At 68.0% G+C, this 45,248-nt stretch carries 32 protein-coding genes and 1 pseudogene; 16 read left to right on the top strand and 17 right to left on the bottom strand.

Features of this window, described 5'->3' with window-relative positions; genetic code table 11:
* Positions 1–207 precede the first annotated feature (207 nt).
* On the top strand, positions 208–666 hold the full coding sequence (locus ACWDN5_RS26315) for a hypothetical protein (protein WP_449678149.1): 459 nt from the start codon (positions 208–210) through the stop codon (positions 664–666).
* Positions 667–745: 79 nt separating this feature from the next.
* On the opposite strand, the gene ACWDN5_RS26320 is transcribed toward ACWDN5_RS26315, so the two are convergent.
* Entirely contained in the window at positions 746–1,360 is a 615-nt protein-coding gene (locus tag ACWDN5_RS26320; RefSeq protein WP_449678150.1) for a hypothetical protein, read from the bottom strand.
* Positions 1,361–2,272: 912 nt separating this feature from the next.
* On the opposite strand from ACWDN5_RS26320, the gene ACWDN5_RS26325 reads away from it, so the two are divergent.
* Positions 2,273–3,514, top strand: coding sequence for a hypothetical protein (locus tag ACWDN5_RS26325; protein WP_449678151.1), 1,242 nt, complete (start codon positions 2,273–2,275; stop codon positions 3,512–3,514).
* A gap of 587 nt (positions 3,515–4,101) precedes the next feature.
* Positions 4,102–9,213 carry a MobF family relaxase gene (gene mobF / locus ACWDN5_RS26330; protein WP_449678178.1) on the top strand — a complete coding sequence of 1,704 codons (5,112 nt, stop codon included), beginning with the start codon at positions 4,102–4,104 and terminating at the stop codon, positions 9,211–9,213.
* Between the two features lie 84 nt (positions 9,214–9,297).
* Here mobF and ACWDN5_RS26335 read toward each other — a convergent pair whose 3' ends face one another.
* From ACWDN5_RS26335 to ACWDN5_RS26380, 10 genes are all read right to left on the bottom strand, one after another.
* Complete coding sequence (locus ACWDN5_RS26335; protein WP_449678152.1) at positions 9,298–12,837, bottom strand: nSTAND1 domain-containing NTPase; 3,540 nt, start codon at positions 12,835–12,837, stop codon at positions 9,298–9,300.
* A gap of 327 nt (positions 12,838–13,164) precedes the next feature.
* On the bottom strand, positions 13,165–13,839 hold the full coding sequence (locus tag ACWDN5_RS26340; RefSeq protein WP_449678153.1) for a hypothetical protein: 675 nt from the start codon (positions 13,837–13,839) through the stop codon (positions 13,165–13,167).
* Entirely contained in the window at positions 13,836–15,692 is a 1,857-nt protein-coding gene (locus tag ACWDN5_RS26345; protein ID WP_449678154.1) for a type IV secretory system conjugative DNA transfer family protein, read from the bottom strand. Before ACWDN5_RS26345 ends, ACWDN5_RS26340 begins: the two co-directional genes overlap by 4 nt.
* Positions 15,693–15,734: 42 nt before the next feature.
* Positions 15,735–16,847, bottom strand: a complete 1,113-nt coding sequence (locus ACWDN5_RS26350; RefSeq protein ID WP_449678155.1) for a C40 family peptidase — start codon at positions 16,845–16,847, stop codon at positions 15,735–15,737.
* Between the two features lie 11 nt (positions 16,848–16,858).
* Positions 16,859–18,397 carry an ATP-binding protein gene (locus tag ACWDN5_RS26355; RefSeq protein WP_449678156.1) on the bottom strand — a complete coding sequence of 513 codons (1,539 nt, stop codon included), beginning with the start codon at positions 18,395–18,397 and terminating at the stop codon, positions 16,859–16,861.
* Positions 18,394–19,899, bottom strand: a complete 1,506-nt coding sequence (locus ACWDN5_RS26360; protein ID WP_449678157.1) for an SCO6880 family protein — start codon at positions 19,897–19,899, stop codon at positions 18,394–18,396. The genes ACWDN5_RS26355 and ACWDN5_RS26360 overlap by 4 nt, the downstream gene beginning before the upstream one ends.
* The gene (locus ACWDN5_RS26365; protein ID WP_449678158.1) at positions 19,896–21,380 is read right to left on the bottom strand and encodes a hypothetical protein; all 1,485 of its coding nucleotides are present in this window, start codon (positions 21,378–21,380) and stop codon (positions 19,896–19,898) included. The genes ACWDN5_RS26360 and ACWDN5_RS26365 overlap by 4 nt, the downstream gene beginning before the upstream one ends.
* Complete coding sequence (locus tag ACWDN5_RS26370; RefSeq protein WP_449678159.1) at positions 21,314–22,129, bottom strand: hypothetical protein; 816 nt, start codon at positions 22,127–22,129, stop codon at positions 21,314–21,316. Before ACWDN5_RS26370 ends, ACWDN5_RS26365 begins: the two co-directional genes overlap by 67 nt.
* A 3-nt stretch (positions 22,130–22,132) precedes the next feature.
* The gene (locus ACWDN5_RS26375; protein WP_364254856.1) at positions 22,133–22,423 is read right to left on the bottom strand and encodes a hypothetical protein; all 291 of its coding nucleotides are present in this window, start codon (positions 22,421–22,423) and stop codon (positions 22,133–22,135) included.
* A 92-nt stretch (positions 22,424–22,515) separates the two neighbouring features.
* A complete protein-coding gene (locus ACWDN5_RS26380; RefSeq protein ID WP_449678160.1) occupies positions 22,516–23,439 on the bottom strand; it encodes a hypothetical protein in 924 nt (307 codons plus the stop codon).
* A 239-nt stretch (positions 23,440–23,678) separates the two neighbouring features.
* Here ACWDN5_RS26380 and ACWDN5_RS26385 point away from each other — a divergent pair, with 239 nt between their 5' ends.
* Complete coding sequence (locus ACWDN5_RS26385; RefSeq protein ID WP_449678161.1) at positions 23,679–24,335, top strand: hypothetical protein; 657 nt, start codon at positions 23,679–23,681, stop codon at positions 24,333–24,335.
* A 10-nt stretch (positions 24,336–24,345) separates the two neighbouring features.
* Here the strand turns inward: ACWDN5_RS26385 and ACWDN5_RS26390 are convergent, their stop codons facing one another.
* Both ACWDN5_RS26390 and ACWDN5_RS26395 read right to left on the bottom strand, forming a co-directional pair.
* On the bottom strand, positions 24,346–25,569 hold the full coding sequence (locus tag ACWDN5_RS26390; RefSeq protein WP_449678162.1) for a hypothetical protein: 1,224 nt from the start codon (positions 25,567–25,569) through the stop codon (positions 24,346–24,348).
* Positions 25,562–26,038 (bottom strand): ImmA/IrrE family metallo-endopeptidase, encoded by a 477-nt coding sequence (locus tag ACWDN5_RS26395; protein WP_449678163.1) that lies wholly within the window; start codon positions 26,036–26,038, stop codon positions 25,562–25,564. Before ACWDN5_RS26395 ends, ACWDN5_RS26390 begins: the two co-directional genes overlap by 8 nt.
* Before the next feature lie 250 nt (positions 26,039–26,288).
* On the opposite strand from ACWDN5_RS26395, the gene ACWDN5_RS26400 reads away from it, so the two are divergent.
* Complete coding sequence (locus tag ACWDN5_RS26400; protein WP_449678164.1) at positions 26,289–27,524, top strand: cytochrome P450; 1,236 nt, start codon at positions 26,289–26,291, stop codon at positions 27,522–27,524.
* Here ACWDN5_RS26400 and ACWDN5_RS26405 read toward each other — a convergent pair.
* Positions 27,478–29,826 carry an ATP-binding protein gene (locus tag ACWDN5_RS26405; protein WP_449678165.1) on the bottom strand — a complete coding sequence of 783 codons (2,349 nt, stop codon included), beginning with the start codon at positions 29,824–29,826 and terminating at the stop codon, positions 27,478–27,480. The genes ACWDN5_RS26400 and ACWDN5_RS26405 overlap by 47 nt on opposite strands.
* An 828-nt stretch (positions 29,827–30,654) precedes the next feature.
* Between ACWDN5_RS26405 and ACWDN5_RS26410 the strand changes: the two genes are divergently transcribed.
* The 8 genes from ACWDN5_RS26410 (at position 30,655) to ACWDN5_RS26445 (ending at position 39,420) form a co-directional block, all read left to right on the top strand.
* On the top strand, positions 30,655–32,574 hold the full coding sequence (locus ACWDN5_RS26410) for a S53 family peptidase (RefSeq protein ID WP_449678166.1): 1,920 nt from the start codon (positions 30,655–30,657) through the stop codon (positions 32,572–32,574).
* Positions 32,575–32,658: 84 nt separating this feature from the next.
* Positions 32,659–33,528 carry a L,D-transpeptidase family protein gene (locus ACWDN5_RS26415; RefSeq protein ID WP_449678167.1) on the top strand — a complete coding sequence of 290 codons (870 nt, stop codon included), beginning with the start codon at positions 32,659–32,661 and terminating at the stop codon, positions 33,526–33,528.
* A 34-nt stretch (positions 33,529–33,562) separates the two neighbouring features.
* Positions 33,563–34,309 carry a hypothetical protein gene (locus tag ACWDN5_RS26420; protein ID WP_449678168.1) on the top strand — a complete coding sequence of 249 codons (747 nt, stop codon included), beginning with the start codon at positions 33,563–33,565 and terminating at the stop codon, positions 34,307–34,309.
* A 145-nt stretch (positions 34,310–34,454) separates the two neighbouring features.
* Positions 34,455–35,561 (top strand): hypothetical protein, encoded by a 1,107-nt coding sequence (locus ACWDN5_RS26425; RefSeq protein WP_449678169.1) that lies wholly within the window; start codon positions 34,455–34,457, stop codon positions 35,559–35,561.
* A gap of 22 nt (positions 35,562–35,583) precedes the next feature.
* The gene (locus tag ACWDN5_RS26430) at positions 35,584–36,057 is read left to right on the top strand and encodes a cupin domain-containing protein (protein WP_449678170.1); all 474 of its coding nucleotides are present in this window, start codon (positions 35,584–35,586) and stop codon (positions 36,055–36,057) included.
* A gap of 108 nt (positions 36,058–36,165) precedes the next feature.
* The gene (locus ACWDN5_RS26435) at positions 36,166–36,354 is read left to right on the top strand and encodes a hypothetical protein (RefSeq protein ID WP_449678171.1); all 189 of its coding nucleotides are present in this window, start codon (positions 36,166–36,168) and stop codon (positions 36,352–36,354) included.
* A gap of 2 nt (positions 36,355–36,356) precedes the next feature.
* The gene (locus tag ACWDN5_RS26440) at positions 36,357–37,454 is read left to right on the top strand and encodes a 3-oxoacyl-[acyl-carrier-protein] synthase III C-terminal domain-containing protein (RefSeq protein WP_449678179.1); all 1,098 of its coding nucleotides are present in this window, start codon (positions 36,357–36,359) and stop codon (positions 37,452–37,454) included.
* 40 nt (positions 37,455–37,494) lie between these two features.
* The gene (locus ACWDN5_RS26445) at positions 37,495–39,420 is read left to right on the top strand and encodes a hypothetical protein (RefSeq protein WP_449678172.1); all 1,926 of its coding nucleotides are present in this window, start codon (positions 37,495–37,497) and stop codon (positions 39,418–39,420) included.
* 367 nt (positions 39,421–39,787) lie between these two features.
* Here the strand turns inward: ACWDN5_RS26445 and ACWDN5_RS26450 are convergent, their stop codons facing one another.
* Positions 39,788–40,621, bottom strand: coding sequence for a lyase family protein (locus ACWDN5_RS26450; protein ID WP_449678173.1), 834 nt, complete (start codon positions 40,619–40,621; stop codon positions 39,788–39,790).
* A gap of 321 nt (positions 40,622–40,942) precedes the next feature.
* Here ACWDN5_RS26450 and ACWDN5_RS26455 point away from each other — a divergent pair, with 321 nt between their 5' ends.
* On the top strand, positions 40,943–41,323 hold the full coding sequence (locus ACWDN5_RS26455) for an O-methyltransferase (RefSeq protein WP_449678174.1): 381 nt from the start codon (positions 40,943–40,945) through the stop codon (positions 41,321–41,323).
* On the opposite strand, the pseudogene ACWDN5_RS26460 reads toward ACWDN5_RS26455, so the two are convergent.
* A pseudogene (locus ACWDN5_RS26460) lies at positions 41,290–41,892 on the bottom strand (NAD-dependent epimerase/dehydratase family protein); the annotation flags it as partial. The gene ACWDN5_RS26455 and the pseudogene ACWDN5_RS26460 sit on opposite strands and share 34 nt — an antisense overlap.
* Positions 41,893–42,084: 192 nt before the next feature.
* Here ACWDN5_RS26460 and ACWDN5_RS26465 point away from each other — a divergent pair.
* Entirely contained in the window at positions 42,085–43,557 is a 1,473-nt protein-coding gene (locus tag ACWDN5_RS26465; RefSeq protein ID WP_449678175.1) for a helix-turn-helix domain-containing protein, read from the top strand.
* Between the two features lie 126 nt (positions 43,558–43,683).
* Here the strand turns inward: ACWDN5_RS26465 and ACWDN5_RS26470 are convergent, their stop codons facing one another.
* Positions 43,684–43,890, bottom strand: a complete 207-nt coding sequence (locus tag ACWDN5_RS26470; protein WP_449678176.1) for a hypothetical protein — start codon at positions 43,888–43,890, stop codon at positions 43,684–43,686.
* A 598-nt stretch (positions 43,891–44,488) separates the two neighbouring features.
* Between ACWDN5_RS26470 and ACWDN5_RS26475 the strand changes: the two genes are divergently transcribed.
* Positions 44,489–45,248 (top strand): hypothetical protein (locus ACWDN5_RS26475; RefSeq protein ID WP_449678177.1); only part of this gene is annotated, 760 nt, incomplete at its 3' end.

A 45,248-nucleotide genomic window follows, 5' to 3' on the forward strand; every position in this document is an offset into this window, starting at 1 on the left:
CCCAACGGGCGGGGCCCAGCAACCGGGCGGCCCCCGGCCCTTTCCCTGCCGCATCCTCCGCCGGAGGCCACGATGCCCGCCACCCACCGCCGTTCTGTCACCGAGCCCGGTGCGACGTCACGGAGCCGTCTCACGCGCGAGCAACGACTGCGTGCCCCGCCCTGGAAATCACCCTTCAGGGTAAGAGAATCTCTCTACGCTCGAGGGATGAGCATTCGTTACGGCGTCACCATCCCCGGGCTCGTCCTTGCCGGAGGCACCGGCTTCTACCTCGGCATCCAGCCCTTCGGCTACATCGGACTGCTCGCCACACCCTTCACCGACCCAGCCGGCCTGCTCGCCCTGCCCGGTGCGGTGTTATTCGGTGCGCTTCTCGGGTGCGTCGCCGCCTACCTCAGCCGCAACCGCATCAAGCCGAAACTCGACCACCGCTACCGCCGCGGCGCCATCCTCGGCGCGATCACCCTGCCCGGCTACCTGTTCATCGGGCACTTCCCCGGCGCCGAGCAGGGCGGCACCGCCAGCCAGTGGGCGTTCGGGATCGCGTTCTGCTGCGGCATCGCCGCAATGATCGCCCACTACCAGCGGCGAAAGCGCCTTACCCTCGCCCGCCGCGCCCACCGCCCAGCCGGACAGCAGGCCGACCAGCAGACCGCGACGCGCTGACCGCCAACACGACGAGAAGAGGGGTGGTGGCACCTACCGGTGTCACCACCCCTCTTCTCATGTCTGCGCGGCTGCGCCGCTATTCCGCCCCGACTCTCGCCTCGCCCACCGGCTCCGATACCGACACCGGCTCGTGCAGCTCGCCGTCCAACGGCCGATCATCCGATCCAGCCTCCGAGTCCGCCTCTCCTGCACCCGAGCCAGCGGGCTCGCCGTCCTGGCCACCCGCCTCCGCCGCCACTACGGCATCACGCGACAGCGCGGTAACCGCCTTCGCCGAGATCCCGAGCAAGGCCGCCGTCTCGGCCGCGCCGACATCCGCCGCGCGGATCTCAGCGACCGACGCCGCCATCACCGATCGCCACTCGCCGATCTCCATCGCCGCATCCGCACGGACCTGCTCGGCCGACCGCTCGAACTCCGCGACCCTCGCCGCGCGCTGCCGATCCAGCTCCGCCAGCCTGCGCTCCAGCTGCGCCGCCAATGCGCCGATCCGGTCCTCGCGCCGGCGCTCAACTGCCTCGATCGCCGTCACCGCCTCCGCGAACGGCCCGAGTGCAGCATCCACCCGCCGCTCGTTCTCCCGCTCGCGCTCCAGCTGCTCCGCACGGCGGCGCCGCGCCGCCTCCAGCCGCTCCAGTGTCGCCGACGACCGACGCTTCCGCCTCGATCCTGTTGTTTGATGTTCAACCATGACGGACCTCCCGCGCGGGGAGGGCAGCGGTAACACTCGTCAGCCTACCCGCCGGCCACACGGTGACCCCGCGCATCAGCGGCGCAGGGCTCGCACCGCCCAGGTGAACCTCGAACACGCCGACCTGTTCGCACGCCCCTGCGGGCACTGAGGTGGAAGTGGCGCGGTACCGCCGCAGCAGCCCCGAAGGGCCACGCCACCAAAGTGGCGAGCGGCAAAACTCGCGGCGGCCCGCTAACGCTCCGTCTCAGGGACACGTAGGCCCACGGAACGCTACGACGAGCATACCCGCAGGTCATCACACCCGCGGCCGGCCCACAGGCGCGCCGTTTCCGCTGGTCAGCCGACTGACTCCAGAGCGCCGACAACGGAGGCGCGTAAGAAGGATCCGTTGCGTCCGCGGGTGGTGGGTGGCCCCGAAATTGTATCGGTCGTCCCCCCAAATACAAGGGCACCCCAAACTATTTTTGACCGAAAAGCGTGGTCAAAAATAGTTCGAGGCCCCACCCTTGCATTCGGGGCCCCTACTTCCTAGGTCAGGCATTGAGGGCAGGCCGGAGGCCTGCCCCGGTTACTTCGGGGCCACCCACCACCCACTCAGCGTACGGTCACTTCCACTGCGCCGACCAGCGACACCACGCGGCACCGCAACGCCCGCCAGCACGCGCGTGCCGACCGAACGGCAATCAGAGAAGAAATCAGATAGAGCACATTCGCCGACTTCTTAGATTGCCCAAAATAGTCAGTTGATAACCCCATTTCGACTGGAATAGATGACAGCCGGGCGGTAATATTGACCACGTAAGGCGATCGGGACGGCAAACCCGAGAACCGCACTCAATCAACACGTAGGGATCAACTCTCATGGTTACAACCATTCACCGTAAGCACCTTCCGAGCATCACCCGCGCCGTGCAGGCGTTGCAGGCACAGCCGCCGCGCGTCCGGACCGCGCTCACCGAGCTACGGGCCGTCTTCAACGACAGCGGAGAACACCCGCCCGCGATCCTCGCCGCATGCGCGACCCTGCTCAACACCGACGCCGCGATCAGCGGTGACGTCCTGGCCGCCGTACGCACCGCCCACGCCGAATGGGACAGCTACGGCGAGACCGAACGCGAGCTATTCAACCGGTGCGTCCACACCAGCCAGACCCGCCGCACCGTCGCCGTGACCGAAACCAACGACGTCACAGCGATGCTGCGCCAGCAGCCCCCACGCATCACCGACGCACTCAACGGCCTGCGATGGCTCAACGCCCAGACCCAGCACACGCACAAGGACGTGTACACCGTCTGCGGGACCCTGCTGAAGAACCCCAGCGCCACGCACCCCGCCATCGTCGACGCCATCCAGACCGCCCACACACTCTGGCCCGGCCTCGCCGATGACCTGCGCACGCTCGTAATGACCTGCGTGTACGCCAGCAAGGCCCGCGCCGACCACGCGCGCGCCCGCACCGCCGCCCGACAGCAGGCCACCGAAGCCGAGTCCCACGACATCCACCGCTGCAGCAACTGTGACGGCAACCTCGCCGGACTCCCCGAAATGCGCTACTGCTCCGATGCCTGCCGCCGGGAAGCCGAGTCAGCGCAGCACCCCATGCCGGGCGAGCACACCACCACCGGGAAACCGGCCGAGCCTGTCGCTGCCCCCAAGGGCGCCGCGCCGGTGGCCGCACCCCCCGCCGAGATGAAGCCCAAGCCCAAGAGCTTGACAAAGGCCGAGCGCGAGCCGATCGAGAAAAAGGCGGACAGCCGTTACGTCGTCGGCGAAGTGGAAGCCCACTATGACGAGCAGTGGCGGCAGATCGTGCGAGCGATCCCGACCGCCGGTTTCGTCCGCAAGGACGAGCGCGCGGTGGACCTCTACGAGCAGGAGCGGCAGCGTCACGCCGACCTGGACGACAGCAGCGACGCTGCTAGCGACCTGACCGGCTACGCCCTGTCCGACGAGGACTACGACCGGCTTGCACTGGTCCCGGTCGCACCGGGCGGGTTGTGCGTGGCGTGCAACCTCGAACGCACGCCCAGCGAGCAGCGCGGTTCCCGCGGAGACGACCGGTGCGAGATGTGCCGCGACCGGAACACGCCCCCGCTGTGCGTATTCGCCCTCACAGCGTTCGCGCCGTCGCGCAACCTCGCCGCCGCCTGACCACCCACCCGGGGGCACCCAGACCGGATGCCCCCGCCCCCAACCAGGAGCCGCCACCGTGCGCACCTTCGCCGCATCGACCGCAAAGAGCGGCCGCCGACCTGATCCCTACCGACGCGCCCGCCACCGCCACGGCAATCCCACGCGAGCTACTCGCCCGCCACGTCCGGACGCTGCCCACCCCGAATGACGGCACGGTCAACGTCGTACCCGCCGCCGCCATCCGGTCAGAACTGAGCCACCTCACGCAGTACGGCCAGCCGTAACGACCGTCCGCCCACCAAAGCGGCCGCCGATCTCCGGATCGGCGGCCGCTTTGCTGTGTCGGCACAGCTTGGACCGCGCAGGCGCCCCGACGCTCGACCCGAAAATCGGTCACCACCACCCCGCCCCACCAACACCAACCCCGCCTACCGCACCCACCCAACCACCCCAGCCCCCACCTTCCCGCCGCCCACTCACCCGGCCCACCACACCACCGCCACCACCTCACCCAACCTGCCCCTACCCCACACACAGCACGTCTTGCAGACGTTCTGAACCGGGTGGGCGGCTCCGCCTTTTCGGCGTAGTCTGGTGTGGACATGATGGGCTTGCGGAAGCTGAGCCCTGGTGGTCATGAGTACCTCACGAACACGGTGGCGTGCGCCGATCGCAGCCGTGAGCTCGCACCCGGCGAGCTGTTAAGTGACTACTACCTCTCCCGTGGTTACCCGGCAGGCCAATGGTTCGGCGCCGGAGCAGAGCACTTAGGACTCTCCGGCGCAGTCACCCCTGCCCAGATGAACGCCCTCTTCGGCGAAGGCCGGCATCCGCATGCCGACGCCATCGAAGCCGAAATGATCGCCAACGGCGCCACCGCCGAAGAAGCATTGAAAGCGACCCGGCTCGGTCGGCGGTTCCCGCAGTACTCCGCGCTGGACCACCTGCGTTCCCAGGTGTCGCAGGCGTACAAGGACCACAACCGCCTGCACGGGCGTCCGATCGGTGCGCCTATCTCTGCGCAGAAGCGCGCGGAGCTGCGTCGCGGCGTGCAGCTGCAGGCCTACCGCAAGGCCCACGACGGGAAAGGTCCTGCCAGTGACACGGAACTGAACAAGTGGCTGGCGGAGCAGAAACGCAATCTCAAGTCCGCGGTCTCCGGGTTCGAGGCGGTGTTCGCGCCGGACAAGAGCGTCTCCATCGCGTGGGCGATGGCCTCACCGGCCGGACGGAAGCGCATTGTCGGCATGGCCCGCCAAGCTGCCCTGGACACCGTGTCCTATATGGAGCGCAACGTCGCGTACACCCGCCGCGGGAACATGAGCGAGGCTCAGGTCGACGTCAACGGGATCACCGCAGCGTTGTTCGAGCATTGGGATTCCCGCGCCTCGGATCCACATCTGCACTTCCACGTCCTGATCTCGTCGAAAGTGCAGCGCAGCGACGATGGCGACTGGACCGCTCTCGACGGTCGCACCATCTTGGCTGCAACGGTGACCGCGTCGGAGTACTTCGACAACCGCCTGCGTGACCTGTTCCGCGAGGAGGGCGCATCGTGGGTGCAGCGGGGCGCCGAAGGCGTGGACATGAAACGCCCGGTGTGGCAGCTCGAGGGCGTCCAGGTCGAGCTGGTGAAGCTGTTCTCCCAGCGTCATCGCCAGTTCGAAGCCGCCCGGGCGAAGCGCATCGTCGAGTTCACAGCCAAGCACGGGAAGGAGCCGACGCCGAAGGACATCTTCGCCATCGACCGGGCCGCCCAGTACGACAACCGGCCCGGCAAACAGCCACCCAAGACGCTGCCGGAACATCTCAAGGCGTGGCGCGAGCACGCGCTCAGCATCGTGCCCGCCACAGTCCTGGACATGCTCGCCGACCGCGTGTACCTCACCGGACGCACGGAGCCGGATGCGTTCGACATCGCGAAACTCGCCCAGTTAACACGGGACGCGGTGTCGGACAACTACGCGCATTTCTCGTGGTGGAACCTCGCTGCCGAAGCCCACCGTCAGACCGCGCACCTGAAGGTGCCGGTCGACAAGCGCGAGCAGCTCGTCGACGACGTCGTCGACACCATCCTGGCCCAGCCCGACACCCTCGCCCTCGTCGGCCCGACCGCGGTCAACGAGCCGGCCTCATTGCGCCGGCGGGACGGGGAATCGGTGTTCGTGGAGCGCCGTTCCACCCGCTACACCACCACTGCCACCCTCGCCGCGGAAGGTGATTTGGTCGCGTGGGCGCGCCGCGGCGGCGGGCACCGGCTGCGCGTCGACACCGTCGAAAAGGCCCTCGCCGGGCAGGGGCTCAACGCCGGACAGGCGGAGATGGTGCGCCAGTTCGCCCGCTCCGGACGCCGCCTGCAGCTCGCCTTGGCCCCGGCCGGAGCCGGGAAGACCTCGGCGATGAAGGTCCTGGCGACCGCGTGGCGGCGCACCGGGCACCGCGTCTACGCCTTCGGCCCGTCCGCCCGCGCGGCCCAGGAGCTCGGCGCGTCGATCGGGGCGAAGCCGCACACGCTGCATCAGCTGACCACCGCGCTGCGGTTCGGGTTCGCGCATCGTGCGTTTCCGATGGAGGCCGGGGACCTGGTGATCGTCGACGAGGCGGCGATGGCCGGCACCCACACCCTGCACAAGGTGGTCAAGTACGCGCTGACCAACGGCGCCGACGTACGGTTGATCGGGGACGACGCGCAGCTGGCCGCGGTCGAAGCAGGCGGCGCGATCCGGCTGATCGCCCACGACGTTGGCGCGGTCCGGTTCCGGGACATCGTGCGATTCCGGGGCGAGGACCGGGAGGAGCAGGCCGCGGCGTCGTTGCAGATCCGGGCGGCGAACCCGAAGGGGCTCGAGTACTACCTCGAGTCCGGCCGGGTGGCCGACGGGTCGTTGGAAACGATGCGTGACGCCGCGCGCTCGCATTGGCAGGCCGATCTCGACGCCGGCGTGCAGTCGTTGCTGATCGTGCCGACCAACGAGGACACCGTCGCGCTGAACATCGACGCACGCGAACGGCGCCTCAACCGGGGCCTGGTCGATCGCGGGCGGGAGGTGGAGTTGCACGACGCCACCACCGCGAGTGTCGGGGACTGGGTCGTCACCCGCCACAACCAGCGCCTGCTGTCGCTGTTCGGGGGGAAGGACTTCGTCAAGAACGGCGACGTCTGGACCATCACCGACATACACCGCTCCGGCAAGATCACCGTCCAGCACCGCGTCCACAAAGCCTCCATCACGCTGCCGGCCGGGTACGTCCAAGCCCACGTCGAGCTTGCCTACGCCGCCACCATCAACCGAGTACAGGGCATGACCAGCACCGGCAACGCCCACCTGCTGGTACCACCGACGATGACCCGCGAGCAGTTCTACCCCGGCATCACCCGCGCCATGCGCGGCAACTACCTCTACGTCGTCACCCACCACCACGTCATCGACCAGCACCACGAAACCCCCGGACCGGTGTCGCCGGAGTCGGTACTCACCGGAGTGCTCAATCACTCCGGCGCTGAGTTGTCGGCAACCGAGACGATGCGTGAGGCCCAGGACGCGGCGGTGTCGATGGGCACACTCGTTCTCCACTACAACTACACCGCCACCTACCGCGACGAGGACCGCTACCGCGCCATCCTCGCCCGCCACGCCCCCTCCACCGTCGACCTGGACAGCGAACCGGCACTCATCCAGACGCTGCGCAACGCCCACGACCTCGGCTGGGAACCCGACCCCCTCGTCGCCGCCGTGATGCGCTGGCGCCAGTCCCTGGACGAGGCCGACACCCCCGGCGCAGCGCTGCAGGCCCGGATCACCACCCACCTCGAGCGGCGTCGGCCGCCCTCTGCCACCGGGCCACCGCAGCCGGCCGACGTGACGCGCTGGCGGGGCATCGTCGATGCGATCGCCCCGCACGTCGCCGTCGAAGACCCCGACTGGGAGAAGATCTGGGGCCGCGCAGCCGGTGCGCTGGCGCTCGGGTTCGACGTCGACGCCGCGCTGACCATCGTCGCCCATCAGCTCGCCGCGCGTCCAGAGGTGCCGGACCCGATGCCGGATGACCGCTACGCCGACGCCGCTCTCGCCGCCGAGCTGGAGCGCCGACGTGACCGCGGGGAGGCCCACGTGCGCGCTGTTCCCTGGCTGGCCCGCCCCGACTTCGCCCACGTGCGTCACCATCCCGGGCACACGCAGTACCTGCACGAGATGAACCTCGCGATCGCCGACCGCGTCGAGCACCTGCGCGCCGCAGTGATCCGCGACCAGCCGGAATGGGTCTCGGGGCTCGGGCCGCGGCAGGGCAATCCGATCGCGGCCGAGGAGTGGGACGACCTGGTCGGCCTGGTCGCCGCCTACCGCGAGACCTTCCGCATCGACAGTCAGGCACCGCTGGGCGCCAAGCCCGACAGCCATGGCGCGAGGGCGCACGCCTGGCGCACCCTGAGCGAGCGCTGGGACACCTTCGGCCGAGCGCCGGTGACCGACCGATCCGAGCCCGCGGCACCTCGGACAGCACCCAAGGTCGCTGAGCGTGACAACCTGTTCGCCGAGTTCGAACATGCCGATGAGCGTGTTGTCCTCGAGCCCCTGAACGTGCTGGTGCGCCGTTACGAGTTGCTGGCCCGCGACGGTGACGAAGACCGCTACCTCGACGTCCTCGCCCGCTACGTCCCCGGCGCTTTCAACGCCGGAGCCGAACCCGCCGCGCTGAACGCGCTCGCCAACGCCCAGGATCGAGGCTGGCAGGCCGAACGGCTGGTCCGCAAGCTCGCCGACGACAGCGGCTTCGCCTGGGCCAGCGACCCCGCCGCCGTCCTCGCCAAACGCGTCTCCGCGCACGTCAGCAAACACCGGCCACCAGCGCGGATCGGTGCACCGACCGACGAGCAGATCGACCGCTGGCGCAGCATCGTCGCCGAACACCTGCCCGACGCCGTCGTGACCGGCGAGCAGTGGGGCATCGTCTGGCGCCACGCTGCCGGCGGGACTGCTCTCGGCCTCGACGCCGACACCGCCCTCATCGACGCCCTCAGCCAGCTCCCCGCCGACATCACCGGCGCCGGGGAAGGTGACTATCGCCGCGCTGGTGAGGCACTCGTCGCCGCCCTGACCGACCGCCACAACGCAGGAGAAGGGCTGCACGCCGCGCTCCCGTGGCAGGCCCAACCGAACTTCGGAGCCCCCGGCGACCATCACGGTGCGCTGGCCCGGCTGGACGGTCTCAACGGTGAGATCGCCGCCCGCGCCGACCAGCTGCTCGACCAGGTGCAGCGGGAGCAACCTCGCTGGGCCGCACAACTCGGGCAGCGGCCCGACGACGCTGGACCGGCCGCGACCTGGGATCAGACTGTCCGGCTGGCCGCGGCGTACCGTGAAACCTACGGCATCACCACCGCCGATGCTGCCTCCCCGCTTGGCAACCAACCCGCCGGCAACGACCTTCGGGCCGACGCCTGGCGCCACATCACCCGGCAATGGAGGCACCTGATGACCACACCCGACCGCGAAGACGCCGCATCGGACGTGATGCTGACCCACGAATCACTGCGCGACGCCGCCGACGCCTACGCCGCCCGATTCAACGCCGAACTCGCCGCCGAGAAAGAACAGGAAGAGGACGCCGAGGCGGAAACGGCCGCAGCCGCTCGACGCACCGAACTGGAAGACGAACTGGTCGACGGCGAGGACCACAGTTACGGCGAAGGCGCCCACCGCGGACTCAGTTACTGAGCCTGCCCACCGACGATGTCCGGCGAGGACCGCCACAGATCGGCCACGCGGCCGACCTCCCACACCCCAACGCCCTTACCCTATCTAGGCTATTCTGCTAGATAGCAGGAGTTCACGTCGTTCGTCCTCTGTAAGAGTATGGCGGACCCGACTTCTGGCTTCGGCGACTAACCGGTCCATCGTGACCGTGGCATCCCAGATGCGAGTAACACCGTCCAACGATGCAGTGGCAATACGCTGCCCGTCCGGGGACCATGCGACGCACGTCACCGGCGCAGCATGTACGCCAGCGACGATGATTTCGAGCCCAGACGCAGCATCCCAGATCCGCGCAGTCCGGTCGACGGACGCTGTGGCTAAACGCGTGCCATCAGGAGACCATGCCAGCCCCCAGACGAAGTCTTCGTGCCCTTCGAGCGCGAATACGGGAACGCCGGTTCGTACGTTCAATACTCTCGCAAACTTCTCGTCCTGGGAGCTCACTGCCAACCGCTCGCCGTCGGGCGACCAGGCTACAGACGATATATCCTCATAGCCTTCAACGACAACATTCAGGGCGCCAGTACGAACGTCCCACACACGTAAGACTCCTACGTCGTCGCCAGCGGCAAGCTGCTGTCCATCCGGAGACAACTCGACGGTACGGATCTTTTCCTCATCGCCGCGCAGTGCCAGCAGCTCAGCACCGGTGTGGGCACTCCATATCCGCGCAGTCTGATCGAACCCGCCGCTCGCTAGATACTGGCCATCAGTCGACCAAGTTACTGCAGCTACCCAATCTTGGTGACCGTGCAGTTCCAGCTTTTCGCCACCGGTGCGGGAATCCCAAACCCGCACCATCCGGTCTAACGAACCAGTCGCCAGACGATGCCCATCCGGCGACCAGGCCACACCCCAGACCGCGTCCTGGTGACCATCTATTTTGAGCAACTCGGCACCAGTATGGACATCCCACACCCGCGCAGTCCGATCACCTGATGCTGTCGCAACGCGTTGGCCATCCGGAGACCAAGCCACATCGAAAACCTCGCGTTGATGCCCGCGCATCACCATTCTACTTAGAGTATGAACATCCCATATGCGCGCAGTCTCATCTAATGACCCAGTGACAAGACGGTGTCCGTCCGGCGACCAGGCCGCGCCGACGACTCCGTTCTGGTGACCGTGCAGCGTGAGCAGCTCATTCCCGCTTCGGGCATCCCATACCCGAGCCGTACGATCGCGGGAACCGGTGGCCAAACGCGTTCCGTCCAGCGACCACGCCACACCCCACACTCGATCACTGTGGCCCTCCAGGGTGAGCAGCTCTGTACCAGCGTCGGCGTCCCACACCCGCGCAGTTCGATCATCGGAAACGGTGACTAGACGGTGTCCGTCCGGCGACCACGCCACATCCCACAGTCCGTCTTGATGGCCGCGCAAAGTGAGCAACTCGGCCCCCGTGCGAGCGTCCCACACACGGGCGGTGCGATCCCGGGAACCGGTGGCCAAGCGTGTTCCGTCGGGCGACCACGCGACACCGCCAAGATCGCGTTGATGTCCTTCCAGAGTGAGGAGCTCGGCGCCAGTATCAGCGTCCCACACCCGCGCGACCTGGTCATACGAAGAGGTCGCCACACGACGCCCATCCGGCGACCACGCCACGCCCCACACCCCCTCTTGATGGCCGCGCAAAGTGAGCAACCCAATTCCCGCATGCGCGTCCCACACCCGGGCCGTGCGATCCCGGGAACCGGTGAGCAGTCGCGTTCCATCCGGCGACCACGCCACACCCCACACCCGATCACCGTGCCCTTCGAGCGTAAGGAGCTTCGTGCCGGTATCGGCTTCCCACACTTGTACTGTCTGATCGTACGAAGCGGTCGCCACCCGACGCCCGTCCGGTGACCACGCTACGTGCTCGAGATCCCGAGGGTGGCCGGCGTAGATGAGAACAGTTCGGTGGTGCAACAAGGCAGTAGCCAAGGCGCGACCCGCCAGCGGCGTACAGGCATATTCATCGATCGCCATAAGGGCCAAGGCCAGAGCGTACTCAGGATCGTCCTCTACCACCGCTAGGGCTCGGCGAGCAATCGAGTTGGCAAGTTGGCGCGTTGTGGCTTGATCTGCGTCCTGGGACCGCTCGAGAAACTCACGAATAAGGGCTGGCCTATCGGCCACGGCTAACCTCGCGGCATGCCGAAGAGCGTCCGCAAGACGGTCTGAATGGAGCAGGTAGGCATGTTGACGTCCAGACCTGTCCCACTCCAGCGCCCACCTTTCCAGGTCAGCTTGCCACTGGAGATCGTCGGCACGAGTTTCAATAGTCTGACGCAGGGGCGGCCAATGTCGGAACAGCGCTTCGTGCGCGACTTCATAAATTGTCTCTGTGTCACCGTCGACGGCGGTGCCACTGGTCAGCAGTCGCGCTGCCACGAACGCTTCCGCGACCCGTCGTTCGCTGGCCGACAACATCGAGCGACGAACCGGACGTTTGGTAGGCTCACTCTCGCTGACGGTTACAAAACGCAGCAACGTGGACAGCACCGGCGTGTCGGGGTCAGCTGCGACAAGCTCTTCGATCACGGTGTCCGCTCGTTGCGCCAACGCGCCTGCTACGCCTCCCAACCGATGATAGTCATCCGCAGCGATGACGGCGTCTCGTCCAGCATTGAAGTACAAGGTTTGCAACGTGTAGGCCAGCAACGGCAACGCCGCCCCACTTCCGGCGTCGTCCACCAGCGTGTGCGGCAAGCCAACTGGATGGAACTCCACACCCGCCTTACTTGCAGGCTTCTCGATGACCTCCAGCAGCGCATCGCGACCAAGCACGCCGATCACGACCGGATGCGTAAACAGGCGACTAAATTCCGCCGTGAGGAAATCAGTAAGAAATTCTGATCGAAGGGTTGCCAACACCCACAGTCGAGGATCAATTCGTAGCGCGCCATCAAGCAAGGAAAGGAACGTAGCACGTTCACCCACTCCTACCTGCGTGATCAATTCCTCCGCCTGGTCAACCACAATCAGCACTCGTGCGTTCTTTCTGTTTTCAGCAACGCGAATCCGATCGATGCAGCGGACCAACGCTTGTGGTTCACCAGCAGTGAGCTGGACTGCCAGCTCAACCGCAGCCTTAGCCGGAAGGTCCTGCCCCAACATCGCCACTAAAGCGGTGGCCAGCTGGAGCGATGGTCGACCCCCTGGGGCGAAGGGGTGTATCACGATCCATCGCTGTCTACTTGCCACCAAACGGGGCACCAATCCAGCCTGCACCAAAGACGACTTTCCCGCGCCAGAAGAGCCTATTATGGGAACAAACCGAAGGGTATCTTCGGGAATCATGGGGTGCAGCCGTTCGAATAAATCATCAATCTCTCTGACCCGACCGAAGAACACACCGGCGTCTTCCTCTGTGAACGACTCCAAGCCCGGGAACGGCGGCCGACCGGACCTCCACACCCGACGCGGCTCGCGTCGATCGACCCGATAAACCCAGACCCGCAAGACAAGAACCACCAGCAGTAAACCGGTAAGCATGGGCAGAGCCCAGTCTCCCGCCCACGCTGCCAGCCAGGGAATTTTCCGCAGCCGATCAACCGTAAAGCTGGAGGCAATGCCGAGCAACGCGCCGACGACGACCAACGCGAGATCTAAGATCAACGATGTCGGCCGACGTCCTCTTTTTGTCACGTTCGGCCTCCGCATGAGTCGACTAGCGTACGACGCAAGTGAACCACAAACTATACTCAAACCCACTTCTTCGACCCGCCAACGCTCCAATTGAGACTGACAACCGTCGCGGACGCTCCTGACCGATCGCATCCGTCAATCGAATGGCGTAGCACCGGTTTGACCGACAAGCTATCGTTCTACAACCAGCGACCATCGAAGATCATTGTGAACACATCTACGCCAGAACGACCTCGTGTGTCGGCTCCGCAGGCCCCGCCTGTGACCCCACGTGCGCGATCACGGCCAACCATCCTCGCTCTGGGACCTCATAACAACATTGTCGTCAGCAACCCGTGCCTCCTGGTCACGATGTTCCAGGGTGAAGCGGTCGGGACGGGCTGGTGCGCCGGCGGTCTTGTGGCCGTCGGAGCGGCAGCGCTGATGGACCCACTCGGTGGCCATGCGCTCGGCGAACCCCGGGCGCCAGTGGTCGTGCCAGTACTGCGCATCACGAACCGTGGCCTTCTTGCCCAGGTGGGCTTCGCGCCAGGTGTAGGCGAGGGTGGCGATCTCGGCGACCAGGCCGGGATGGTCGAGCCAGCAGTCGGGGATGGCGACCGCGCGGGTGCCGGGATTGCCGACGTAGGTCTCGTTGTAGTACTGCACGAAGTGCGCGAGCGTGAACAGCGGCGTTTCCCTGCGATGCCCTTTGTCTTCAGCCGCCTCGGGTGGCAGGAACGTCAGCCACCGCGCCAGCCGCGGATCGCCGTCCGGCTCGTCGGTCAGTTCCGCAAGCTTCTCCGACAACTTCCCGATCTGGTGCCCCAGGGCCTTGGCCACCGTTTCCAGGCCGGCGACCACCTCGTCGAGCTCGCCCAGCGACCGCGGTTCCGACCCGGCCTGATCGTCCGTCTGCCGCTGGTTGGGGTCGGCGGGTTCGCTTGGGCGTGCGGCAATGTCGTCCTCGCTCATCGCAGATCGCCCTCGCCAGGCAGGGCCAGCGGGTAGCCCTCAGGTGTGATCGCTGCCCGGCCGGAACGGATCACCGCGACGTCGGCTTGCAGCTGAGGCCAGTCCGGCCGTTGCTCGACATCGACGGTGCGGCCGAGGATCGGGCGGAGATTGCCGTGCAGGATCAGAACCCGGCCGCGGTCAAGAGTGCGGATGTCGCCGGCGCGCAGGGTCGGGACGGTCTCCTCGCCGCTGGCGCCGCGCCCGACACTGAACAGTCCGTCGCTGTGGTGCTGATGGGTGCGGCGGCGGTGCTGCCCGGACAGCGTGGACAGCCACTCCAGCGTGTTGTCGTCCTTCAGCCCGGGGAACGCGGTCAGGGTGAGGGTATTGTCGATCAGCTGCAGCCGGCCGGGTTCGCCGTAGAGTTCGTCCAGCTGGGAGCGGGACTGCGCGGACCAGTGGATCAGTACCCCGCGGCCGGCGGAGTCGGCGATGATCGCGGGCAATCGCGGCACCGGTGTCCCGGCGAACAGCTCATCGAGGATCGCGGTCGCCGGTGGCTCGAGCCGGCGGCGTTCGTGGCGTAGCGCGGTGTCCTGGGCGGTGGTGAGGATCTGCTCGACCAGCGCGGTGAGGACTGGCCGGGCCTGCGGGGCTTGGTGTTCCCCGGCGATGATAAACAGGCTGCCGCGGCGGCGCAGGAACTCGTCGATGTTCAGTTCTTCGGCCGGGCTCGGGGTGGCGAAGTCGCGGATGGCGGGGTTCATGAACGGTTCGATCGCGCGGCGCACGCTCATCCAGACCGCGTCGGAGGTCTCTGCGACCATTCCGATCTCCGACTCCAGGTTTTGCGCGAGCTGCGGATACTGCGCTTCGAGCAGCTCGACGGGTTCCCGGTCGGCGGGTTTGGCGATCGACCACCGCACGAGGTGATCGATGGTCCGGTGGTGGGTGGCGGCGGCGAGCAGGTAGGCCTGCATGACGATCGTGGCGCGGCCGCGGAACACCGCGTCGTTGCCGCCGACATTCTCCAGTCCGAGCGAGGACGCTTCGATCAGCGTCTCCGCGCGCCGCAGGGCGACGGCGGGGTCGGCGCAGCCGGTGACCGGGGACCAGCGGGCGTGCGCGGGCCAGGACAGCGTGCCGGTGGCGTCGATCACCAGCACCGGCCCGGCACCGGGGCGTCGGGTGCGGGCCAGCAGGCACCACTCGGCGAGATCGTTCTTGGTCGTCGACGCGATCAGCGCGCCTGGCGCGGCGAGGACCTTGTGCACCAGGTCGGTGCGGCTCTTGCCCGAGCGGGTCGGCGCGATCGTTCCGGTCGGTGTTTCCAGCGACGTGACCAGCTGCTGGTGGCGGGGGCCGCGATGCAGCGGGACCGCGATCTCCTCGATGGGCGCAGCGCGGCGTTGCTCGTCGGTCAGGTCACCGCGAGTCCACATCGCGGTCTTGCGTGCGGCTGTGACCGACAAGGTCCTGGCCATCTCGCGGCGGGTGGCGTGGCCTGAATCGGTCGGGGCCACGCGTCGCCAGACCGGGATCGCGGCGCCAACGGTGAGCCCGGCCGTCAGCATGGTGATCGTGGTGAACCAGATGTAGAACGCCAGCTGGTGATCGCTGACCGCGCCCGACCACGGGACCGGCAAGCGTGGCCCAGGGTCAGCGGCGTGAAAGACGACGGTGACGGCAAAGCCCGCCCACGCGGTGATCGGGGGCCACGTCCATGTGCCGGTGAAGAATCCGGTCACCAGAACGGCCGCGACGACGACGATGGCGCCGAGGGCGCACAGGATCGCCAAGGCTGCGACCGCGAGGCCCATCAGGGCGACGTCGCGGTCCAAATTGAGGGTGTCGGTGCGTGTGCGCGGCATCGGCCGCTCCTCCCGGACAGCGGAAGAGCGGCACCACGTGGTTCATCGGAGTGGGCTCCCTCCCGGTGGCGGGGAGGGCAAATCTGGGTCGGCGATCCGGCGGATCGCGACGATCTTCGAGATCCATGCGGAAAGGGGTTCGAGGATGACGCCGGTGTCGGTGTCATAGGCGTCGACGATCAGGCCGTGCCCGGCGTACATCCCGACGTGCCGCGGCACCTGCGCAGTCCCCAGCGAGCCGGGAATGAATAGCAGATCGCCCGGCTGTACTTGCTCCAGTGACGAGACGGAGTGGCCGGCGTGGACTTGGCTGATCGTGCCTGCGGGGATGCCGATCCCGGCGGCGGCCCAGGAGGCGAGCATCAGCCCGGAGCAGTCGTAGGCGTCCGGGCCCTTCGCACCCCAGACGTAAGGCTTGCCGAGCTGCCCCAGAGCGAAGCCGACCGCCGCGCGCTGGCGAGCATCCTCCGGCAGCGTGAACCCCGGCGGCAGCTTGGTCGGGTCCACCTGGCCCGGGTCGCGAGGGATGTCGGATCCGCCCTGGTCCGGGCACAGCGTCTTGACCTGTACCGCCTCGGTTCCGCTACTGGGCGGTGTGGCAGGCACTGGGTTGTCCGCGCCGGTCCAGAACCGATCGACGATCGCGGCGGCGGGCGGTTCGCGTGGGGCGTAGCGGTCCGGGAAACCGCTGTGCTGTACCGCTTGCTCCGCTTGCCCTGGTGCCATGGTGTCCCAGCCGGGCAGCGCGATGAGGGCGTCGAGGAACTTGCCGGTGGCGTAGACGGGGTTTAGGATCTGCTCGCGGGTGCCCCAGCCCTGGCTCGGGCGTTGCTGGAACACCCCGAGCGAGTCGCGGTCGCCGTAGTCGAGGTTGCGCAGCCCGGACTCGACCATCCCGGTAGCGACGGCGAGGACCGCGGCCCGCCCGGGTAGCCGGCGTTGCTGGACGACGTCGACGATGGTGCGGGCGATGTCCATCTCCTCGGCGCCCAAGTGCTGCCGGTCGACCACGATCGAGCCGCCGCCCGGGCCGCCCTGATCGCAGCTGCTCAGCTGCACGATCGTCGCGGTCGCTGTGGGGCCGATCATCAGCGCCAGCACGAGGATCGGCAGGAACACCAAACCGCCCAGCGCGCCAGCGACACCGGCGAGCATTCCGTGGGGCTTCATGACGACGTCGCCGGTACGGCGTTAGCGGGGAGCGGGTTCGGCTTCGAAACAAGCTGGGAGTTGGTGTCGAAGATCTGCCGCTCAATCCGGCTCAGCACGGTCTGGACTTTGAGCCCGGTCCGGTTCTCGATCTTCCACAGCGCGCGGCCCTGTCGGTCGTTCGCCCACCCGGTCGTGGCGTCGTGCTCTTTCTCCGACAGTGCAAGGACATCAGCCAGCTCGCTTGCCACGCGGGTCGACTGTCCAAGGAGGACTCGGACCGAGCACAGGGCGAGCAGATCGCGGGCGATGGCGACTTCCTGAGACCCGGTGGCGCCGACGGAGAGAAAGTCGCCGGGCTTGTGACTGACCAGCACCTGGATCTTCCGCTCGGCTCGGGACAGCCGTAGTTCACTGTCCACCGCTTGAACGGCGCGAAGCCCGAGCCGGAGCTGGCGCCAGATCTCGTCGCGGACGACGATCCGCAGCTCCCCGTCCTCCTGCAGATCCGTCGCCAGTGACGACCACGACCCGAGGCAGGTCAGCGCGACGGCGATGGCTTGGTCGCCGCGGGTGCGTAGCCGCGAGAGGTCCAGGCTCTGGATCGGGGCGTCCCAGTCGACGGTGAAGTTCGTGGCCGCGTCGAACAAGCCGGCCAACGGTCCCGAGATCAGGTTGGCCAGCGCGTCGGTGATCGAGCGCAAGTGATCGAGGAACTGGCGGCGGCCGGCGAACCGCAGTTCCTGCCACAGCTGCTCGTCCGGGTCGGCCAGCGCCCGGTGGACGTCGGGGATGGTGATCGGCGTGAGGTGGGTGTAGCCCTCGTGGACGCCGAGCAGCTGCCGCAGTACCGCCGAGAGGGCGGCCTCGTCGGTAACGGTGGGCCGGTAGCCCTGCGCTTCGGCCAGCGCGACCAGCAGCTGCACCCACCGGCCCAACACCCCGTCCAGCTCGTCGCGTTGCCGGTCGGTCGACCAGGTTTCCCAGCGGCCGGCGAGGGGTCCGAGGTCGAGGGCGTTGAGGCAGGCGCTGCTGCCGCGCCCGAGCATGATCGGCGTCACCCCGAGCGCGTTCAGCAGTGGGGTGTATTCGCCTTTGACGTCCCCGGAGATCAGCGTGCGGACGCCGGTGAGCATCATCCGCAGCACAAACGCCACCACCGTGGAGCTCTTGCCGCGGCCGGGTTCGCCGAACAGGACCATGTTCGGGTTGGTGCAGATCGAACGCAGGACGAACTCGACCGGATGCAGGTAGAACGCACCGCCGGAGTGGACGTCGTAGCCCATCCGCGCCCCGACCGCCGGCAATGGACTCGCCGCCAGCAACGGGAACAGCCCGCCGATCTCGTGCGTGCCGGCCTGGTAGACCTGCAGTGGCGCCGCGACCGGCGACCAGCCGTGTCCGGGGCGGGCGAACCCGCGCTGGGGTGCTGCGCGCCGGTTCACGCGGGCGGTGCGGCCGTCCGGGCGTTGGTGCCCTGTTGGTCTCGTGCTGGGCGCGGGTCCGAAAGTGGCGAGCAGCTCCGCGGCGGTCCGTTCGCCGTCGCGGGGGCTCATGACCCGCCGCCGCGCAGTCGGGGCAAGCCCACGCCGACGGGCAGGACAGCGGCGACGAACCCGGCGTCTTGAGCCAGTTCCATCCGCAGGAGCTGGAAGCGGCCGACGATGTCGTTTTCCAGCTTGGCCGCGTGGTCCTCGACATTCCAGGTCTCGGGGATGGTGACCGCGGCGGCGACGGCGAAGCGGACGATGCCGTGACCGGCTGCGACCGCGTGCTCTTGTGCCCGCGCGCCGCCCGCTTCGCGGGCTTCGGCGGCGCCGGAGTTGAAGCCTTTGGAGGATTTCCAGTCCCGCATGACGCCGGTGCGGAACCGCAGCCGGCGCACGGCTTTGCGGGACCGGTGCTGGGACAGGGTTTCGTAGTGGATGGCGAGGCTGCGGCGTTCGCCGGCGGTCTTGACCGCCAGCAGCCCGCTCAGTGATCCGAACACCGTGCCGGCCTCGGGCATCAGCACCGAGTAGGACACCGTGGCGAAGCCGTCGTGGTAGTACGCCCGCGGCGAGGGTGCCGGAGCGTGTACTGGGCCTGCGGTCGCCCAGCGGACACCGATATCGGAGGCCTGGTGGCGGCGCGCGGCGAGGCCTGCGGCGCTGGCCGGGTTGAAGCCGGTGCGGATCGCCACCGCCAGCTCCGGACCGGAGAGCCACGTGACGGTGGTGGCGCCGAGGGACTTGAGCTTGTCCTCGAGCCCGTCCAGCACGCGGTAGAGCACGGCGGCCCGGCCAGCGACCCCGCCCCCAGCAGCGGCGGCGGGGCGGCGGAGGGCGTCTTCGGCGCCGGAGAGGGTGACGAACACTTCGTGCCGGACCGACACCGCCCCGACCAGCCGATCCAGCTCCTCCGATGCCTGGCGCGCGAGCGTCGGGGCACCCGGGACGACGTGTTCGGCGCGCCAGGCGTGGTAGTCGGCGCCGTCGTCGGGGACGGTGCGGACCAGCAGGGTCATCCGGTCGATGACTTCGCGGTGCCCGATCGACAGCAGCAGGTTGCCCAGCCGGTTGGCCAGCCGCTCGCACTGGGCGTCCGAGAGCATCCCGACGCCGGCGTGGGTGAGGCGGGCGGTGGCGCCCCACCGCCCGTCGCCGGTGTCGTGGATCAAGCAGACGCGACCGAGGTCCCGCAGCGGTGGCCCGTCGGGGAACCGCAAGCGGGCCAACACACCGGGCAGATCCGGCTCGTCGAGATGCTCAGCCTGCCCGGCGACGGCGCGCGACTGCCACCGTGACCAGCCCAGTGCGATGCCGGCGCGGTAGAGCAGCAGGTGCCCGAGCCACCGCAGCGCCGGACGTCCGCGGACCGGCACCACGACCAGCGTCGCCGCTGTGGCGCAGGGCGCGGCCAGTATCAGGGCTTGGCCGAAGTGCCCGGACGCGAGCGCGAGGATCACCGGCACGGCCAGTCCCACGCACACGAATGCCTGGACCGGAGTGAGGCCGATGATCCAGCCCGCGCGCTCCTTGCGGGACAGTCCTTTGTAGATCCGGGTCGCGGTGCTCACAGCAGCACCGCGGCTTCCTCGGCCTCACCGGCAGCCGCGCCGCCGCCGTCATCCGGCGGCGGACCGTCCCCGGGCTTCGGCGCCGGCGGAGTCGGCGGGCCGGTGTCGCCGGGTGGATCAGCAGGTGGCGGCTGCCCGTCGTCATCGCCGTCGTCAACAGGCTCGGCCATGCTCGCGCCGCCGACACCGCCTGCGCCCCCGGCACCGTCGGCATCACCGACAGCCGAGTCCGGTGCCTCCACAGCTGGACCGGTTCCCGATCCGTCTACCCCGGAGCTTGAGGAGCCCGCCTCGAGCGCATCGCCGCCGGATGAGCCAGCGTCATCCGTCCTGCGGGAAGCGTCCTCGGGTAGCCCGACGGTCGCGTCGTCCTCGGCGGCGGCCTGGTCGAACCGGTCGACGTTGGCCTGCTCCTGGCCGTCGCCGCCGTCCTCGCCGTCGCCGCTGTTTTCGTTGTCCCCGAACTCTGTGCCGACTTTGTTCCGGAACGCGCCGGCTATCCGCCCGGTGATGCTGTTGGCGCCGTAGGAGTCCAGGCCGGCGTCGGAGAGTTTGTCCCGGAATACGCCCTGCGGGTCGGAGTTGGGGTCGACGAAGGCGAAGAGCTTGAACAGCACCAACGGCACGCACAGCGCGATGAGCAGCACGCCGATGCCGGCCAGGAGCCCGGACAGGCCTTGGGCGCCGCCGAGGATCGCGACGCCCAGCGTCAGCACGTACGCCAGGGCCGGTTTCATCCCGATGGCGACCAGGCCCCAGCGGAAGACTATCCAGTACCACCGCGCGGTCACGTCCGCCACGAGCCCGGCCGCGGCGATGGGTACGGTGGCGACCAGGACGTAGATCGCGGCTTCGCGGAACACCGCCTCGAACGCGAACCCCAACCCGGCGGGGATCACGCCGAACACACCGGCGAGACCGAGCACGACGTTCTTGACCTCGTCGGAGAGCGCGTCGGTGAAGCCGGTCATGTTCAACGCGTCCCGGAAGTTGTCCACCCGCAGACCCGTGGACAGGATCGCTTCGGTCAGCCCGTCGGCGGCGGCGAGGAACGCCGCGAGCACGCTCACGGTGACCGCGAGGGCGATCCCGTACTGGATGGGGCCGGTGATCAGGCGGACGAAGCCCCGCCCGCCGTGCAGAACGGTGGTGATGATCTGCCAGAAGAACATGCCTAGCGCGATGGCCCCGGAGATCCACAGCGTCATCGGCCACAGGATCGACACCGGCCCGTCCGTGGTGGACACCGTGAACAGGGAGAACTGGTCGACCAACTGGAAAGCGGTACGCAGGATGAACAAAGCTGCCGCCCAGGTCGCGGCCATGAGCGGCTCGAGGACCCCGGCCGCGGTCGCTTTGACCCCCGCGCCGGCCAGCCTGCCCAGTGCCTTCAGCAACTCCAGCTCCACGGGCGTCATCGGACGCCGCCCATGTTCAGGGGCCGGTAGCCGGCCGCGACCGATTCGGCGCTGCCCGGCCACGCGGACGCGGCGTAGGCCGCGCGGGCGCCCGGCGCGATCCGCCAGGCGGTGCCGGTCCAGCGCAGGGCCTGACAATCGCCGATGCCCATGCGCGTGCGCTGGCCCTGGTAGTCGAAGCTCAGCTGCCCGAGCGTGCAGACGACGGCGTAGCGGCCCTCGTCGGCGGTGCCCTTGATCAGCCCCTGGGACACGTCATAGGTCACTGTCAGGCCGGGCTTGAGCTCACCGGATCGGATCCCGGCTTCCTCGCGGAAGGACGTCAGCAACGCGAGCGGGCCGCTGCCTTGCGGGGACGGCGCGTGCGGAAGCGCGGACTCGCCGTAGGCCCGCAGGTACGTTGCAGGGTCCCCACCGCGCAACGCGGTCTCGTTGAAGTCGGTCAGCCAGCCCAGCGCACCCTCCGCTGTAGCCGGGAAGCCATCGGAGATCACGCGGTTCGCAATCGGCGCCGGGCGCGGGACGGTGATCGGCGGACCGGCCGTGGCAGTGGTGAGTTCGTGCGGCAGGGCGGCCTCGGGCGGCAGGGTCAGCATGGGACGGATGGCCAGCGCGGTCGCCTCGTCGACCGGTGCCGTGGGTGCCTGCGAGGGCGCAGCGCCGGGCGGAGTCGTCGCCGACGGCGGTGAGGGCGGTGCCGTCGCCTGCCGGGCAACGAGCACGAGCATGACTGCGGCGACGAGCAGGACCGTGATGGTGATCAGGCGGCGCACCCGCGTGCGGGAACGCGGCGATTCGGTGGCGGTGAACATGGCTCAGCCGCCCGCGAAGCTGTTGATCAGCGACCAGCCGATGCCGTAGAGGATCGCGCCGGCGATGGCGCAGAGCATCATGACCACGCCGACTTTCCCGGCGCGGTGATGGTCGACCCAACGGCCGCCGGCCCAGACGATCAATCCGATGAAGAAGCCGGCGACGAGCGCGACACCCGCGCCCCACTTGACGTTGTTGAGCAGCCCGAGGATCTTGTCGCCGCCAACCTCGGGCTGCACTGGTGTCGGATTCGGGATCTGGACGAGCCAGTCGATGACACTGTGCGCGGACATCGCGCCCTCCACATCGCACCGCCCGACGTCACGTCAGGCGGGTCAAGTGGGAGGGCGTTGAAGTTTCTTGTCAGCTGAGCGGCGGGATGGTCTCAGCCGGTGTCCTTGTCGGCGGCGCGGCCGTCGCGACCGTGAGCACGGCGTGGCCATGGAAGGCGTAGGCGGCGTGTCCGCTGTGGCAGGACATGCCAGGACCGGAGCAGCTGCTCGGCGGGCGCGCGAAGCGCCGGCGGTGTCACGTCGGCGGTGACCCCGTGCTCGGCGACGTAACGTTCGTGCGGAAAGAACACCGTGTCGGACAACAGGATGCTGGTGCGACGGCCTGCGGTACCGGCCACGCCCTTCGGCCACCGGCGCGCGCCCACGACAAGCAGTTGCGTCGGCGGAGTCACCGCGGCCGTGCGCACCCACGGATCCAAGCGGGCCAGGACCTGTTCGGCGTGCGCGAGCCCGGGCACCGTAGGTCGAACCACCAGCGCCGGAATCGGTGACGGGCTGCCGACCCGCAGCCACTGTCCCGGTCCGAGCGCCGGGTCGGTCGCCAGCCGCCACGGGTCGTGGCCGATATCGACCACGGTCACGTCGACCCCGCGACCGCCAGGGTGCCAGTACGGCGGCGAGGGGAACAGCACCGGCTCGACGCCGGTTTCGGACATGTCGAGGCGGGCAAGTATCGCGCGGGCGCGCCGGGCGAACCGGATACCTGCCGTTGGGCCGGGCCCGTCCCGCCGCGGCCCATCGGCCCGCGCAGCACGTCCGAGTCCGGATCGGACGGGATCGCCGGCGTCGACGAGCAGGACCGACCGGCCTGCCAGCTGGAGCGCATCGGCGATCGCGACAGCGGTGCTCGTGGCCCCGGCTCCGGGAGAAGCGGCCAGGACCGGCAAGACTTGGCCGAACGGCGACCAGTCGACCAGCTCGACCACCTGCTCAGCGGACGTGGCCGGCCGCCCCTCGTGGTCCGTCGAGTCCACACGGGAGTCAACGTCCCCGGGGAAGTTGTCGGATGTGGTCATGACGGGCCTCCCCTCAGCGGTGTTGGTGCGCCGGTGAAGGGTGCAGCGGTCACAGCGGGACCGTGCTCCAACCCCCTGATTGGGGTGGCGTGGGTTGCTTTCTCTCGACGTTCCGAAGATACTCGCAACAAGCGTGGTGCTTACTCCGATAGTAGACGCAAGCTGCGATGTGTCAAATGCCTGCTGACGGTGTACAGAGCTGCACGCTTACCGATGTCGAGACGCGATGGGGGCGGACCGTGGCACGAGCATCCGAGGACGGATCGAGCCCCGGCGGTGACGATGCCCCCGTCGCCGTGCCCTCGGCTGACCTGCGTTCGCCGATCCCGCGCCGCCGTGCAGTCGACCAGGAGAAACTCACCGTCGCGCTGCTGAACCTGGACACGTTCGCCGAGCGGTTGGCCTACCTGTTCGATAACGCCTCGACTTATTATTTGCTGCGCGGTGACCCGGTCGTCGATCCCGACGCGATCGACCGGCTCATCGCTGAAGGTGACCCGACCTTCCTGACCTTCACCGCGAGGCCTCCGCTGATCGCCCAGTGGGTACGGGACCGGACCGGGTTGCCGCTGGCCGAGCAGGCACTACGCAACTTCAAGGCCGGTATCCGGCAGAACAGCCGCCCCGCGATCACCCGGGCGTTGGCCGAGTTCTGGCGCATCCACCCGAACTTGCTCGACCCCAGCGTCCCGGCGACCGACTTCGCCCCGCCCGACGACGAAATCGCACGCAAGACCCATGAACTGGTGACCGAACTCGGCTTGGTCGGATTCAACGCTCGCGACATCGCCAGCTCGATTGGCGATGCCCCTGACGCCGACCGCAAACAGCTGCTGCAGGTGGTGGAAGGAATCGCGCGAGCCCGCCGCGCCGCCCGCGACAATCCTGCCTCCTGACGTCGCAGATTTACCGGCTCGGCAATCCCGCTTCCCGGAGTTTGCGGTGTGTCGAGCTGATTCTTGCGGCCATCCGCTGCACTCGGCGGTGGGTCAGTGCGTCGCCGACCTCGGCCAGCCAGCGCGTCCTGGCCGCGTCGTCGACATGCAAGCGTTCGGTCTCCGGCCACCATGCCGGGGACTCGGCGTCGTCGCCGTCCTCACCGGACAGATGCTCCGCGGACGGATGTGACAGATGCGCGACAACCGCGGCGATCGCGATCTCGATGTCGACGGCTGTCGCCGTCCCCGGCGGGACATAGACGTAGAGGGCAAGGGTGTGCAGTTCGTCGCGTATCGCGCGACGGATTCGTTCGTCGATGAGCTGCTCGACGATCAGTAGCGCGTCTTCGATCTCGACCAGCTTCTGGGTCAGGCTCAGCGGGGGCGGGCGGCGGTGGGCGAGCAGCACCCGCAGCCGCTTCCACAGGCGCTCGATCGCGGCGTCCCGGCGCTGAGTGCGGCGCCGGTCGAGCCAGTCGAACAGCCGCCGGGTCGCCGCGGCGAACAGCGACCCGGCGACGAACAGCACCAAGCCGGCGCCGTCGGTGAACACCCCGAAATGAGCCCCACGGGGCGGATGGTGCGGGTCGACCAGCAGCCGCAGTGCGACACCGAGCCGCCAGGACAACCCGACCAGCGACACCGCGACCCCCAGCTGGGCCAGGGCGACGCCGCCGCGCACCCCGGCGACCTCGCCGCGGGCCACCACGGTCAGACCCAGCAGCAGCAGGGCGAGCCAGCCGACCAGGTAGCCCAGGTAGATGGCGGAGTAGAGCTGCGAGGACCAGGTCGGGTTCCGGGGCGAGGCGAAGAAGGACGTGTGCGCCCCGGCCAGCGTGTACAGGGTGACCATCGTTGCCGCGCAGACCACGAAGATCGTGACCACCGCCGGCATGGGCAGACGCAGCTGACCCAGGGTGTGCAGGAACCCGGCGGTGAACACCATCGCCAGCATCGCCAGCACGTTCTGCGCCACGACCGCGGCGTTGTGCAAGCCCGTCAGGCGGTCGATCCAGTCCAAGGTCACCGGCGCCCCGGCGGCCAGGGACAACGCCATACAGGCGATGCCGGCGGTCAGGAAATGCCGGCTGAGCGCGTAACCGCTCCCCCGGTTGACCACCGCCTTGCGGACCGCCTCGACCACGCCCGCGGCCGCGGCGCCGAGCCAGAGGAGCGAGACCGCGTCAAGCATCGGCGCACAGGTGCCGTCGCGACCCGAACGCCGCCCGCAGAGCCGTCCGGCCCGGCAGCCGATCGCGATGGCGCGCCGCCCCTGTGTTCACGTGTTCGCGCAGCAGGCACGCGAACTGCTCGGCTTCGACCTCCCATCGGTCGTCGGGGTGTGTGCGGCGTCCGCAGGCGTAGGTGCCGGGATGGCCGAGGATCCAGTGCCCGATCTCGTGGAAGGCGATGTGCGCGGCGTGCGCCGGTACTGCTTTCGCCACCACCGTCAGCCAGCACTCCTCACGCGAGCGCGCCAGCAGCCCGCTGGCCCCGCCGCGCCTCAGCGGCATTCGCCCCAGGACCACGGACATGCCCCGTTGCTGTCCCAGCGCGTCCAGGAAGGCCCGCAGTTCGAACGGATGACGGATCGGCAGGGCGCTGATGATGGTTTCGCAGCGCCGGATGAACTCCTGATCCCCATGCTCGGTCGTGCTCACTTTCACCCCTGTGTGCCTTCGACGTTTCCAGCCGGCCCCCGCCGGCACCGCTTGCTCGCCCGCCACCGTCGATGATCTTCATCGCGGCTGTTCAGGGCGTTGGAGCCATAGTGACGGACACGCTCCGCAACCAACGCCGCTTCATGCCACATTCGGGCCACATGCCGGCGCTGCGGGGTCCACATTCTTGTCCACATGTCCCGCCGGACCCTCTTGACCTGCGTCATTCACAGCCAGTAGCCAAGTGGGTATGGTTCTGGAAGCGGGGGGCGCTGCGGCGCAGGTGTCGGGAACCGATCCGGCGGATGTGGCGTGGTCGTTCAGTCACCTCGATCCGGCCGTCGCCGAGACCGCCTACGACACGCTGGGGGCGATCCGGCGCGGGTGTCCGGTGGCGCGCAGCGGGGAGCTGGACGGGTTCGTACTGGTCACCGGGTACGCCGAGATCCGGGAGGCCGCACGTGCCTCGGATCGGTTCAGTGCCTGCGTCGACGGGCTGGGTGCGGCCGCGGTGGTCACCGAGATGCGGGATGCCGTCGCGCCGATGTTCGAGACCGACGAGGACCATCACAACCAGTGGCGGCGACTCCTCCAGACATTCTTCACACCGCCCGCCGCGGCCACGCAAGCGCAATACGTGCGGGCAGTGTGCCGGGAAGTACTGCAGGAGCTGATCCCGCACGGCGCTGCGGATCTTGTCGGCGCCTACGCCCGCCAGGTGCCGCCGCTGGTGATCGGGCGGGTGCTCGGACTGGCCGAGCTCGAACGCGCGTGGCTGTCCGAGCACGTCCGTGCCCTCGACAGCGCCGAGACGCTCACCGAGGCCCAGCAGGCAGGCCGGACTTATGCCGACTTCCTCCTCGGGCAGATCCACCAGCGACGCACCCACCCGACCGGCGACCTGCTCTCGGTCATGGTGAATGCGCAGGTGGACGGCCGGAACGCCGACGATGACGAGCTGGTCAAGATGACCATGCTGATGGTCGCGGCCGGACACTTGACCACAGCCGACGCCTGCGCCACCGCCATCCTGCACCTGCTCGACGAGCCGGCCCTGCAGCAGCAGGTGTCCGCCGATCCGGCTGATCTGGAGGCGTTCGTGGAGGAGCTGGTCCGCTACGACCCGGCCGTCGCCGCCACCGGACGGACCGTGATGACCGATACCCAGCTCGGTGGCGTACCACTCTCCTGCGGGGACCGGCTGCTGCTGGCGTGGGGCAGTGCCAACCGCGACGAACGGGTCTTCGACGACGGCGACGTCTTCGACATCGACCGCGACCGCGGGGCGCCGCAGCACCTGGGATGGGGTGCCGGTGAGCACCGCTGCCTCGGTCGGCACCTCGCCCGCGTCGAGCTGCGCGTCATGCTTATCGAACTGCTGCGCGCCCTGCCCGGTTTGCGGCTTCAGCCCGGCGTCGCGGTCCGGCGGACCTTCGGGGTCATCCGCGGCGTCGCGGGCCTGCCGGTGCGGTGGGAGCACCGGTAGGCGCCGAGCGGGCCCGGTACCACTCGGCGAGCTCCCGGCGTCCCGCCACGCCCACCAGGCCATAGATCGTGGTCAGCTCGGTCTCGACCGTGCGTACGGAGAAACGCACGATCGTCGCGATCTGCGGATTCTTCAACCCCCGGGCGACCAGCCGGGTGATCGTCCACTGCCGCTCGGTTAACGTCGGCTCCGGTGGGGAGTCGACCTCGTCGAACGCGAGGGCCACGATCTGCTCGTCGTCCAGCAGGCTGCCCTCGAGGTAGGCCGCCGTCGACTCCACCGGGCCGAGCACCAAAGCGATCTCGGCCTTCGCCCGGCCGCGGTGGGACTTGAAGCTGGCCAGGCCGTTATAGCAGACGCCGTGGCGGGCCTGCAGGCTGTCCGAACCGCCGATCCGCCGCGCTGCGCCGACGTAGTCCCCGTCCTTGGCCAGCTCCCAGGCTTTCCTCTCGACCCACCAGATCGGTCCCCACAGGTCGCCGAGAGCGTTCTGGCGCCTCAGTGGCTCGGGGTTGTCGGTCACTGGTTCGGAGCACGCGGGCAGGCCACGCGTCCACTCCGCCCACGTCAGCGCCCACTCGGCGCCGCGGCGGCGGGCCTCGGCCACGCAGCGTTGCGACATCCGGTCCGCCTCGTCCGCCGGCCCGAGTAGCCCCGCCGTCATGGCGTGGAACAGGTCAGCCATGAAGGCCACGCCATCGGCGCCCACGGCGCGGAAACCGGCGCTGGCAGCCGCCAGCTTCGCGAAACCACTGCGCTGCCCGAGAGCCAGGGCTTCGTAGGCGCCCTCGACGAACAGGACTGACGGAGCGTCGTCCTTGCCCGCTTCGCGGGCCAGGCGCACGCATTCGTCCAGGAGGTTCTTCCCTCGGGATTGTTCGCCGAGGGCGATCCACACCCAGCCGGCCATCGCCAGCGCCGAGATCCGCACATCGGAGGCCACCACAGGGCCTTCGCTAAGCAGCTCCTCGACCTGGCGGCAGACCTGGATCTCGGTGGCGAAGAAGAACGGCGCCCGCGTGAGCAGGACATCCACCATGATCGACAACGCCCGCTCGATCAGGCCGTTGTCCGAGCACCATGCCACCGCTGCGGCGATGTTCCGGGATTCGGCGTTGACCAGGTCCAGCCACCGGACCTCCTCCGGCCCGAACCACCGCTCGGCCGCCTGCCGGACCAGCTCGGCAATCCAGCGGCACAGTCGTTCGCTGATCTCGTCCAGTTCGCCGAAGATGCGCAACCTGCGCCGGCCGTACTCACGCAGGAACGTGTGCTGGCGGTAGCGTCCATCGGCGGAGGCACCTTCGATAATCGAGTGCCGCACCAGATGATCCAAGGTCTCCAGGATCTCGCCCTGGTCGATCAACTCATCGGCGCAGACCTGTTCGGAAGCGTCGACAGTGAACCCACCAGTGAAAACGGTCAGCCGCGCCCAAACCCGTTGCTGCTGCGGCGAACACAGGTCCCAGGACTCGGTGATCGCGATGTCGAGCGCGAGATGATGCGAGGGCACCCCGCGCGCACCGGGACCGTACTTCAGCGACGCGCCGCCTTGCAGGCGATCGAGGACCACTGCCGGCGCTCGCCCCCGGCCAAACTGGGCCGCGATGAGTTCCAACACCAGCGGAATACCTGACGACCAGCGGACCAGGTCGACGATGACTTGCCAGTCGTCCCGTTCGGTCAGTGGCCGTCCGGCTGCGGCGGCGCGGTCGGCGAGCAGCTTTACCGCGTCACTGTGCTCGGCCGCCGCGCGATCGGCGCCCTCGGAGGGGGTCGCCAGGGGACCCAGGTGCACCCGGTGCTCTCCCTGGACATCCAGGTAGGCGCGGCTGGTGGCGATCACCTGCACCATGACGGTTTCGGTGATGATCCGGTTGACCAGCTCGGCAGCCGCGTCCAGGACTTGCTCGCAGTTGTCCAGCACGATCAGCACGCGTCGGTTGCGGAGGTGCTCGATCAGAACGTTCACGGGGTCGACGTTCGGCTGATGATGCGAGATACGCAAGGCTGCAATGAGCAAGTTGCAGATTCGCCGCTCGGCATCCGGCATGCTGGCCTGCGCGCCGAGTTCGGCGAGGCGAATGAACACCGATGCGTCGTAGTGCTCATTCATATGCACGAGCAGTTCGCCCGCTAATCGCGTCTTCCCGACGCCGGGTGATCCGGTCAGTGTCACCGCGCGGTCGCCCGCGTTCAGCCGATCGCACACCTCGGCCAGTTCACGGGATCGCCCGAAGAATGTCGTCAGTTGAACACCAGCGGGCGGTTGTCCGGCCGGTCTGCGAATGCGCTTATCCACCGCAATGGATGCGGTAACGCCAGCCTGCGCCGACCGCGGGTTTTGCCCGGCTATCGATGTCCTGCACTGTCCCCTCCTCACGCCAGCGCACCCGTCCGCCCGACCGGCGGACGGCACTCACTCGGCTCGTGACACCCTCCGTGGCAGATGTCGTACCACCTGTGGCCTGCGAAGATCGACTACTTAACAACCAAACACCCGATCGGGTTAATCGTCAACACGCTGTCCGCCAAGAAGGACCGTCAGGCCGCGAAGGACCGTTTCACTCATCCGACAGAAACCAGAAGACACCAAGGCGGGCGACAGGGTTGCCAGCAGCAAGCATGCGCCAAGGCATCCTTAACGCTACGAACTCATACGACTACCTCCCGCAACCTATCGCAGCACAAGCGGCATATCCGAAATAGTTTCCCGACAAGACCGCCACAACTGTTTGCACTTTCTTGCGGAGCCGGTTACTGTTCTCCTCAGCAAGGCAGACTAGTGCTCCACCCTGGGGAGGCGTGGAATCCAGCACGGTCCGCCCGACAATAGGGGCATTCTCGTGTTTCCATCCTCCACGTCATGCCGGACGCAGATCGCTCGCGGACCGCCGGCAGCGCAAGCTCAACAGTAGCGCAGCTTACGCGTCCGATAGTGTTTCGGACTTCTCGATCAGAGAACTCCACTACCGGCATCACACGGCCGGTCTTGTGGTCCCTTGACGTCTCCGCTCAGCCCCTCTTCGCGTAACCCTGGCTGCGGCACGAGGCACGCCCTTCAGCGCGCCCGTCGATCACCCGACGCAAAGCTGAATGGCTTTCCCTTTTCTCACAAGGAGAAACCTCGATGCACAGCCGTCTTTGGCATGCCCTCGCCGCGACCGCGGCCCTACTCGCCTCCACCGTGGCCACCGCCGTCGCGGCACCCAGCACCCCCGCCGGCGACACCAGCGACCGCGCGCCCATCGCCGGAAACATCCCAGCCTGGGCCACCCCACGCACCGAAGTCGCCCACACCAACGGAAACACCGTCCGGCACATCCAGGTAGCCCTGGCACTGCGCGACCAGGCCGGCGCCGAACGCCTCGCCGCGCAGCTGGCGACGCCGGGCAGCGCCGAGTACGGAAAGTTTCTTTCCTCGCACCAGTTCCTCGACCAATTCGCCGCCACGCAGGACACCGTCGACCAGGTGTCGCACTGGATGGCCACGCAGGGCCTCCACGTGACCGGGGTCAGCGCCAACCGCCACTTCGTCGACGCCGAAGGCCCAATCACCGCGCTGGAGTCGGCGTTCGGGACGAGGATCGCCGCCTTCCGGACCCGGATCGACGGCGCCACCCGCACCCTCACGGCCCCGGCATCGCCGGTCACCGTGCCGATCTCGCTGCGCGCGTCGATCACTGCCGTGCTCGGCCTGGACGACAGCGCCGCGCTCCTCAAACCCCAGCACACCCGACCAGCCGCGACTGCGGCGGAGCAGCACTGCGCGCGCTGGTGGGGCGAGCAGAACAACACCGACGTCCCGCAGAAGTACCCGGCCGGGTCCCAGTCCAACGCCCTCTGCGGCTACACCGGCACCCAGGTGCGCGCGATGTACAAGCTGAGCAACGGGAACACCGGGGAGGGCACGACGATCGGTGTCGTCGGCGCCTACAACTCCGACACCGTCGTGGCCGACACCAACCAGGCCGCCGCCCAGCTCGGCGTCCCGCCGCTGACCGACGGCCAGTACAGCGCGGTTCTACCCCAAGGCGGGTTCACCGACGCGACCGAGTGCGGCGCCGAGGGCTGGAACGCCGAGCAGACCCTGGATGTGCAGGCTTCCCACACCATCGCCCCGAGCGCGAAGATCCGTTACTACGCGGGGAAAACTTGCAAGGGCACCGGGATCTACGAGGCGTTCAACCGGGCCGTCACCGACAACGCCGTGGACGTGATCAGCAACAGCTACGGCAACGCCGACGGCGAAGCGTCCTTGCCGCAGGCGGCGCGGGATCAGTTCAACAGCATGGCGCTGCAGGCGGCGATCCAGGGCCAGACCATCACCGTGTCCACCGGCGACGCCGGCAACAACTCCGGCGCCGTCGGCCACGCGACCGCCAGCTTCCCGTCGTCAAGCCCTTGGGTCGTGGCGGTCGGCGGCACCAGCGTCGGCCTGGACCAGAACAATCAGCCCACGGTGCTGACTGGGTGGGAGAACAGCGGCAACACCCAGTCCGGCACCGCCTGGTCGCCGCAGCGGGACGCGGACGGGCCGTTCGCCTCCGGCGCCGGCGGCGGCACCTCTGCGCTCTACGACGCGCCGGACTGGCAGGCCGGCGTCGTCCCCGGCAGCGGTGGCAAGCGGGCGGTGCCGGACATCGCCGCTTTGGCCGACTCCTACACCGGGATGCTGGTCGGGCAGACCATCGAGGGCCAGTTCGGGATCGGCTCCTACGGCGGCACCTCGCTCGCCTCGCCGCTGATCGCCGGGCTCGTCGTCGACGCCCAGCAGGCCCGCGCCGGTAACGCCCGGGCCGGGCTGCTGACCCCGGTCCTCTACAGCCTGCGCGGGTCGAGCGCGATCGCGGACGTGGTGCCGCAGAAGGCCGGGGTGTGGACGCCGATGATGCACGCCTTCGGCGGCGTCGCCGTCCCCGGCGGGCAGGGCAGCTACCTGATCGACTTCGACGCCCGCCCGCAGAATCTGCAGAGCGCCCCGGGCTGGGACAACGTCACCGGCCTCGGCACCCCCGCCAACGGGTTCATCGGCGCGCTTTCCCAGTAACCACAACTTCTTTTCGCGGCAGGCCCGCTTGAGTGCGGGCGGGCCTGCCGCGGCCTCCATCGACCTTTGAGGAAGGACTGTTCCATGTCCGAGATGCCGCAGCCGGCGCCGAACAGGTGGTGGGTGCTCGCGCTCTGGCTGGCCGGGATCGCGCTGGTCGGCACCGTGGGTGTACTGCTCGCGCCATCGCGGCCCGCGCCCGACGCCGCGAACGTTGCCGATCAGGCGGAGCTGGGAGTCGAGCTGCACGCCCCAGCTGTGGCGGCCCGCACGGTCCCGAACCTTGCCGAGCTGCCGGAAGCCAGCACCTTCAGCACCGTGCCGGCCGCTCCGCAGGACGTGACAGCTGAGGAGGCACCGGACGGGCAGCTCATGCACCCGACCGAGCCAGTGCCGGTGTTCGACCGGCCCGGCGGGCCGGCCATCGCCGTCCTGCCGACCACGCAGCTCGGGTCCGACACGTGGGTGCCGGTGATCGCCGACGAACCGGGCTGGGTGCAGGTGCTGCTGCCGTCGCGGCCCAACGGCTCCACCGGCTGGCTATCCACCCAGGACAACACGCTCACCGTCCGGTCGACGACCGACCGGATCGTCATCGACCGGGCCGCGTTCCGACTCACGCTCTACCGCGATCACCAGCAGATCGGCAGCTGGAGCGTCGGCGTCGGCACGCCGGCTGCGCCGACCCCGGCCGGGCGGACGTTCGTGCTGGCCTCGATGACCGACGCGAAACAGAAATTCAGCCCGGTGATCTTCCCGCTCGGGATCCACTCGGCAACCTTCTCCACCTACGGAGGCGGGCCCGGCACCACCGGCATCCACGGCTGGCCCACCACCGACGTGTTCGGCCGCCCCTCCAGCGACGGCTGCATCCGCGTCCCCACCGACGCCCTCGCCACCCTCACCAATCCCGCCGACCCGGTGCCCATCGGCACCCCGGTCCTCATCCGCTAACCCAACCGCACCACCACTTCTGGAGAGACCAGCCATGAACACCACTCGCAACGCCCTCGCGGCCGCCGGAGCCGGCGCGCTCCTCATCGGCACCCTCAGCACGTTCGCGTCCAGCTGCACCCCCGCGACTGCCGCGCCGCCCGCCCTCGCGGCGGCCGCGACGACGTCGACAGCGACGGGGATCTCCGTCTCCGGCGGAGAGCACCTCTCGGCCAGCCCGAGCGTGTCCAGCAGCGGCGCGATCAAGTCCGCCGGCGGGTCGGTGTCCACGCCGAGTGGCGCGGTCGTGGCCAGCGGCATCAGCCTGGAGGCCGGCGCCGGATTCGCCGAAGCCCGCGTCACGTCGGTGCGGGTCGGCGGAACCACCGTCGGTCCGTTCACCGCGACCTGCCGCAACGGCGCCATCACCACCAGCGCACCCAAGAGCGGCAGCGGCAACCTGAAGGTCTCACCCGGCGGGCACGGCACCGCCGGGGTCATCACCGTCACCACCAGCACCGCACCCACCCGCACGAACGAGTCCGGGGCACCGAACAAGCCGACCTCAGGCACGGCGATCACGGTGACGGTCGCGACGGTCAGCTGTGGCGCCGGCACCCCTCCGCCGCCGACCGGCAACCCGCCCAGCGGCACGCGCCCCGCGCCGCCGCACAAGCCCGGCGCCCCCGGGACCTCTCGGCCGGGTGTGCCGGGCCAGCGGCACCAGCAGGGCGACAACCCGGGTGACCGGACCGCACCCAAGCCGCAGCCCAAGCCCGGTCACGTCGCCGTCACCGGCTGACCACCACCAGGCCGCGCGGGCCCGCAGACCCCAATCCCTCCGTCGCGGGCCCGCGCACCCCTTCCGCTTCCCATGTCCCCGCCGGGCGGCCTCCCCACGCCCGCACAACTCAACCGATCCGACTCGCCCACCAGGGGAGATTCCCATGTCCACGCTCGTTTTCAGCCACCCCAGCAACGACCAGCTCGACGCCGTGTCTTCCGAGAACGTCCGGGCCGTGCACTTCGTCGGCTCGCTGCCCGCCGCCCTGACCGGCGACTACCGCCAGATGATGCAGTGGTTCCTCGACCACACCCCCGACACGACAATGACCGGGCTGCCGTGCGACCCGGACCCGCGGTGGATCATCGACTGGCTCGACGGCCTGGCCACCGTCGACGCGCTCGAACCCGTCCGGACCGGCAACTCCGCCGACTACGACGACATGCCGACCTACCGCCTCAAGCACGGACGCTGGCTGGAATCCGACGATCTGTCCCTCGGCCGCGCCATACACACCGACGCCGTCATGGCCGCCCGCGCCCAGCTGCACGACGACCGCGACTTCCCACCGCACCAGGTGTCGATCCCGAACCCCTACGACCTGTCGCTATTCACCTTGGGCAGCCCCGCCGCCGCGGTCACGCACCTGCCGGTGTTCCGCCAGGCCGTGCTCGACGACGTCCACACCATCCACCGCCAGCACGGCAGCCAAGTCGTCTTCCAACTCGAGACCCCCGCCGTCCTCGCCACGCTGGACCGCACCCCACGCCCGCTGTGGCCCGCAGCGGTGCGAGCGCTGGCCAAGCAGGTCGCCCGGATCTTCGCCGACGGCGCCCGCGAGGCAACATGGCGCATCCATCTCTGCCACGGCGACCTCGGCCACCAGCCGCTGTTCGAGCTGACCGACCTCGTGCCTGCCGTGCAGTTCCTCAACGCCCTGCACAAGCAGCTACACCGGCTGCGGATCCCGATGCCCGCCGCGCACATCCCGATGTGCACCGGCACCCAAGTCCCGTCGACAGATCCGCGGTTCTACCGGGCGCTGCGACACCTGCGCCGCGACATCGACGTCATCGCAGGCCTCGTCGACGAGACCCACCCCAAAGACTCCCGCACCGCACTCGGACTGGCCGAGACCGAACTCGACCGACCGGTGCTCGCGGTCGCCGCTGCCTGCGGCTACGGCCGCCGGCTCGTCCCCGACGCCGTCGCCAACGCCGTCCTGGCGTGCGAACTCGCCCATCACACGACCGACACCCCGGCCCGCTGACCCCACGGAGAGGACTGCCGAGATGGACACCACGACCACGCCGATACCGTCCGCCGCCGGGAACCTGGCCGGCGAAGACGAGGCGCTCAAACCGATCCTGCGGGCCGGGATCGTGCCGACCCGCGCGCTCTCCGGTGGCCGGATGCATCTGCCCGGGGGCACGACACTCGCCCCGCAACGTCACAACACGACCGAGACGGCGATCGCGATCATCAGCGGCCATGTCGCCGTCCTCTCCGGCAACGCCATGCAGGCCTTCCATCCGCAGGCCGGCGACATGATCTATATCCCCGCGACCCTGCCGTATGCGGTGGTCAACCTGAGCAACAACGCCTCGGTCCTCGCGCTGGTCTTCCGCACCGACCCCGGCTTCGACACCGACGTGCACCGCATGCCCGAGCTCGACCCCGCCGTCCGCGACCAGATCCCCGACCTGCGCCGCGCCCACCACAAGGCCCTGCTGACCCGGCGCAGCGGCCGCGCCCGCCGCACCTGACCCTGCTCTCGCCCTCCGTCCAGCACCACGCCACCCGCCGACCAGACCCGTTCGGCGCCTCCCCGTCACCTGGCGTACCACACCAACCGGCTCGATCAGGAAGACGTCATGCGCACCTGGATCACCGACACCGCCCGCGACCTACTCGATCACCCGCCACCCGGCGGACCGGTCACGCTCGACGAGATCGCCGCCTGCGCGGGCATCACGACCCGTCAGCTGCGGGCCTACTACGGCTCGGTCGAGGTCATCGTCGCCAACATCCCCGCACGCCCGAGCCAGATGGGGCGGTGCTGACGATGCGCTGGAAGAACCTCTACCTGCGCGGCGTCGGCGCCGCGCTCGGCGACCTCGTCGCCGTCGAAAGCCTCGAGACCGGGCGCACGCTGCATGGGGCGACCAGCCAGCGCGCCGTGTCGATCGCCCGCGGCAGTACCGGCATGGACCTGGCCGTCCGCGCCGGCCGCAACGCCCTCGCCAGCATGGCCATGACCACGACCGGCCCGCTGCCCGCACCGGACCTGCATTTCCACGCCGCGATCTGGCGCGGCAGCCGCGGCATCGACTTCTGGTCCCGTGCCGCCTACGTCCGCTCCCGCCTCGGCCTGCCCGCTGGCCGCGGCATCGCCGCCGAGCTCAACGCCATGAGCAACAGCCTCGTCGGCGGCATCGACATCTCAGCCCGGGTGTTGGCCGGCAGCCCCGACCTCGGCACCGTGCTGCTCACCGGCGGCGAGACCTTCGGCCCACCCGCCTTCGACCACCTCACCGCAGACCACGGCATCGCCTACGGCGACGGCGGCTCCGCCCTCATCCTCGGCCGCCACCCCGGCTACGCCACCATCCTCGCCACCAGCTCCTACACCGACCCCACCCTCGAACAACTCCACCGCGGCAACCACCGATTCGCCCCCGCCGGTACCACCGAACTCGGCGTCGAGCGCATTCGCGAGCGGAAGCGCCAATACACCGATACCGTCGGTGCCGCCTCGGTCAACCGCCGCAACCACGAGGGCGTTCGCGCCGTCATCGACGAAGCGCTCCGCGACGCCGACCTGTACCTCGACCAGGTCCGCTGGGTGCTCCTGCCGCACTACGGACGGCACCTGCTCGACATCCACTGCCTGCAACCGCTCGGCATCGCCGCCGAACGCACTCTCTGCCACGCCGGCGACCAATGGGGCCACATCGGCCCCAACGACCAGATCGTCGGCCTCGCTCATCTACTCACGCGTGGCGCGGTGGTCCCAGGCGACCACGTCGCGTTGCTCGGCATCGGTATTGGCATGACCTGGACCGCCGCGGCTCTCCGCATCGACGCGGTGCCGCCGAGCCTGGGTGTTCTCGCCCCGCCTTTGCGCTGGCCTTGGCGCGCGCCGGCCGACGCGAAGCGTTGACCAGCGTCTGGCCCTTCACGCCCAGCTCCCGAGGACTGCCATGCCAGACAACTACCTGCCGTCGCGCCTCGACCAGGCACTCTTCGGTGCGCCGTTCATCGTCATCGACGCCGACAACCACGCGCACACGATCACCCATTGCCTCGACGACGCCACAAGCATCCTCAATACCGACGGCGCGGCCCGAGCCATTGTCGGCACGCTCGGCCAGCCCCTTCTTGCCATCGATATCGACCCCGAAGACACCGGCGTCGGCGCCGACGCCGGCGAGGTCGTCGCCGAACAGCTCGTCCTTTGGGCCGATCGCTACGGCCTGCCTTGGCTCCGGCGCGCTTCAGGCCGCCCCGGGCACACGCACCTTGTCATCAAGACACCGCCGTGCCTGCGCGAGGAACTACAGTGCGTCGTCCGCACGATCGCGACCCGGCAAAATGTTTCCGCCACCGTCCGCTCGACCCTCCGGCTCACGTCCTCACCGCATCGACACGAGCTGCCCAGCCCGATACTGAGCGGCACGTTGACGACGAGCGACGTGCCGGAGCTCGTCACGTCCAGGTCCCCGCGGGTTATACGACCGGCGCGTCGCCGCGTCGCCTCGAACGTCAGCAGGTCCGAACGCGAGTACGGCCACGCTCTCGCGCTCGCCCGCGCAGGCCACACCACAGCGCACGCCTGGGCATTCGCCAACCTCGCCGGCACCAAGGCCCGCGACATCGGACAGCAAGCCTGGCAGCGCTGGTTCTGGGCTCCCGCCACCACGATCGCCGCCGCCGAACGCGGCCTCACCGAGCCGCAGGCGTGGGACCTCTTCCGCCGAGCATCCCCGACCCAGGCCGCCCACGTCGGGAGAGACGCCTGGCGCCGCAACCGCTGGTTACCCGCGCTTCGCGAGGCGGCCGAAAGCAGGCCGCGACGACGACGCCTGGGACCGCCTCAGGCCGGCGACCGCCAGAACGAACCGTCACCTAGCCGGCTACGACACGTCCGTGCCGAGCTTCAGGCGGCCGTGGACGGGCGGTTGGCGCGCGGAGCCAGCGCGGCGGCACGCACCGGCACGATCGCCGGCGTACGGATCAGTAGCTTGCGCGCCGTTCTCGACGCATTCGCGCACGCAGTCCTCACGACACGGGGATCTATCTCGATTCGGCACTGGGCTGAGCGCGCCAACCTCGATCCTAAGACTGTCCGGCGCGCACGAGATGCCGCTCTCAAACTGGGCATCCTCAAACGCGTGCACCAATACACCGGAGGGGAGACAGACTGCGACGCATTCATCTTGACTGAAGACGCGGCGGCAGATCACAACACAGAATTAACTTCCCCCACTCCGTACACCCCCAGCCGCGGCCAAGCGGACCCTCTCAGGCTGCGGTCACAACATCAGCGCGACAGGCGTCAATTCGCACTTAACCGCAACCTGAAGGCCAAGGCTGCCGAAGTCGAATCTAAGCAGTCAACCAGCGGAATTCTACCTACCATCAGTGTCGGCGCCGTTCCTCATCGACAGCGTGAACTCGCTGGAGTCGACCGCCCGCATTTCCGAGACTGCAACTTCCTCCATCGCGTCGATCGCTTTTGCGGGAATCGAGATGCGTCCTCGGGTTCGAACCGCCGGGAAACTGCCTTCATCCACGGCACGGTAGATCGTCATAGCAGAAACGCCGAGCAATCTTGCCGCCTGGCCAACCGTCAGGAAACGCGGCCCACCCACATTGAAATCGGACACAACAGACCTCCGGATGCTACTTGGCAAGGGGAGGGCTGGCGCCGACAGCCTGAGCAGCCGACCACGCCGACACCAGTGACATCAGGATCCACCGGAAGTCTCAGTTCGTCAACCCGGCGACGCCTCGCCCATGGCAAGCCGCTCCATCCGACGACGGACCCCACTCCTGTCGACGACCTCCGCAGACACACCGATGGCCTCGATGTCAGACGCATCGAACTGGACCCCGGCTTCGCGTAGTTCTTCAGTCAACGACATTTTCAAGGCGGTCAGGCTACTACTACGCGCAGTGCTCCGACTAACAATATCGCGCGCCAGCTTACGGTTAACACCTAGGCCAACCGTTACTTCGAGTGCATCTGCCGAAAATATCCCACTGCCGGCGTTAGCGAGAGTCGAACGCATTCGGTCGCGATCAACTATAAGATATCTCGGCAAATCCGTGGTTATTCGTAAGACCTCTTCAGCTAATGACGTGATATCAGGTAGACATACACGTTCGACCGAACTATGACTAATGTCTCTTTCGTGCCATAAAGCAATACCTTCGAGCATCGGCGTAACATACGCACGTATGACACGAGCAAGCCCGCACACCTTTTCCGAGTTAATTGGGTTTCGCTTGTGCGGCATCCTTGTGCGGCATCGAGGAGGAGCCCACTTGCAACGAGTCACGGGACTCTACGAGTTCGCCCACCTCTGTTCGATGGCCGTGGCGTATCTCCAGTGCGAAGCCCTCACAGATTGTCGAGATAGCAGATAATTCGAACACCCATACTGCAAGTCGGTCTCGCATTATCACCTGAGTTGCGATGTCCGCGACTTGTAGCCCCAGTGAGATTGCCGCAGCCTTCTCGATACCGGGAGAAACGTGCGTGTATCTCCCGATGGGGCCAGAGATTTTCACAACAGATGCCATCTGTGACGCCTCAACCAGACGGTCTACGGACCTCTCAATAGCTAACGCGAAGTCAGCGACCCGATGGCCCCAAGTAGTCGGTACCGCGTGGACGCCATGCGTACGCCCAACACGTATCACGTCCCAGTTCTCAAGCGGGTGCCTCGCAAGCGCCGTCATGAGATTCTTAGCGCGCGTAATCAGAATCTGGCTGGCATCTCGAACAGCCATGCCAGTAGCACTGTCGACAACGTCGGAACTTGTCAACCCTCGGTGGACCCAACGTTGCGCCTCGTCCGACATCTGCGAGCACCAGACATCGAGGAAAGCGACGACGTCATGCCTCGTCTCGGCCTCGACGCGGAGCACCTCCTCGACTCGTGGCACCTCGACAGCCCTCGCCCCGTCGGCGACACTCGGCGAGGCTTCACCAGCATCGACCCGCGCATCAAGCACGGCAAGTTCAACCGCGACCCACCGCGCGAGCTTCGCTTCGTCACTCCAAATGGCCCGCATTTCAGGAGTCGAATACCTCTCAAGCATCCCCACCACCTTGACGCAGCACGACAGCGGTCCCCGTATCCAACCAGAGTCGCTAGTGGAGGCCGCCCAGTTACACCTACCGGTCAAAGTGGTCAACCGAAAGCGGTGAACGGTCACTCTAATCGGTGAGAGGCCAACGCTCGACTCTCCGGATCGGTAAATCACGACCACAGGAGTGTGATGACCCGTCGTCCCACAGTGCGCGGTTCTCCACGGTCGTAGCACCCACGTTCTAACCACCCAGCTCTCGGCAGCTTCGGTTGAGCATGGGCGAGTACCCTGGTGCCGTTGCCCAACAGGCGCCGCGAGGGAGCAGAGACTATGGCTGCACGCCCGATCAACCTGCCAGCGGTCGACCAATACGTCGACCGACTCTTCAGCCATGACCTGTCCGCGCCGGTTCACATCCTTGAAGGTGCGCAGCAACTAGGCCTTCCTCATATCCACGTGTCGCCCAGCGAGGGCCGGCTGCTCTGGCTCTTGACAAAGCTCTGTCAGGCAAAGACCGTTCTCGAGGTCGGCACACTCGCCGGCTACAGCACTTGGTGGTTCACTCAGGCACTACCGCCAGATGGCAGGATAGTGACGATCGAAGGAAATCCGTTACACGCCCAGCTTGCGCGCGACAACCTCGGAAAATGCGAGATTGCACTCAGCAGCAGCTGGTTGATCGCCATGCCGGGACGTTGGCGCGGGCCGTAGACGGTGAAGTACCGCAGTGCCACGACGCTCAGCGCGGAGTCGGCCCGGCGAGCGTGCGCCAGGCAGAGCTGTTCGGCGGCGAGCTTGGTCACGCCGTAGGGCGACAGCGGCCCGGTCGGGTCCTGTTCCCGGCTGGGCGCGGCCGAGGTGCCGTACACGCTCGACGATGAGGCGATCACCAGCCGACGGACCCCCTGCTGCTCGCACGCGGTCAGCAGCCGCTGGGTGGCGGTGATGTTCGAGCGGACGTAGTCGGGGAATCGATCACCCCAGGATGTGCGCACGCCCGGCACCGCGGCCAGGTGGAACACCGTATCAGCGCCCGCCACCACCTCAACCAGGTCAGCGTCCGCCAGGTCCGCGTGAACCATGCGGACCTGCGGGTTCTCGACCGCGACAGCGAGGTTCATCGCGGCGAACGAGTCGTCGGTGACGTTCCGCCGGTCAACGCCGACGACCTGGCATCCTCGTTCGGTCAACGCGTCGACCAGGTGCGAGCCGATGAAACCCGCGGCGCCGGTGACCACGATCTGCTTTCCCAAGGGTGTTGTTCGCCTGGAGTCGATCACTGCCCCTCCTCGTGACGCCGGTACCCCGGCGCTCTACCTCGGTCTGTGGAACGACAAGATCCAGTGCAACAGCACGCGAAGGACGGATCGACCCCGCGCCGTGGACGCGCGGTACCCGAATCGTGGACGTGGTGGGGACGACACGTGGACGTTGACGGTCACGAAGCGGCGTCAGTCGCCTACGGTGGGGACATGGCAGGCTCGTCCTCGTACCGCACACCCAACGAAACGCTGATCGCGCTCCGCGAGAATCGCGCCCTGTCGCAGCAGGAGCTGGCCGAAGAACTCAACCGGCTGGCCACGACCAGCCACGGCGCCCAGCTGACGCTGACCAAGAAGTCGATCTACCGCTGGGAGTGCGGGGAAACCACGTTCCCGAAACGTTTCTACCAGCAGCTGCTTGCCGAGTACTTCGGCGTCCCCATCGCCGAACTCGGATTCAAACGCCCCCACCTCACTCCAGCCATCACACTCACACCCATGGCACCGACAGGAGCGGATGAACCGGCCTCCCCCAGCCCGGAAGTCGAACGCGAGCAGCAACGATGGCGCGAGACCAGGGCCGCCCTCGGCACCACGCGGCGAGCCTTGGCGATCACCGCCGAGGGCCTCTACCCCGACTTCCGCCTGCCTGGCCTGCACAACACCGGAGTCATCGCCCATCAGAGCTGGATTCCTCAATCCCCCGTGTCACTTCAGGACATCACGCTGACTCTTGCCTCCGACACCACACCGCCGGAGATAACAGGGGGCGAGGCCGAGACCGCGGCCGTGCGTCCCTGGTCCACGCCGGGCCATCGCTACCGCCGCTACCACGACGTCATCCGTGATCTGACCCCACCGAAGCTGTTCGAGAACCGACTTTGCTTCCGCCTGACGCACCTCGATTGGACAACTCCAAAAATCGGGATGCACTTCGGACACATGGGTTCCTTCGACTCCATGGACACCAACGAAGCCCTCGCGCACGAAACCGCCTTGCGGCACCTGATGCGTGACCACAACGACGAGCTGTCCACCATGAAACCGTCTTGGCGGCGGCTACCCTTCAGAACCCTCATCGGAGACCCGTTCGACCTCAGCCGCCGCCCGCTGATGGGCGCAGTCGGAACCTTGACCATCCGCGGAGGCGACTCACCCAGCGTGGTCCTGCATCAGCGTGACGGCAACAAGGTCGCCGGTGGCGGAGGCATGACCCATCTGCTCCCCGCCGGGATCTTCCAGCCCTCCAGCGTTCTCCCAGCGGCCATCGCCGCGGACTTCTCCCTCTGGCGCAACATTCAGCGCGAACTCGCCGAAGAACTTCTCGGCCACGACGAATACGACGGCAGCGGCCACCCGATCGCCTACAACGACCTCGAGCCCTTCGCCACCCTCGACCGCGCGCTCGACGCCGGCGACATCCAGATCTGGTGCCTCGGAGTCACCCTCGACGCCCTGACCCTCTGCGGAGACATCCTCACCGCCGCGGTCATCGCCCCTGACCTCTACGACCACCTCTTCGCCGACGCCGTCAACACCAACTCCGAAGGAACCGTCCCGGCCCGCGCATTGCCGTTCGAAGAAAACACGCTGCGCTACCTACGTGAAGAAGGCCGGCTCTCCCCGGGCGCCGCGGCGGCCCTCCACCTTGCCTGGAACCATCGCCACGTCCTCTTCGCGTGACCACGCGCGCCAGCACGCGGCAGCCCTGGCCAGTATTCCTCAGCAACGGCCATGGCAGTGGCAGCCTGCGGCTCGCGCGTAGCTTTTACCTCAACCTCGACGTGCCAGCCCATCTTCGGGCCGACGTCAACGGTCGCTCCATGGATACAGAGCGCTGAACTGGTCGAACGCCTCGTTCAAATCGTCGTCGTGCGCCACGTCGTCCACGAAGATCGACGACCTGGCGACTAAGCCGGCAGCATCGAGCACCCCGGCAACTGCGTGCACAATGACCGCGTACTGGGTCGGCGGCACGTCAGATGGAAGCTGTACCCGAAACTCGCGCGATTCCACAAGGTCGACACTGCCCGTCCCAAAGAAGGGACACCAAGCCCCCGATAGAGTGGCTGCGATCGGTAAGGGCTACGAACGCAACGCACCCCTGCGTCGCTACGATGACGTCCCGCACGCTATGGCATTATGAGCCGCTCGCTCCAGCGCGAGATGACTGTCGCGGTACTCCGCCCGCCGCGGTGACAGTGGAAGCCGTTCGATCCCCGGACCTGCGTGATCACCTCCGCCTATACCACGGGAGGGCCTGCAGGAGGAGTTCCAGCGTCCGCAAAGCGGCTGCTCTCGCGGACGGGCGACCGGCACAAGCTGCGCGCAGAGCGACAACGAAGATCAGGGCAAGCGCCCCCGCAGCAACCACTGAAACCGGCAGCATCAGCCACCCCGGTGTGCCAGAAGGAACAAACACGCTGGTCATGAACGCGCCAGCCGCGAACGCGCCGCGTCCACGCAATGTGCTCGCCGGACCTCTTCTTGATCTCATCGCTACCGATTTCGTCGCCGCGGAGCCCGCGATCGGGGCACCGCGGGGTCTTAGTTAGCCATGACGACAGTGGTAGTTTTGAAACCACTTCGCGGGGTTCTAAAGGACGGGTGCAACGTGCGGGCAGGAGCGAGCTCAGCGGATCGCGAACTCATCCAGCACCTCGACAACCAGGGGCTGACGGTGTCAGCGTCGCAGCTTGAACGCTGGCGCGCCGCCGGCCTGCTGCCGCGCCGTCAGCGGCGCGGCCGTGGCCGCGGTGGAGGCTCGGCCGCAACACGCGACCCAGGTGAGGGCGAAATCGCAGCAGCCCTTGCCCGCCACAGCAGGCAGGGCCGCGACCTTCGCCTCGTCACGATCGACTGGTTTGTCGAAGCTGGCCAGGCCGAAGTGTTCGGTCCTCCTGTACCCGAGCCGCCGGACAAGGCGGTTCGGAATGCCATCGCGTGGGCGCTCGAACGAAGCGAGTCGTATCGACTGATACAGATGGCGCATCAAGCATCCACCGATGAAGACATCGACGCCTACTATCAACGCGCCGATGGCCTTCTTCATAGCGAAGACGCCATAGGCGTCCAGTTGGCCCCCGGAGTTGTGCGACAGGCACTTCTCGACGGACGCGACCTCCCAGATTCTCCAGCGAGCAACCATGGCGACCCACGTGCGTCCCTTCTCCACCTTACTGCTGCGGTCGGAATCGGTGTCGACGAAATCGGGACAGACCTCATCACTGAAGCGATCGCGAGCCTGATGGAGATCATGAACATTCCCATCGATGCGATGGAAGACATGACCGAGGTGCTGCGCAACCCACAACGATCTCGACATGTGCGAACAGCATTATCTCACGCGAAAACCAAAGACCCTCTTGCCGCTG

The organism is Amycolatopsis sp. NPDC003731 (assembly GCF_053586895.1).

Coding starts and splice junctions, on each gene's coding strand:
- ACWDN5_RS26340 (WP_449678153.1), bottom strand. CDS start 13,839: ATGAGCGAGGACGACATTGCCGCACGCCCAAGCGAACCCGCCGACCCC.
- ACWDN5_RS26370 (WP_449678159.1), bottom strand. CDS start 22,129: ATGTTCACCGCCACCGAATCGCCGCGTTCCCGCACGCGGGTGCGCCGC.
- ACWDN5_RS26445 (WP_449678172.1), top strand. CDS start 37,495: ATGCCAGACAACTACCTGCCGTCGCGCCTCGACCAGGCACTCTTCGGT.
- ACWDN5_RS26315 (WP_449678149.1), top strand. CDS start 208: ATGAGCATTCGTTACGGCGTCACCATCCCCGGGCTCGTCCTTGCCGGA.
- ACWDN5_RS26345 (WP_449678154.1), bottom strand. CDS start 15,692: ATGCCGCGCACACGCACCGACACCCTCAATTTGGACCGCGACGTCGCC.
- ACWDN5_RS26435 (WP_449678171.1), top strand. CDS start 36,166: ATGCGCACCTGGATCACCGACACCGCCCGCGACCTACTCGATCACCCG.
- ACWDN5_RS26390 (WP_449678162.1), bottom strand. CDS start 25,569: ATGCTTGACGCGGTCTCGCTCCTCTGGCTCGGCGCCGCGGCCGCGGGC.
- ACWDN5_RS26400 (WP_449678164.1), top strand. CDS start 26,289: ATGGTTCTGGAAGCGGGGGGCGCTGCGGCGCAGGTGTCGGGAACCGAT.
- ACWDN5_RS26450 (WP_449678173.1), bottom strand. CDS start 40,621: ATGCTTGAGAGGTATTCGACTCCTGAAATGCGGGCCATTTGGAGTGAC.
- ACWDN5_RS26455 (WP_449678174.1), top strand. CDS start 40,943: ATGGCTGCACGCCCGATCAACCTGCCAGCGGTCGACCAATACGTCGAC.
- ACWDN5_RS26320 (WP_449678150.1), bottom strand. CDS start 1,360: ATGGTTGAACATCAAACAACAGGATCGAGGCGGAAGCGTCGGTCGTCG.
- ACWDN5_RS26425 (WP_449678169.1), top strand. CDS start 34,455: ATGTCCACGCTCGTTTTCAGCCACCCCAGCAACGACCAGCTCGACGCC.
- mobF (WP_449678178.1), top strand. CDS start 4,102: ATGGGCTTGCGGAAGCTGAGCCCTGGTGGTCATGAGTACCTCACGAAC.
- ACWDN5_RS26415 (WP_449678167.1), top strand. CDS start 32,659: ATGTCCGAGATGCCGCAGCCGGCGCCGAACAGGTGGTGGGTGCTCGCG.
- ACWDN5_RS26440 (WP_449678179.1), top strand. CDS start 36,357: ATGCGCTGGAAGAACCTCTACCTGCGCGGCGTCGGCGCCGCGCTCGGC.
- ACWDN5_RS26420 (WP_449678168.1), top strand. CDS start 33,563: ATGAACACCACTCGCAACGCCCTCGCGGCCGCCGGAGCCGGCGCGCTC.
- ACWDN5_RS26410 (WP_449678166.1), top strand. CDS start 30,655: ATGCACAGCCGTCTTTGGCATGCCCTCGCCGCGACCGCGGCCCTACTC.
- ACWDN5_RS26350 (WP_449678155.1), bottom strand. CDS start 16,847: ATGCTCGCCGGTGTCGCTGGCGCGCTGGGCGGTTTGGTGTTCCTGCCG.
- ACWDN5_RS26375 (WP_364254856.1), bottom strand. CDS start 22,423: ATGTCCGCGCACAGTGTCATCGACTGGCTCGTCCAGATCCCGAATCCG.
- ACWDN5_RS26380 (WP_449678160.1), bottom strand. CDS start 23,439: ATGACCACATCCGACAACTTCCCCGGGGACGTTGACTCCCGTGTGGAC.
- ACWDN5_RS26355 (WP_449678156.1), bottom strand. CDS start 18,397: ATGAGCCCCCGCGACGGCGAACGGACCGCCGCGGAGCTGCTCGCCACT.
- ACWDN5_RS26465 (WP_449678175.1), top strand. CDS start 42,085: ATGGCAGGCTCGTCCTCGTACCGCACACCCAACGAAACGCTGATCGCG.
- ACWDN5_RS26430 (WP_449678170.1), top strand. CDS start 35,584: ATGGACACCACGACCACGCCGATACCGTCCGCCGCCGGGAACCTGGCC.